Annotated in this window: 55 protein-coding genes (2 of these 55 running past the window's edge); 25 read left to right on the forward strand and 30 right to left on the reverse strand. The window is 71.7% G+C overall.

The annotated features are described in order from the left end of the window. A protein-coding gene (locus tag AQJ27_RS27800) for a TIGR03564 family F420-dependent LLM class oxidoreductase (RefSeq protein WP_268814624.1) crosses the window boundary here: on the forward strand, positions 1–742 show its 3' portion. It extends 200 nt beyond the left edge of the window; 742 of the gene's 942 nt are visible here — the last part of the coding sequence; the start codon falls outside the window, past its left edge; its stop codon occupies positions 740–742. Then, positions 739–1,806, forward strand: coding sequence for a CaiB/BaiF CoA transferase family protein (locus AQJ27_RS27805; RefSeq protein ID WP_067374600.1), 1,068 nt, complete (start codon positions 739–741; stop codon positions 1,804–1,806). The genes AQJ27_RS27800 and AQJ27_RS27805 overlap by 4 nt, the downstream gene beginning before the upstream one ends. A 68-nt stretch (positions 1,807–1,874) precedes the next feature. Here the strand turns inward: AQJ27_RS27805 and AQJ27_RS27810 are convergent, their stop codons facing one another. Next, positions 1,875–2,597 carry an SDR family NAD(P)-dependent oxidoreductase gene (locus AQJ27_RS27810; protein WP_244313875.1) on the reverse strand — a complete coding sequence of 241 codons (723 nt, stop codon included), beginning with the start codon at positions 2,595–2,597 and terminating at the stop codon, positions 1,875–1,877. A gap of 38 nt (positions 2,598–2,635) precedes the next feature. Further along, positions 2,636–3,397: an SDR family NAD(P)-dependent oxidoreductase gene (locus AQJ27_RS27815; protein WP_067374603.1), complete on the reverse strand. Its 762-nt coding sequence runs from the start codon at positions 3,395–3,397 to the stop codon at positions 2,636–2,638. Between the two features lie 54 nt (positions 3,398–3,451). Here AQJ27_RS27815 and AQJ27_RS27820 point away from each other — a divergent pair, with 54 nt between their 5' ends. Both AQJ27_RS27820 and AQJ27_RS27825 read left to right on the forward strand, forming a co-directional pair. Beyond that, on the forward strand, positions 3,452–4,879 hold the full coding sequence (locus AQJ27_RS27820; protein ID WP_067374609.1) for a class I adenylate-forming enzyme family protein: 1,428 nt from the start codon (positions 3,452–3,454) through the stop codon (positions 4,877–4,879). After that, a complete protein-coding gene (locus tag AQJ27_RS27825) occupies positions 4,872–6,023 on the forward strand; it encodes a thiolase family protein (RefSeq protein ID WP_067374611.1) in 1,152 nt (383 codons plus the stop codon). Before AQJ27_RS27820 ends, AQJ27_RS27825 begins: the two co-directional genes overlap by 8 nt. A gap of 28 nt (positions 6,024–6,051) precedes the next feature. Here AQJ27_RS27825 and AQJ27_RS27830 read toward each other — a convergent pair whose 3' ends face one another. Further along, positions 6,052–6,864, reverse strand: a complete 813-nt coding sequence (locus AQJ27_RS27830) for an acyl-CoA thioesterase (RefSeq protein ID WP_067374614.1) — start codon at positions 6,862–6,864, stop codon at positions 6,052–6,054. Positions 6,865–6,949: 85 nt separating this feature from the next. Next, positions 6,950–7,954: a TIGR03617 family F420-dependent LLM class oxidoreductase gene (locus AQJ27_RS27835; RefSeq protein ID WP_067374616.1), complete on the reverse strand. Its 1,005-nt coding sequence runs from the start codon at positions 7,952–7,954 to the stop codon at positions 6,950–6,952. Between the two features lie 101 nt (positions 7,955–8,055). On the opposite strand from AQJ27_RS27835, the gene AQJ27_RS27840 reads away from it, so the two are divergent. Next, positions 8,056–8,862, forward strand: coding sequence for an enoyl-CoA hydratase (locus AQJ27_RS27840; protein ID WP_067374619.1), 807 nt, complete (start codon positions 8,056–8,058; stop codon positions 8,860–8,862). A gap of 104 nt (positions 8,863–8,966) precedes the next feature. Here AQJ27_RS27840 and AQJ27_RS27845 read toward each other — a convergent pair whose 3' ends face one another. The 4 genes from AQJ27_RS27845 to AQJ27_RS27860 form a co-directional block, all read right to left on the reverse strand. Next, positions 8,967–9,749, reverse strand: a complete 783-nt coding sequence (locus AQJ27_RS27845) for an acyl-CoA dehydrogenase family protein (RefSeq protein ID WP_067374622.1) — start codon at positions 9,747–9,749, stop codon at positions 8,967–8,969. A gap of 6 nt (positions 9,750–9,755) precedes the next feature. Next, complete coding sequence (locus AQJ27_RS27850) at positions 9,756–10,856, reverse strand: acyl-CoA dehydrogenase family protein (RefSeq protein WP_067374623.1); 1,101 nt, start codon at positions 10,854–10,856, stop codon at positions 9,756–9,758. Next, a complete protein-coding gene (locus AQJ27_RS27855; RefSeq protein ID WP_235613873.1) occupies positions 10,853–11,284 on the reverse strand; it encodes a nuclear transport factor 2 family protein in 432 nt (143 codons plus the stop codon). The genes AQJ27_RS27850 and AQJ27_RS27855 overlap by 4 nt, the downstream gene beginning before the upstream one ends. Positions 11,285–11,372: 88 nt before the next feature. Next, positions 11,373–11,843, reverse strand: a complete 471-nt coding sequence (locus AQJ27_RS27860) for a pyridoxamine 5'-phosphate oxidase family protein (RefSeq protein ID WP_067374625.1) — start codon at positions 11,841–11,843, stop codon at positions 11,373–11,375. Between the two features lie 296 nt (positions 11,844–12,139). Here AQJ27_RS27860 and AQJ27_RS27865 point away from each other — a divergent pair, with 296 nt between their 5' ends. The 7 genes from AQJ27_RS27865 to AQJ27_RS27895 all read left to right on the forward strand — a co-directional run bounded on the left by AQJ27_RS27865 (position 12,140) and on the right by AQJ27_RS27895 (position 18,397). Beyond that, a complete protein-coding gene (locus tag AQJ27_RS27865) occupies positions 12,140–14,257 on the forward strand; it encodes a branched-chain amino acid ABC transporter permease (protein WP_067374627.1) in 2,118 nt (705 codons plus the stop codon). After that, positions 14,238–14,948 (forward strand): ABC transporter ATP-binding protein, encoded by a 711-nt coding sequence (locus AQJ27_RS27870; protein WP_067374629.1) that lies wholly within the window; start codon positions 14,238–14,240, stop codon positions 14,946–14,948. The genes AQJ27_RS27865 and AQJ27_RS27870 overlap by 20 nt, the downstream gene beginning before the upstream one ends. Then, the gene (locus AQJ27_RS27875) at positions 14,945–15,652 is read left to right on the forward strand and encodes an ABC transporter ATP-binding protein (RefSeq protein WP_067374631.1); all 708 of its coding nucleotides are present in this window, start codon (positions 14,945–14,947) and stop codon (positions 15,650–15,652) included. The genes AQJ27_RS27870 and AQJ27_RS27875 overlap by 4 nt, the downstream gene beginning before the upstream one ends. Next, a complete protein-coding gene (locus AQJ27_RS27880; protein WP_067374632.1) occupies positions 15,649–16,032 on the forward strand; it encodes a hypothetical protein in 384 nt (127 codons plus the stop codon). Before AQJ27_RS27875 ends, AQJ27_RS27880 begins: the two co-directional genes overlap by 4 nt. Next, positions 15,998–16,315, forward strand: a complete 318-nt coding sequence (locus AQJ27_RS27885) for a hypothetical protein (protein WP_067374634.1) — start codon at positions 15,998–16,000, stop codon at positions 16,313–16,315. Before AQJ27_RS27880 ends, AQJ27_RS27885 begins: the two co-directional genes overlap by 35 nt. Before the next feature lie 61 nt (positions 16,316–16,376). Beyond that, the gene (locus tag AQJ27_RS27890) at positions 16,377–17,672 is read left to right on the forward strand and encodes an amidohydrolase family protein (RefSeq protein ID WP_067374636.1); all 1,296 of its coding nucleotides are present in this window, start codon (positions 16,377–16,379) and stop codon (positions 17,670–17,672) included. After that, the gene (locus AQJ27_RS27895) at positions 17,669–18,397 is read left to right on the forward strand and encodes an enoyl-CoA hydratase-related protein (protein ID WP_067374641.1); all 729 of its coding nucleotides are present in this window, start codon (positions 17,669–17,671) and stop codon (positions 18,395–18,397) included. The genes AQJ27_RS27890 and AQJ27_RS27895 overlap by 4 nt, the downstream gene beginning before the upstream one ends. Positions 18,398–18,499: 102 nt before the next feature. On the opposite strand, the gene AQJ27_RS27900 is transcribed toward AQJ27_RS27895, so the two are convergent. After that, positions 18,500–19,537 carry an enoyl-CoA hydratase/isomerase family protein gene (locus AQJ27_RS27900; protein WP_079065302.1) on the reverse strand — a complete coding sequence of 346 codons (1,038 nt, stop codon included), beginning with the start codon at positions 19,535–19,537 and terminating at the stop codon, positions 18,500–18,502. Positions 19,538–19,638: 101 nt separating this feature from the next. On the opposite strand from AQJ27_RS27900, the gene AQJ27_RS27905 reads away from it, so the two are divergent. Both AQJ27_RS27905 and AQJ27_RS27910 read left to right on the forward strand, forming a co-directional pair. Then, complete coding sequence (locus AQJ27_RS27905; protein ID WP_067374643.1) at positions 19,639–20,619, forward strand: CoA transferase; 981 nt, start codon at positions 19,639–19,641, stop codon at positions 20,617–20,619. 1 nt (position 20,620) lies between these two features. Further along, complete coding sequence (locus AQJ27_RS27910; protein WP_067374645.1) at positions 20,621–21,889, forward strand: amidohydrolase family protein; 1,269 nt, start codon at positions 20,621–20,623, stop codon at positions 21,887–21,889. A gap of 12 nt (positions 21,890–21,901) precedes the next feature. Here AQJ27_RS27910 and AQJ27_RS27915 read toward each other — a convergent pair whose 3' ends face one another. The 13 genes from AQJ27_RS27915 to AQJ27_RS27975 form a co-directional block, all read right to left on the reverse strand. Continuing rightward, entirely contained in the window at positions 21,902–22,672 is a 771-nt protein-coding gene (locus AQJ27_RS27915; RefSeq protein ID WP_067375074.1) for an SDR family NAD(P)-dependent oxidoreductase, read from the reverse strand. Positions 22,673–22,677: 5 nt separating this feature from the next. Continuing rightward, positions 22,678–23,826 carry an acyl-CoA dehydrogenase family protein gene (locus AQJ27_RS27920; RefSeq protein ID WP_067374647.1) on the reverse strand — a complete coding sequence of 383 codons (1,149 nt, stop codon included), beginning with the start codon at positions 23,824–23,826 and terminating at the stop codon, positions 22,678–22,680. Positions 23,827–23,846: 20 nt separating this feature from the next. Continuing rightward, entirely contained in the window at positions 23,847–25,004 is a 1,158-nt protein-coding gene (locus tag AQJ27_RS27925; RefSeq protein WP_067374649.1) for a thiolase family protein, read from the reverse strand. Continuing rightward, a complete protein-coding gene (locus AQJ27_RS27930) occupies positions 24,989–25,825 on the reverse strand; it encodes an enoyl-CoA hydratase/isomerase family protein (RefSeq protein WP_067374651.1) in 837 nt (278 codons plus the stop codon). The genes AQJ27_RS27925 and AQJ27_RS27930 overlap by 16 nt, the downstream gene beginning before the upstream one ends. After that, a complete protein-coding gene (locus AQJ27_RS27935) occupies positions 25,822–27,024 on the reverse strand; it encodes a CaiB/BaiF CoA transferase family protein (RefSeq protein ID WP_235613872.1) in 1,203 nt (400 codons plus the stop codon). The genes AQJ27_RS27930 and AQJ27_RS27935 overlap by 4 nt, the downstream gene beginning before the upstream one ends. Next, positions 27,014–28,567, reverse strand: coding sequence for a FadD3 family acyl-CoA ligase (locus tag AQJ27_RS27940; protein ID WP_341866102.1), 1,554 nt, complete (start codon positions 28,565–28,567; stop codon positions 27,014–27,016). The genes AQJ27_RS27935 and AQJ27_RS27940 overlap by 11 nt, the downstream gene beginning before the upstream one ends. A 78-nt stretch (positions 28,568–28,645) precedes the next feature. Next, complete coding sequence (locus tag AQJ27_RS27945) at positions 28,646–29,815, reverse strand: acyl-CoA dehydrogenase family protein (RefSeq protein WP_079065305.1); 1,170 nt, start codon at positions 29,813–29,815, stop codon at positions 28,646–28,648. After that, complete coding sequence (locus AQJ27_RS27950) at positions 29,812–30,804, reverse strand: acyl-CoA dehydrogenase family protein (protein ID WP_067374657.1); 993 nt, start codon at positions 30,802–30,804, stop codon at positions 29,812–29,814. The genes AQJ27_RS27945 and AQJ27_RS27950 overlap by 4 nt, the downstream gene beginning before the upstream one ends. Before the next feature lie 2 nt (positions 30,805–30,806). Beyond that, positions 30,807–31,613, reverse strand: a complete 807-nt coding sequence (locus AQJ27_RS27955; protein WP_067374659.1) for an enoyl-CoA hydratase/isomerase family protein — start codon at positions 31,611–31,613, stop codon at positions 30,807–30,809. 135 nt (positions 31,614–31,748) lie between these two features. Further along, positions 31,749–32,507: a FadR/GntR family transcriptional regulator gene (locus tag AQJ27_RS27960; RefSeq protein ID WP_067374661.1), complete on the reverse strand. Its 759-nt coding sequence runs from the start codon at positions 32,505–32,507 to the stop codon at positions 31,749–31,751. A gap of 90 nt (positions 32,508–32,597) precedes the next feature. After that, a complete protein-coding gene (locus AQJ27_RS27965) occupies positions 32,598–33,365 on the reverse strand; it encodes an SDR family NAD(P)-dependent oxidoreductase (protein ID WP_067374662.1) in 768 nt (255 codons plus the stop codon). Beyond that, complete coding sequence (locus AQJ27_RS27970; RefSeq protein ID WP_067374664.1) at positions 33,365–34,531, reverse strand: acyl-CoA dehydrogenase family protein; 1,167 nt, start codon at positions 34,529–34,531, stop codon at positions 33,365–33,367. Before AQJ27_RS27970 ends, AQJ27_RS27965 begins: the two co-directional genes overlap by 1 nt. A 106-nt stretch (positions 34,532–34,637) precedes the next feature. Continuing rightward, positions 34,638–35,180, reverse strand: a complete 543-nt coding sequence (locus AQJ27_RS27975) for a hypothetical protein (protein ID WP_067374667.1) — start codon at positions 35,178–35,180, stop codon at positions 34,638–34,640. A gap of 140 nt (positions 35,181–35,320) precedes the next feature. Here AQJ27_RS27975 and AQJ27_RS27980 point away from each other — a divergent pair, with 140 nt between their 5' ends. Continuing rightward, the gene (locus AQJ27_RS27980) at positions 35,321–35,893 is read left to right on the forward strand and encodes a YbhB/YbcL family Raf kinase inhibitor-like protein (protein WP_079065306.1); all 573 of its coding nucleotides are present in this window, start codon (positions 35,321–35,323) and stop codon (positions 35,891–35,893) included. 253 nt (positions 35,894–36,146) lie between these two features. Further along, entirely contained in the window at positions 36,147–36,797 is a 651-nt protein-coding gene (locus AQJ27_RS27985) for a DUF4360 domain-containing protein (RefSeq protein WP_067374669.1), read from the forward strand. A 94-nt stretch (positions 36,798–36,891) separates the two neighbouring features. Here the strand turns inward: AQJ27_RS27985 and AQJ27_RS27990 are convergent, their stop codons facing one another. Next, complete coding sequence (locus tag AQJ27_RS27990; RefSeq protein WP_067374671.1) at positions 36,892–37,098, reverse strand: hypothetical protein; 207 nt, start codon at positions 37,096–37,098, stop codon at positions 36,892–36,894. A 196-nt stretch (positions 37,099–37,294) separates the two neighbouring features. On the opposite strand from AQJ27_RS27990, the gene AQJ27_RS27995 reads away from it, so the two are divergent. Then, positions 37,295–37,531, forward strand: coding sequence for a chaplin (locus AQJ27_RS27995; protein ID WP_067374673.1), 237 nt, complete (start codon positions 37,295–37,297; stop codon positions 37,529–37,531). Positions 37,532–38,442: 911 nt separating this feature from the next. Here AQJ27_RS27995 and AQJ27_RS28000 read toward each other — a convergent pair. Together AQJ27_RS28000 and AQJ27_RS28005 are read right to left on the reverse strand one after the other, a co-directional pair. Further along, positions 38,443–39,972 (reverse strand): M81 family metallopeptidase, encoded by a 1,530-nt coding sequence (locus AQJ27_RS28000; protein ID WP_067374675.1) that lies wholly within the window; start codon positions 39,970–39,972, stop codon positions 38,443–38,445. Beyond that, positions 39,969–41,207, reverse strand: a complete 1,239-nt coding sequence (locus AQJ27_RS28005) for an ROK family transcriptional regulator (protein WP_201264463.1) — start codon at positions 41,205–41,207, stop codon at positions 39,969–39,971. Before AQJ27_RS28005 ends, AQJ27_RS28000 begins: the two co-directional genes overlap by 4 nt. Before the next feature lie 192 nt (positions 41,208–41,399). On the opposite strand from AQJ27_RS28005, the gene AQJ27_RS28010 reads away from it, so the two are divergent. The 8 genes from AQJ27_RS28010 to AQJ27_RS28045 all read left to right on the forward strand — a co-directional run bounded on the left by AQJ27_RS28010 (position 41,400) and on the right by AQJ27_RS28045 (position 50,248). Beyond that, positions 41,400–43,193, forward strand: coding sequence for a peptide ABC transporter substrate-binding protein (locus AQJ27_RS28010; protein WP_067374679.1), 1,794 nt, complete (start codon positions 41,400–41,402; stop codon positions 43,191–43,193). A gap of 4 nt (positions 43,194–43,197) precedes the next feature. Further along, positions 43,198–44,157 carry an ABC transporter permease gene (locus tag AQJ27_RS28015; protein WP_067374682.1) on the forward strand — a complete coding sequence of 320 codons (960 nt, stop codon included), beginning with the start codon at positions 43,198–43,200 and terminating at the stop codon, positions 44,155–44,157. Next, the gene (locus AQJ27_RS28020) at positions 44,154–45,035 is read left to right on the forward strand and encodes an ABC transporter permease (RefSeq protein WP_067374684.1); all 882 of its coding nucleotides are present in this window, start codon (positions 44,154–44,156) and stop codon (positions 45,033–45,035) included. Before AQJ27_RS28015 ends, AQJ27_RS28020 begins: the two co-directional genes overlap by 4 nt. Beyond that, positions 45,032–46,696: a nickel ABC transporter ATP-binding protein NikE gene (gene nikE / locus AQJ27_RS28025; RefSeq protein ID WP_067374686.1), complete on the forward strand. Its 1,665-nt coding sequence runs from the start codon at positions 45,032–45,034 to the stop codon at positions 46,694–46,696. Before AQJ27_RS28020 ends, nikE begins: the two co-directional genes overlap by 4 nt. A 32-nt stretch (positions 46,697–46,728) precedes the next feature. Beyond that, a complete protein-coding gene (locus tag AQJ27_RS28030; RefSeq protein WP_067375080.1) occupies positions 46,729–47,670 on the forward strand; it encodes an ROK family protein in 942 nt (313 codons plus the stop codon). Positions 47,671–47,776: 106 nt separating this feature from the next. After that, a complete protein-coding gene (locus tag AQJ27_RS28035) occupies positions 47,777–48,658 on the forward strand; it encodes a hypothetical protein (RefSeq protein WP_067374688.1) in 882 nt (293 codons plus the stop codon). A 108-nt stretch (positions 48,659–48,766) separates the two neighbouring features. Then, positions 48,767–49,018 (forward strand): hypothetical protein, encoded by a 252-nt coding sequence (locus AQJ27_RS28040; protein ID WP_067374690.1) that lies wholly within the window; start codon positions 48,767–48,769, stop codon positions 49,016–49,018. A gap of 12 nt (positions 49,019–49,030) precedes the next feature. Further along, positions 49,031–50,248 (forward strand): SPFH domain-containing protein, encoded by a 1,218-nt coding sequence (locus tag AQJ27_RS28045; protein ID WP_235613871.1) that lies wholly within the window; start codon positions 49,031–49,033, stop codon positions 50,246–50,248. 507 nt (positions 50,249–50,755) lie between these two features. Here the strand turns inward: AQJ27_RS28045 and AQJ27_RS28050 are convergent. The 5 genes in view from AQJ27_RS28050 to AQJ27_RS28070 are tightly spaced (at most 40 nt apart) and all read right to left on the reverse strand, a layout consistent with a single transcriptional unit that may run on beyond the window. After that, entirely contained in the window at positions 50,756–52,297 is a 1,542-nt protein-coding gene (locus AQJ27_RS28050; RefSeq protein ID WP_067374691.1) for an NADase-type glycan-binding domain-containing protein, read from the reverse strand. After that, positions 52,294–52,851 carry a phage tail protein gene (locus AQJ27_RS28055; protein WP_060901264.1) on the reverse strand — a complete coding sequence of 186 codons (558 nt, stop codon included), beginning with the start codon at positions 52,849–52,851 and terminating at the stop codon, positions 52,294–52,296. Before AQJ27_RS28055 ends, AQJ27_RS28050 begins: the two co-directional genes overlap by 4 nt. Beyond that, the gene (locus AQJ27_RS28060; RefSeq protein ID WP_067374693.1) at positions 52,848–54,806 is read right to left on the reverse strand and encodes a putative baseplate assembly protein; all 1,959 of its coding nucleotides are present in this window, start codon (positions 54,804–54,806) and stop codon (positions 52,848–52,850) included. Before AQJ27_RS28060 ends, AQJ27_RS28055 begins: the two co-directional genes overlap by 4 nt. Further along, positions 54,806–55,246 (reverse strand): GPW/gp25 family protein, encoded by a 441-nt coding sequence (locus tag AQJ27_RS28065; RefSeq protein WP_060901262.1) that lies wholly within the window; start codon positions 55,244–55,246, stop codon positions 54,806–54,808. Before AQJ27_RS28065 ends, AQJ27_RS28060 begins: the two co-directional genes overlap by 1 nt. 40 nt (positions 55,247–55,286) lie before the next feature. Further along, a protein-coding gene (locus AQJ27_RS28070) for a VgrG-related protein (RefSeq protein WP_067374695.1) crosses the window boundary here: on the reverse strand, positions 55,287–55,313 show its 3' end. 1,890 nt of this gene lie beyond the right edge of the window; the window shows 27 of its 1,917 coding nt (coding positions 1,891–1,917); the start codon falls outside the window, past its right edge — the gene reads right to left on this strand; it ends in the stop codon at positions 55,287–55,289.

Below are 55,313 nucleotides of genomic sequence, written 5' to 3' on the forward strand. Positions count from 1 at the left end.
ACAGCACCCGATCGCCCTCGCGCGCCAGGCGCTGTCCGCGCAGGGCGCCGCGGGCGGGCGGCTCGCCCTGGGCCTCGGGCCCTCCCACCACTGGATCATCCAGGACATGCTGGGACTGCCCTACGAGCGGCCCGCCGCCTTCACCCGTGACTATCTGGAGGTCCTGGACGCGGCGCTGCGCGGACCCGGCCCGGTCGACGTCGAGAACGGCACGTTCACCGTGCACAACCCGCTCGACCTCGCCCCCGTGGCACCTCTTCCGGTACTGCTCGCCGCGCTCGGCCCGGTCATGCTGGCACTCGCGGGCGAGCGGGCGGACGGGACCGTCCTGTGGATGGCCGACGAACGCGCGGTCGCCGACCACGTCGTACCCCGTATCACCAAGGCGGCGGACGGCGCGGGGCGGACGGCGCCGCGGATCGTCGCGGGCATCCCGGTGTGTCTGTGCCGGCCCGCCGAGGCCGACGCGGCGCGCGAGCGGGCCAACCGGATCCTCGGGGAGGCGGAAGTGTCGCCCAATTACCAGCGGCTCCTTGACCACGGCGACGCCCGGGACATCGGCGACCTGTGCGCGGCCGGTGACGAGACGGCCATCGCGGCCCGCTTCCGGCGCTTCGCCGACGCCGGGGTCACCGATCTGTCGGTACGGCTGCTGCCGATCGGCGAGGGCCGCGAGGAACTGATCGCCTCCAAGCGCCGGACCCGTGAGGTGCTCGCCGGGATCGCGGCGGACTTCCGATGACCACCGGCCCCGCGACCACCGGCCCCGCGACCGCCGGGCCGCTGGCCGGCATCCGTGTCCTGGAGGTCGGCCACATGCTGGCGGGCCCGTACGCCACGATGATGCTCGCCGACCTCGGTGCCGAGGTCGTCAAGATCGAGCCGCCGGGCGGGGACATCTCCCGGCAGGTGAGCGACGCGTACTTCGCCAGCCTCAACCGGGGCAAGCGCAGTGTCCGCTTCGACCTGACCACGCCGAGCGGTCAGGAACGACTCGGTGAACTCGTCGCGGACGCCCACGCGTTGCTGGTCAACCTCAAACCGTCGGCGATCCACCGGCTCGGGCTCACCTATGAGGCGCTGAAGAAGTGGAACGAACGGATCGTCTGCGTCGCGCTCACGGGCTTCGGCCTGGACGCGGGCGACGACCCGGCCTTCGACTACGTCGTCCAGGCGGCCACCGGCGTCGCCGCGCTGACCGGCGACCCGGCAGGCCCGCCGACCCTGCCCGGCTACTCCTCGGCCGACAACTCCTCCGGCCTCACCGCGGCGCTCGGTCTGCTCGCGCAGATCGTCTCGGGCCGTGGCGGGCAGGTCGAGGTGTCGCTGCGGGACGTGATGCTCTCCCAGCTCAACTACCGGGCGTCCGCCTACCTCAACGAGGGGGTCGAGCCGCGCCGTCTGCCGCTGGGCGCGCACTCCTACTACGTACCGGCGCAGCTCTTCCCCACGTCGGACGGCCACTTGGCCCTGTTCATCACCCACGACGGCTTCTGGAAGTCCTTCGCCGCGGAGGCGGGCATCGAGGGCTTCCCTGCGATGGCCGAACGCGCGGCGCGTCGCGAGGAGGTGCTCGACGTGGTGACGAAGGCCCTGGCGACCGACACCGCGACCGCCTGGGAGACGCGGCTGCGTCCCCTGGGCGTGCCCGCGGCGGCCGTACGGACGTTGCCGCAGGCGCTGGCGGCGACACCGGAGGCGATCGTGACGGCCGGGGAGTTCCGGCTGGTACGCGGGCCCGTGCGGGTGGCCGGGTACGAGCCCGAGTACGGACCGCCGCCCCGCCTGGGGGAGCACGGCCCGTAGAGCGTTGGGCCGTTCGCAGCGGACACGCGAAGGGGTCCCGGGAGTTCGACTCCCGGGACCCCTTCCGTTCACCCCGGCATCGACTCCGACTTCTGCACCGTGCCGGTGATGCCGCTCGCGTCCTGGCCGGCCAGGAGTACGGCCGCGTTCGCCATCGCCTCCGGGGGTTCGATCATCTCCGGTGGGATCTGGCGTCCGCCGCCCCCGGCCTGCCAGCCCTCGGTGACGACGACACGCGACGGCGCCAGGCAGTTGACCGCGATGTTGTCGGTCTTGAGGGTGGCGGCGAGCCCGAGATAGAGGCGCTCGACGCCCGCCTTGGAGACCCAGTACGCGTTGGCGCCCCTGTCGGTCATGCCGACCCCGTTGGTCGTCACCGCCACCAACGAGCCCCCGCCGCGCGCCCTGATGTGCGGGATGACGGCCTTGGTGACGAGGAAGACCCCGGTGAGATTGACGTCCAGGCACAGCTGCCAGCGCTTGAGCGGGGTGGACTCGACCGGGCCGAGCCACATGACCCCGGCGTTGGCGATCAGGATGTCGATCCCGCCGAACTCCGCGGCGGTCGCGGCCACGGCGGCCTCGACCGACGCCTCGGAGGTCACGTCGCACGCGACCGCGAGGGCGCGGCCGCCCGCCGATTTGATCCGATCGGCCACGGCGTGGATCGTGCCGGGTATCCGGCCCTCCTCCTCGGAGCGCGCGGCGACCGCGACCGCGGCTCCGGCCTCCGCGAGCCCCCGGGCGATGTTGCGGCCGATGCCCCGGCTCGCCCCGGCGACGAACGCCACCTTTCCCTTCAACTCGCCGCTCACGTGCGGTCGGCCGTTCACTTCGGCGGGAACCGGAGGGCGCCGTCGAGGCGGATGACCTCGCCGTTGAGATAGTCGTTCTCGCAGATGTGCTCCACGAGAGCCGCGTACTCGGGGGAGCGGCCCATGCGCTTGGGATGCGGGACCTTGGGCCCCCAGTAGGCCTCCAGTTGGTCGCCCGCCGCGCCGTAGGCCGGGGTGAGGAAGGTGCCCGGGGCGATCGTGACGACCCGGATGCCCAGCGGCGAGAGGTCGCGCGCGGCGACGAGGGTCATGCCGACCACCCCGCCCTTGGCGGCGGCGTACGGGATCTGCCCGATCTGCCCCTCGTACGCCGCGATCGACGCGGTGTTGACGATGACGCCCCGGTCGCCGTCGACCGCCTCCTGTCGTGCGATGGCCGCAGCCGCCAGGCGCATGACGTTGAAGACGGCCGTGAGGTAGAAGTCGATGGTCTTCCGGAAGCCCGCGAGATCCAGGGGTTCGCCGTCCTTGCCGACGAGCCGGCCGCCACTGGCCGGGCCGCCGTGCGCGTCCACCGAGATCCTGAGCGGTCCCGCCGCCTCGGCCTCGGCCATCGCGGCCTTGACGTCGTTCTCGTCGGTGGCGTCCGTGCGTACGTAACGGACGCCCAACTCCGCCTCGAGCGCCTTGCCCTTCTCATCGGCGAGGTCGGCCACGACCACCTTCGCTCCTGCCGCGTGGAGGCGACGGACGGTGGCCTCGCCCAGGCCCCCCGCCCCACCGACGACGACCGCGGAACTCCCACTGATCTGCATCAAGGTTATCCTCTCTTGCAAGCAGGGCTCTGTGTATATGAGAATAGCATTCTCATGAATATCACCATGATCCTTGAGATGGCGGCCTCGGCCGGCGATCGGGCGGTGATAACGGCGGGCGGCCGTTCGCTGACCGCCGCCGAACTGCTGCGCCGCGCCCATGCCGCCGCCCACCGCTTCCGGGGCCGTCAGGCCGTCGTCCATCTCGGCGCCAACCAACTCGCCTATCCCGTCGCCCTGTTCGGAGCCGCTCTGGCGGGCGTTCCCTTCGTCCCGGTCAACTACCGGCTGGGCGAGCAGCAGTTGAACGCCCTGCTGGCCCGCCATCCCGGCGCCGTGGTCCTGCGCCCGGCCGACCTCGACGCCCTCCTCGACGAGCGCCCGGACGTGGAGTTCCTGGACCCGCCGCAGGACCAGGACTCCGTCGCCGTGCTGCTCTACACCAGCGGCACGACCGCCGAGCCCAAGGCGGCCGTGCTCCGGCACCGCCATCTGCTCGCCTACGTGCTGAACACCCAGGAGTTCGCGTCGGCCGAGGAGGGCGACGCGTCGCTGGTGGCGGTACCGCCGTACCACGTCGCGGGGCTGATGAACCTGCTGACGAACCTCTACTCCGGCCGCCGGATCGTGTACCTGGAGGCCTTCGACCCGAGGCAGTGGCTGGAGACGGTACGGGGGGAGCGGATCAGCCATGCCCTCGTCGTGCCGACCATGCTCGCCCGGATCGTCGCCGAGGTGCCCGGCGACGACGCCGGGACGCCCCTGTTGCGCAGCCTCGCCTACGGCGGTGCGCGCACCCCGGGGCCCATCGTGGAACGGGCCTTGCGCATCTTCCCGCAGACCGGCTTCGTCAACGCCTACGGCCTGACCGAGACCGCCTCCTCCATCGCCGTCCTCGGCCCCGACGACCACTGGCAGGCGTCCGTGTCGGACGACCCCGCGGTACGCGACCGCCTCGGCTCGGTGGGCCGGGCGCTGCCCGGAATCGAGATCCAGATCCGCACGGACGACGACAAGCCGGCCCCGGCGGGGGAGAGCGGGCTGGTCTTCGTACGGGGCGAGCAGATCTCCGGCGAGTACGGCGGCCGCAGCGCCCTGGACGCGGCGGGCTGGTTCGCCACCCGGGACCGCGGGCGGCTCGACGCCGAGGGCTACCTCTTCATCGAGGGGCGCGCCGACGACACCATCATCCGCGGCGGCGAGAACATCGCCCCGGCCGAGATCGAGGACGTACTCCTCGCCCACCCCGGCATCGTCGAGGCGGCCGTCGTCGGGCTGCCCGACCCCGAGTGGGGGCAGCGGATCGTCGCCATCGTCGTCGGCGCGGGCGACCCGGCCGAGATCCGGCAGTGGGTCAGGGACCGGCTCCGCTCGTCCAAGACGCCGGACGCCATCGTGTTCCGCGCCGAACTCCCCAAGACCGAGACCGGAAAACTGCTGCGCCGCACCCTCCTGGCCGAGTTGGAGACCACCCATGCCTGAAGCCGTCATCGCGTCCGCCCTGCGCACCCCCATCGGCACCGCCGGCAGGGGCACCCTGCGCGACACGACCGCGTTCGACCTGGCCCACCACATCGTCACCGCGGCGGCCGAAGGCCTCGACCCGGCCCTCATCGACGACGTGATCCTCGGCGAGGGCCTCTACGGCGGTGGCGTCCTGGCCCGGCACGCCGCGGTCACCGCGGGGCTCACCTCGGTCGCGGGGCTGGCCAACAACCGGCACTGCGCCGCGGGCATGGCCGCCGTCCAGAGCGCCGCCGCGAGCGTGATGGCGGGGATGGACGAACTCGTCATCGCAGGCGGCGTCAACTCGGCCTCCACCTCCCCGAAGGCGCTCTTCCGGGTCAACGGCGAGTGGGAACCCTGGATGTCGCCCACCCACCCCGACCGCCCCGACGCCCCCAACAAGGACATGTCGATCACGGTGGGCTGGAACACCGCCGTCGCGGCGGGTCTCACCCGCGTCGAACTGGACGCCTGGGCGCTGCGCTCGCACCGCAACGCCGTGGCGGCCATCGACGAGGGCCGCTTCAAGGAGGAGATCGTCCCGATCGAGACCCCGCACGGGCTGTTCTCCGTCGACGAGCACCCGCGCCGGGACACCAGCGCCGAGAAACTGGCCAGGCTGAAGCCCCTGCACCCGGAGATCGACGGGTTCAGCATCACGGCGGGCAACGCGGGCGGCGCGAACGACGCCGCGGTCGCTCTGGTCGTCGCGAGCGGGGCGACGGCGGCCCGCGAGGGGCTGACGGCCCTCGCCTCCGTACGGTCCTGGGCGTCCGTCGGCGTCGACCCCGCCGAGATGGGCCTGGCCCCGGTGAAGGCGATCCCCAAGGCCCTGGCCCGCGCCGGCCTGTCGATCGCCGACGTCGACCTGTTCGAGATCAACGAGGCGTTCGCCTCGGTGCCCGTCGCCGCGGTCCGGCTGCTCGAACTCGACCCGGACACGGTGAACTTCAGCGGCAGCGGCTGCTCCCTCGGCCACCCGGTCGCCGCCACCGGGGCCCGCATGCTGGTCACGCTCGTCCACGAACTGCGCAGGCGCGGTGGTGGCATCGGGGTGGCCGCACTGTGCGCGGGCGGCGGTATGGGGTCGGCGACGGTCATCGAGGTCCCGGCTCCCTGACCCGACGGCGCGCCCCGGCGCCGGTGGATCAGCTCCGGAAGCGGAGCAGCGCCTCCTGGGCGTACGAGGCGACGAGAGAGCCGTCCTCGGTCAGGACGTCCCCCCGGCCGAAGCAGCGGCCGTGGGCGAGGATCGGGCTGTGCTGGTGCAGCAGCAGCCAGTCGTCGGTGCGCAGCGGCCGGTGGAACCAGAGGCTGTGCGAGGTGACGGCGGAGGTGAACGCCGTGCGCGAGTCCCGCTGGGAGATTCCGTCGAGGCGGCGCACGGCGGTGCCGATGAGCGTCAGGTCGGTGGCGTACGCGGTGAGCGCCGGGGCGAGTTCGGGTGCGACCTCCGGCGTGCGCATCCACAGGTCGTACTCGGGCGGCTCCGCCTTCGGGGACTCCAGGTCGGTGATCGACCGGGTCGTCCAGGGGATGAGGCCGAGGTCGACGTCGTGCTCGGCGCCGGGCACGGAGGGGACCTTGAAGTCGCTCTGCTGGTCGAGTCCCGCCTCCTCGGCGTGCAGGGACACCGAGGCGGTGGCGATGACGCCCGGCGTCTGCCGGGCGACGATCGTCAGCGTCGCGAAGGTGCCGCCCTCGCGATGGCGCGTCACTTCGTAGCGCACGGGTTCGTCGGTCAGGCCCTCGCGCGGGAACTGCGCGTGCAGGGACTTGACGGTCTTGTCCGGGCAGGTGAGAGCGGCGGCCCGGACGAACTGGGCCAGCAGCTGCCCGCCGAACAGCCGGTGGTAGCTGAGGTGTTGGTTGGATCCCTCGAAGCCCGTGACGGACTCGGGTGCAGAGGGGTCGGGGCGCAGCTCCAGGCAGGTGAGCAGGTCGTTCCAGAGGTCGGTCACAGGCACTCCCGGTGCGGTTCGGTGAGATGCGAGGGGATACGAGGGGATACGAGGGGTTGTGGTGCGGCGTGGTTCGGCGCGTGGTTCAACAGGCGCGCAGACGCGCGACGAGGTCCATGGCGGCTTCACGGTCCAGGCTCGGCGGAGGGGTGAACGAGAGACGGGTCAGCAGCCCGCCGAAGCGTTCCGCGACCCGGCCGGGCAGCTCGTCCGCGGGGGCGACGATCGCGAACGCGTCGACCATCTCGTCCGTGATCAGCCCCGCCATGTCCTGCCAGCGCCCCGCCTTCGACAGCGCGGTCAGCTCCTCGCTCGCGCCCTCCCATCCATGCAGCGCGAAGACGCCCCGGTACGCCGGTGTGGAGGCGTAGAAGGCGATACGGCCGCGGAGTACCGGGAGGGTCGTTTCGATCTCCTTGTCGGTGCCCGTGACGAGGAACGGGGTGCCAAGCACCTCGAAGTCGTCGAGGGACGCGCCGGCGCGTGCGCGCCCCTCGCGCAGGGCGGGCAGCGTCCGTTCGCGGATCCATCGGGCGGTGGTGTAGCCGTGGCAGAGGAATCCGTCCGCGACCTCACCCGCGACCCGGGTCATCAGGTCGCCGACGCCGGCGAGCAGCACGCGCGGCGGCCCGAAGTCGTGCGGGGGCGGGACGAAGTCCGGGGGCATCAGGGTGTGGCGGTAGTACTCGCCCTGGAAGTCCAGGGGGGTTCCGTCGTGCCACGCCGACCAGATCGACCGCAGGGCGAGGACGTACTCGCGCATCTGCGCGGCCGGTCTGCCCCACGGCATGGAGAAGCGGCGTACGACATGGGCCTTCACCTGGGAGCCGAGACCGAGCACGAACCGGCCGCGGCTGTGCCGTTGGAGGTCGTCGGCGGTGTGGGCGAGGGTCATCGGGGAGCGGGCGAGCGCCACCGCGATGGACGTGCCCAGGGTGATGCGTCCGGTCGCTCCGGCGGCGACGGCCAGGGGGAGGAAGGGGTCCTGATTGACCTCTCCGGCCCACGCGGCGTCGTAGCCGTGCTCCTCGAGGGTGCGGGCCCGTTCCGCGGCGTCCGACAACCCGCGGACCGTACCGTCGATTTTCATGTGACGATAGTAAGGTATGCACATTCTGAGAACGAGGTTCTTGCGGCTGTGAGCTTGCGTCGGCTGTGAGGTTCTCTCTGGTGGAGGGTGGAGGTGGCGCTTTGGCCGGGCGAGAGCCTGTTGTCCTTGTCGACGTCGAGGAGCGGATCGCGACGGTGACGCTCAACCGGCCCGAGGCGCGCAACGCGCTGAGCCGCGAGGTCACCTTCGCGCTGTGGGACGCGGTCACGGCCGCGGGCAACGCCCTCGACGTCGATGCCGTGATCCTGACCGGTGCGGATCCCGCGTTCTGCGCCGGGGTCGACCTCAAGGAGGTGGCGGGGGAGACGCCGCCGACCGCGGTTCCCCGGGCGCCCGGTCAAGGGCCGGAGCGCGACGCCAACGGTCTCTTCCGTTTCCTGCCGGTGATCGGCAAGCCCGTCATCGGGGCGGTCAACGGCGTCGCGGTGACGGGCGGGCTCGAAGTGGCCCTGCAGTGCACGTTCCTGGTGGCGTCGCGGCGCGCCCGGTTCGCCGACACCCACGCCCGGCTCGGCATCATGCCGGGCGGCGGCGCGACCGTACTCCTCGCCCAGGCCGTCGGGCACCGGCGGGCCGTGGAGATGTCGCTCACCGGCAACTTCCTGACCGCCGAGGAGGCGCTCGGCCTCGGACTGGTCAACCACGTCGTCCCGCACGAGGAGTTGCTGCCCTTCACCCGGAGGCTGGCCGCCGACATCGTGAACAACGACCAGCGCGGTGTCCGCCGGTTGCTGCGGCACTACCGCCAGATCGCGGGCGCGGCCACCCTCGACGAGGCGCACCTCATCGAGGGGTACATGGCCGAGACCTGGCGGCCGGGGACGAGCGAGGTCGCCGCCCGGCGCGCCGCCGTCACCGCGCGGGGGCGGACGCAGGCCCGGTCCTGACGTCCAGGTGCGTGGCGTCGAGATCGACGAGGGCTTCCTCGCCCGGCGCGGCATCCCCTGCGCGGCCCCGCGTCACAGCCGATCGGCGACTTCGCGGGTCCGCGTCACAGCTGTACGAGTCGCGGAGCCGAGCGGCCCTCCCGTATCAGGGCCCCGGCCTCCCGCGTCAACTCCCGTGCGCTGCCCAGCAGTCCGTCCAGCACGAGGGCGCGCCGGACGTGCCGGTGCAGGTCGTGCTCGGCGGTGAAGCCGATCCCGCCGAGGACCTGCTGACAGTGCCGCGCGGCCGTCAGGGCCGCCTGTCCGGCCGCCGCCTTGGCGAGCAGGCAGCCGAGGTCGTCCGCGGCGGCCACGAGGGTCGCCTCGGCGCCGTCGAGCGCGACGAGGGTCTCGGCGAGCCGGTGCCGTACGGCCTGGAAGGAGGCCAGGGGACGGCCGAACTGGGTCCGGTCGAGCACGTGCGAGCGGGCGAGCGCGAGCATCGCCCGGCCGGTGCCCAGGAGCCACCAGCCGAGCGCCCGGCGTCCCGCGGCGAGCGGGACGGGATCCCCGGCCGCGACGGTCCGCAGCGGCAGCGCGCCGTCCAGCGCGCCGCCCGTCTCGTCCGTGCGCTCCCACACGACCCAGGCGCCGCCCGTGTACGGCAGGGGCGGCGTGCCCCCGACGGCACGTCCCGCCGCGTGCAGCAGGACGTCGTTGAGCAGCGGCGCGTGCGCGCCGGTCTCGCCGAGCAGTCCGAAGGTGAGCGGGACCGCCACGTCCGGCACTTCCGTCAGCAGGTCGGACCAGCCGAGGTCGGCCAGGGCCGTGTCGAGGGCGCGGCCCGACGCCGCCGTCATCGTCTTGCGGAGCGTCTGCGCGAACAGGTCCCGCTCGGCGGCATCCATCGTGTGTCAGTCCCTTCCCAGGTCCAGCAGCCGACGGGCGATGATGTTGCGCTGGATCTCGGCGGTGCCGCCGTAGATGGTCGCCGCCCGCGAGTACAGGTACTCCTCCCGCCACGGCGCGTCCGTCAGCTCCAGCACGCCGGGGAGCAGGTCCCGGGCGGTGTCGAAGAGTTGCTGCTCGGCGCCGGCCAGCAGCACCTTGTCGACGGAGGTCTCCGGGCCCAGCCGGGCGCCCGCCGCGAGTCGCCGCTGCGTGCCGTGGGAGCGGCAGCGCACGGTGTGCAGCGCCAGATAGGCGGCGCCCAGGGCCAGGTCCTCCCCGGCGTCCTGCGGTTCGGCCAGCTCCGTGAGCAGCCGGTCCAGCCGGGTGTAGAGGTGGGCGACGCGGTGCCAGAAGCAGGTGGAGCGCTCGTGCGGGAGCAGGTCCATCGCGAGTCGCCAGCCGTCGACGGGGCGGCCGAGCATCCGGTCGGCGGGGACGACCACGTCGTCGAAGAACACCTCGGCGAACTCGTCCACGCCGTGCATCGTGCGCAGCGGCCGCACGGTGATACCGGGGGTGTCCATGTCGACGAAGAACGCGGTGATCCCGTCGTGGCCCGGCGCGGTGCGGGTGAGCAGGACACAGCGCGCCGCGTACTGCGCGAGGCTCGTCCACACCTTCTGGCCCGTCACCACCCAGTCCCCGCCACGGGGGACGGCCCGCGTGGTGAGTGAGGCGAGGTCGCTGCCCGAGCCGGGTTCGGAGAAGCCCTGGCACCACTGCTCCCGGCCGCCGAGCAGCAGCGGGACCATCTCTGCCGCCAGCTCCGGACGGGCGTACGAGATCATCGTCGGGGCGAGCACCTCGATCATCGAGTAGATGCCGGGCTCGGCCAGGCCCCGGGAGGCGACCTCCTCGCCGAGCACGGCCCGCAGCACGGCCGGCCCGCCGAGACCGCCCACCTCGGCGGGCCAGCCGTACCGCATCCAGTCCGCCTCGTGGAGAGCGCGCCGGACCCGGGCCAGCTGCGCGACCTGGCCGTCGAGGGAGCGATCGGGCCCCGGGGAGAGGTCGTTCCGGTCGAGCCAGAGGCGCAGACCCGACCGGAACTCCGTGACGTTCACGCGCCCGGGCGTTCGAAGGCGTGCGGGCGGCCCGAGTCGTGCGCCCCGCTGCGGCGGATGAACGTCATCGCCCGCGTCCGCAGCCGCCAGCCGTCGGCGGTCCGCACATAGGTGTCGTTGTAGTAGCCGATCCGCATGGCGTGGGTGGCGTGGTCGATGAAGCACAGCGGCTGGGTGCCGGTCGCGGTGTTCCCGTCCGTCTCCCCGTTCTCGGGCAGCTCGATCACGGCCGTACCCACCAGGAACAGCCCCTTGGGGGCGGCGGCGACCAGGGTGGGGAACTCGTCGAGGCCATAGGTGTCCCCGAAGGCGCTGTAGGTGCCGTCGGGGGTGAAGACCGCGAGCACCCCGTCGATGTCACCCCGGGTCATGTGGAGCGCGTAGCGGCCCAGCAGCTGCTGAATCTCCATCAGGTCGTCAGTGGACAAGGACCTTTCCGCCCTTCGGTGAGAATGGCATTCTCATTCACGAGTGGAAGGTTTCCATGTGTGGGTCATGGCGTCAACGGGCATGGCGTCAACGGTCGCGGCGGAGCTTCGCGAAGTCCCAGCTCACGACCTTCTCCGCGGTGAGCCGGAGCCAGCCGTGCTTCCCGTCGTACCGGAACGCACCGCCGCCCATGTACTTGTCCGCGAAGAGCTGTTCGGGGCTCACGAGCTCGTCGAGGGGGTCTCCCTTGCGGGGTGCCTCGCCGACGACCTCGACGCTGCCCCGCAGTTCGACGCCGCGCAGGGCCATGAAGTCCGTGCCCCCGTCGTCGACGATCACGCCGAGCCGGGGATCCCGGTCCAGATCGGTCCAGCGCTGGCTGCGTACCAGCGAGTTGAGCCACAGCGTGGACCCGTCCCACACGAACCACAGGGCGCTGACATGGGGATCTCCGTCCCGTCCGACGGTCGCGACCCGGCACAGCGGCTGGGTTCGCAGGAAGGTGTCCCGCTCGGGGTCGGTCATGGCGATCGCGGTTCCCCTGCGCTGTCCGCTCATCGTCTCTCCTGCCTTTGTGTGAATGGTTGATTCTCTCTTAGTGAGAAGCTAGTTTCCACCAATAGAGAGGAGGAGAACCACCTCGCGCTCAAGGTGGCCGGGGCGATCACCTGTTCCCGTCGGCCGCTCGGGGACAGCACCGAGGAGGAGACCCCTTGAACCAGCCCACACCCTTCGCCGCCCTGGGGGCGGTCGCCAAGTACGCCTTGCAGCAGATGGCACCGCCTCCCGGCCGACCGGCCGCCGAGACCGTTCGTCCTCGCCGGCCCCGGCGAGAGTGTGAGTGACGGCCCGTCATGGAGCAGTTCCTCACCTTCGGGATCGTCGGCCTGAGCACCGCCGCGATCTACGCGGTCATCGGCAGCGGACTGGTGCTCACCTACACGACGACCGGCGTCTTCAACTTCGCGCACGGCGCGGCGGGCATGCTGTCGGCCTTCACCTACTGGCAGCTCACCGGAGGCTGGGGCTGGCCGGTACCGGTGGCGCTGGCCGTGGTCCTGCTCGTCCTCGCCCCGGCCTTCGGCCTGTTCGTCGAGAAGGTCGTCCTCAGGCCCGTCCAGGCGCTGGGCGAGGCCGAACGGCTGGTCATGACGGTGGCGCTGCTGAGCGGCCTCATCGCCGTCGCCCGCTGGATCTGGGACCCCAACGTGCCGCGCACGCTGCCCACGTTCCTCGCCGACCGGAAGCCCTTCCACATCGGCTCGGCCGTGGTCACCTGGCACCAGGCCCTCACCATGACCGTCGCGGTACTGGTCGCGGTCGGCCTGCGGATCCTGCTCTACCGCACCCGCCCGGGCGCCGAGATGCGGGCGACCGTCGACGACCGCGCCCTGGTCGGGCTGACGGGAGCCCATCCCGTACGGGCCAACAGGACCGCCTGGATCCTCGGCACCCAACTCGCCGCGATCGGCGGCATCCTGATCGCGCCGACCGTCACCCTCGACGCCGCCCAGCTCTCGCTGCTGATCGTCAGCGCCTACACCGCGGCCATCTTCGGCCGGCTCCGCAGCGTGCCCCTGACCTTCGCCGGCGCGATCGTGGTCGGCTGCATGGAGAGCTATCTGACCGGCTATCTCCCGCAGAACGCCTACCTGCCCGGCCTGAGGCTGGCCGCCCCCGCGCTGCTGCTGTTCGTGGCCCTGCTGGCGTTCCCGCACCGGCGACTGCGCGGCCGGGACCGCAAGCTGCGCCCGGTGCCGGTTCCGACGGCCCGCGGCACGGCCGTGTTCGCCGTCTGTGTCGTCGCGTTCGGCGCGGTACTGGCCTCGGCCCTCGGCGAGGCCGACCTCATCACCTACGGCGCCATCTTCTCGCTCGGCGTGGTGGCCCTGTCGTACGTACCCCTGGCCGGGTACGCCGGGCAGATCTCGCTCTGCCAGCTGAGCATGGCCGGGATCGGGGCCGTCGTATGGGCCCACCTGGGCGCGCACGGGGAGTTCTGGGCCCTCGGGGTCGCGATCCTGGTCTCCGCGGTGGCCGGCGCCGTCGTCGCGCTGCCGGCACTGCGGCTGTCCGGGGTGTACCTGGCGCTCGGAACCGCCGCCTTCGCGGTCGTCCTGGACCGGTGGATCTTCACCCTGCCGTCCTTCCACCTGTTCGGGATGCGGATCGCCCTGTTCGACCAGGGCTCGGTGGACGTGGCCGGACCCCGGCTCTTCGGCCTCGCACTGGACACCGCGGCGAAGCAACTGGTGTTCGCGGCCGTCTGCCTCGCGCTCGCCTCACTGGTCGTGGCGGCGGTGCGCCGGGGCCGGTTCGGACGGCGGCTGATCGCGCTGCGCGACAGCGAGGCCGCCTACGCGACCCTCGGCGGCAGCCTCCTGCGGGCGAAGGTCCTGGTCTTCGCACTCTCCTCGGGCATCGCCGGGCTCGGCGGCGCGCTGTACGGAATGCAGCAACGGTCGATCACCGCCGACCAGTTCAACCTGGTGGCGGGACTGCCGATCTTCCTCGTCGCGGTGGTCGGCGGCCTCGGCGCGGTGGGCAACGGACTGTTCGCCGGGACCGCCTACATCGGCCCGACGAACGCGCTGGTCGCCGTGGCGCCCTGGGCGCAGAACCTCGTCGCACTGCTGCCCGGCCTCGCCGGCATCGGGCTCGGCCACAACCCCGACGGCATCGTGGTCCGCTTCCGGCGCGAGTGGGAGCCGCTCGGCCGGGACCGGATCGCCCTGCCCGGCCTGCTCTGCGTACTCGCCCTGCTGTGGGTCCTGCGGCTCGGCGACCTGATCAACGGCTGGACGTTCCTGGGCTGTTCGGTGGCCGCGGGGGTGGCGCTGCGGATCTGGGCGACGGCCCGGCAGACCGCCGCGCCGACCGAACCGGAGGTCCCCGTCGAGTGGTGGGGACTGCGGCGCGCCTGGCGCCCCGAGGACAGGGAGGTGCTCGCCCGTGGCCTCGCTGCGGATTAGCGGAGTGAGCGTCGCCTTCGGCGGCAACCGGGCTCTGGACGGCGTCGGCCTGAGCGCCGAACCGGGCCGCGTGACCGGACTCATCGGCCCCAACGGAGCAGGCAAGAGCACCCTGTTCGACGTCGCCTCCGGACTGCGCAGGCCCTCCTCCGGACAGGTCTTCCTCGACGGCCGGGACGTCACCCGGACCAGCCCCGCGGGCCGCGCCCGGCGCGGACTCGCCCGCACCTTCCAGCGGCTGGAGCTCTTCGGCCGACTCACCGTCCGCGACAACCTCCTCGTCGCGGCCGAACTCGGTCCCGACCGGCGCCGGGCACACCACGCCGTCACCGAGACCCTCACCAGGCTCGGCCTGACCCACCTCGCCGACAGCCCGCCCGACGCACTGCCCACCGGAGTCGGCCGCCTGGTCGAGGTCGGCCGCGCGATGGTCATCCGGCCCAAGGTGCTCCTCCTCGACGAACCCGCCGCAGGACAGGACAGCGAGGAGACCGAACGGTTCGCCGCGCTGCTGCGCTCGCTGACCGACGACGGCACGGCCGTGGTCCTCGTCGAACACGACATGAGCCTCGTCATGGGCGTGTGCGACGAGGTGTACGTACTCGATCTCGGCAAGGTCATCGCGTCCGGGCCGCCCGAGGTGATCCGGAACGACGAGACCGTCCTGGCGGCCTACCTGGGGGACGCGTGAGCGCCATTCTCGAACTGAGCGGCGTCCGTGCCGCCTACGACCGGATCACGGTCCTGCACGGCGTCGATCTCCAGGTCGCCGCCGGGCAGGTGGTGGCCCTGCTGGGCCCGAACGGGGCGGGCAAGACCACCACCCTGCGCGTCGCCTCCGGAGTGCACCCCCTCGAATCCGGCCGTCTCCGGCTGGGCGGCCGGGACATGACCGGAGCCGACCCCCGCGACCTGGCACGCGCCGGGGTCTGTCTGATCCCCGAGGGACGCGGCGTGTTCCCCAACCTGTCCGTCCGCGACAACCTCCTGATGATGACCTTCACCGGCCGCAGCCGCGCGGAGATCGAGGAGATCGCCTTCCAGCGCTTCCCGATCCTCCACCGACGCGCCTCGCAGGCGGCCGGCACCCTCTCCGGCGGCGAGCAGCAGATGCTCGCCCTCGCCCGCGGCCTCGCCACCGACCCCGCCGTCCTGCTGCTCGACGAACTCTCCATGGGACTCGCCCCGTTGATCGTCGGCCGGCTCTACGAACAGGTCGCCGAGATCGCCCGGCAGGGCGTGGCCGTCCTGGTGGTCGAGCAGTTCGCGGCCGCCGTCCTCGACATCGCCGACCACGCGGCCGTCCTCGTACGTGGCCGGGTCCAACGGCAGGGCCACCCCGACGGTGGGCTGCGCGCCGAACTGTCCGCCCTCTACCTGGGGAGTTCCGCATGACCACCACCGAGCCGCGTGCGGACCGCTTCGTCCGGGAACTGGCGGTACTGAAGATCCCCGACCCGGCCGCCGCCCGGGCCACCCTCTGGCTGCGCCTCGGCGTCCTGCTGATGGTGGGCGGCCTGGTGCTCGGCGTGTCGGGCTACCTGGTGTCCCACAACACCGTCGACCCGCTCGTCCAGGGCGACGGACTCGCACTCGGACTGGGCGGCATCTCCGCGACCGTGGTGGGCTCCGCGCTCTTCCTGCGGTACTCGCTGACCGGCTTCCTGCGGTTCTGGATGGCCCGCCAGTCCTACGACATCAACCTGCTCGCCGATCGCCTGCTCGAAAGGGACATCCACCATGACCCCACCGGTAACGACGCCGCGCCCCGGTGACCAGCTCGCCAGCGCCGTGTGCAGCACGCGGGTGGTCGTCGTCCGCGCCCCCGCCGGCGGCTCGGTCCAGCTCACCTGCGGAGGCGCTCCGATGGTCCCCGCGACCGCCGCGAAACCGGCGCCCGGCGGCGCGGCCGAGGCCGTCACCCTCATCGGCAAGCGGTACGTCGACGCCGCCGGGGCCCTCGAAGTGCTCTGCACCTCCTCCGGCACCGGCGAACTGAGCTGCGACGGCGTCCCGATGACCATCAAGGCGGCCAAGCCGCTGCCCGCCTCCGACTAGCCGTACGCACTCAAGCCCCCACCTGAGCCGCCTGCCTCCCCCTTCCGGAAGGGAACCCGTCATGGATCGAGACGATCTCGTCCTCATCAGCGTCGACGACCACATCATCGAACCCCCCGACATGTTCGTGAACCACCTCCCCGAGCGGTACAAGGACGACGCGCCCCAACTGGTCCACCAGGACGACGGCACCGACACCTGGACGTTCCGGGAGACGGTGATCCGCACCGCGGCGCTGAACGCGGTGGCCGGCCGGCCCAAGGAGGAGTACGGCCTCGAACCGCAGGCCCTGGACGAGATCCGCCCCGGTTGCTACGACGTGAACGAGCGCGTCGCCGACATGAACGCGGGCGGCATCCTCGCCCAGATGAACTTCCCGTCCTTCCCGGGGTTCGCCGCCAGGCTGTTCGCCACGGAGGACGCCGACTTCTCGCTCGCCCTGGTACGGGCGTACAACGACTGGCACATCGACGAATGGTGCGGGGCGCATCCCGGGCGGTTCATCCCGATGGCGATCCCGGTCATCTGGGACGCCGAACTGTGTGCGGCGGAGGTCCGCCGGGTGGCCGCCAAGGGCTGCCACTCGCTGACCTTCACCGAGAACCCCGCGGTGCTCGGGTACCCGAGCTTCCACGACCCGTACTGGAACCCGCTCTGGCGGGCGCTGTCCGACACCCACACCGTCCTGTCGGTGCACATCGGCTCCTCGGGCAAGCTGGCGATCCCGGCGGTCGACTCGCCACCCGACGTCATGATCACCCTGCAGCCGATGAACATCGTCTCGGCCGCCGCCGACCTGCTGTGGTCCCAGCCGGTCAAGGACTTCCCCGATCTGAAGATCGCCCTGTCGGAGGGCGGCACTGGCTGGATCCCGTACTTCCTGGAGCGGGTGGACCGCACCTTCGAGATGCACGCGGCCTGGACCCTCCAGGACTTCGGCGGGAAGCTGCCGTCGGAGGTCTTCCGGGAGCACTTCCTCACCTGCTTCATCAGTGACCCGATGGGGGTGAAACTCCGTCACGAGATCGGCATCGACAACATCGCCTGGGAGTGCGACTACCCGCACAGCGACTCGATGTGGCCGGAGGCGCCCGAGGAACTCATGGGCGTGATGGAGCGCTTCGACGTGTCCGACTCGGACATCGACAAGATGACCCACGAGAACGCCATGCGCTGGTACTCCTTCGATCCCTTCACCCATGTCCCGCGCGAGCAGGCCACGGTGGGAGCGCTGCGTAAGCGGGCCGAGGGCCACGACGTGTCCATCCAGTCGCGCAGCCACCGTCTGATCGAACCCGCCGAGAAGCTGGAGGCCTACCGCTCCCGGGCGCGCGCGGCGACGGGTGCCGCCCGATGAGCGACCTGGTCCTGACCGAACGGGTCGACAACGTCCTCGTCGCGACCCTGAACCGGCCCGAGGCCCGCAACGCCCTGAGTCCGGAGCTGATCGACGACCTGTCGGACGCACTACGGGAGGCGGACGCCGATCCGGGGGTCCGGGCGGTCGTCCTGACGGGCGCCGGAACCGTGTTCTGCGCCGGCATGGACCTCAAGGCGTTCGCGAAGGGCGGCGGCAGGTTCGACGGCCTGGTGTGGTTCTTCCGCGACGGCATCGGCACCCCAGTGATCGCGGCGCTGAACGGCTCCGCGCTCGGCGGCGGCTTCGAAATGGTGCTGGCCTGCGACCTGGTCGTCGCGGCCGAGGACGCCAGGCTCGGGATCGCCGAGGTCAAGCGGGGCCTGTTCGCAGCAGGGGGCGGTACGACGCTCGCCGACCGGGTGCCGCTGGCGGTCGCCCTGGAGATGGGCCTGACCGGCGATCCGGTCACGGCCGCGCAGGCCGAGCGGGCCGGCCTGGTGAACCGTGCCGTCCCCGCCGACCGGGTGAGGGAGGAGGCGCTCGCCCTGGCCGGGCGGATCGCCGCCAACGGTCCACTGGGCGTCGCCATGACCAAGAAGCTGATGAGGGAACGCCGCTGGGCCGAACCGGACGAGGTCCTTTCGGTGTTCCGCAGCAAGGACGCGGCAGAGGGCGCCCGCGCCTTCGCGGAGCGCAGGACGCCGGTGTGGAACGCCAGTTGACGCGCGGCGTCCCCCGACGGCCGTCGTGCGGTGCCCACGGCGCCCGGAGCGTCACCACGGGGTGACGTCGGGCCCGGTCGGCACCGCGTGACGGCAGTGGGTTCAGCGCCCGGCCGCCGTCGCGTCGGACGAGGAGGGGGCGTCCGACGCCGCGGCGGTCGGGTCGCCGGTGGCCGTGGCGGGTGGCGAGGGGACGCCCGTCGCGGTGATCTCGCCGATCGCGTCGACCAGGCCCCAGCCGAGCGCCTCCGCCGCGCTCAACGTGTCGCCCGACAGGGCGAGATACGCGGTGCGCTCCCGGCCGATGCGGGCCGGGAGACTCGCCGTGCCGCCCGCGCCCGGGATCAGCCCCATCCCGACCTCCGGCAACCGGATCGCCGTGTCCGGCGCGGCCAGCACCCGCCCCGCGAACGCCGCCAGTTCGATCCCGGCGCCGACACAGGCGCCGTGCAGATGCGCGGTCACCCGGGGACCGCACTCCCGCAGCAGCGCGGCCGGACTGCGCCGCACCCTCAGGAGGTGAGCCTGCGCCGGATCGCGGGAGGTCCCGAACTCCGCCAGGTCGCCTCCGCTGCAGAACGCGGCACCGTTCCCGTACAGGTCGACGTGCGCGATCGAGGGATCCGCCGCGGCGACGTGCAGCGCCTCGCACAGGGCGTCCCGGGTCCCCGCGTCGAACGCGTTGCGTACCCACGGCCGGTCGAAGGTGATGGCCAGCCGGTCGCCGTCACGACACAGTCGTACGGGCTCGGCGGCCGGACGTGGAGTGCGCGGGCGAGCCGAGGCCAGCCAGGCACGGAAGCCCGCGCCGCTCTGCAGCACCGAGTAGGCGAGGGATTCGAGCACCAGCCGCTCGGGCGCAGTGATGTGCCTGCCCATGCGCAGCACCTGCGTCAGCGCGACGGAGGCGGCCGGCTGCGCCGCGACGACCGCCGCGAGGCGCTGGGCGACGGCATGCGGGTCCGCGCCCCCCACCCACGGTCGCGGGGGATCGGCGACACCGGTGAGCAGGATGTCGAACTCCGGGCCCGCGTCGACCGGTTCCGCCGCCACACCGACGAGAACCCGGTCCTTCGCGTCGGCCCGCACCGGCGCCTCCCGGTCGAGGTCGACCAGGTGGAAGGGCGAGTCCAAGGTCATGTGGTTCCCCTCCCCAACCGGCGGCGACTGGAGTGTAATGGGAGATCGCCACGGACGAGAAGGGGGTTCATGAATTGGAGAACAATACTCTCAGTGGCTGGATGGAACCCGTCGAGCCGTTCCTCGGCCCCCTCCACGACGTGGCGAAGGCCTTCACCGGTCTCACCGGCGTGCCCGTGGACCTGCCGACCGCCCTCTTCCTCCGTGCCCGCCTCACCGGCCTCCCCCTCCCCGGCAGGGTCTCGGCCGGCGGCTCCTGCCGGCTCCTCGAGACCGCCGACGGCTGGGCCGCCGTGAACCTGGCCCGCCCCGACGACCTGGCCGCCGTGCCCGCTCTCGTCGCACTGCTCGGGGGAGCCGGGGCGGAGGAACCGCACGAGGCGGCGCGCCGCGCCGCGGCGGCCGAGTTCGCGGCGCACGCGCAACTGCTCGGGATCGCGGCCGCCGCCCACGGTTCGGCCCGCGGCACCCGCGCTCCCGTACGCGCCGAGCGAGGCGGGGCGGCGAGCCCACGGGGCCCGGCCGGGCTGCGGGTCGTCGACTTCTCCGCCCTGTGGGCGGGGCCCCTGTGCGCCCGGCTGCTGGGGGCGGCGGGCGCGAGGGTCGTGAAGGTGGAGAGCGGCACCAGACCGGACGGTGCGCGCGGGGGATCGCCCGCCTTCTACCGCTGGCTGCACGACGGACACGAGAGCCTGGTGCTCGACTTCGCCTCCGGCGCGCCCGCCGAGGTCGTCGCCGAGGCGGACGTCGTCATCGAGGCGTCACGCCCGAGGGCACTGCGCCGACTCGGCATCCACGCCGAGGAGTTCCTCGCGGCCCGCCCCGGCCGTGTCTGGCTGAGCATCACCGGTTACGGGCGCGACGAGGACCGTATCGCCTTCGGCGACGACGCGGCGGTCGCGGGCGGCCTCACCGGCCTCGACCGCGCCGGCGACCCCGTCTTTCTGGGCGACGCGCTCGCCGACCCCGTCACCGGCGTCTTCGCCGCCCACGCCGTCGCCCGCTCGCTGGCCGACGGCGGAGGCGAACTGCTCAGCCTCTCCATGGCCGCCTGCGCCGCCGCCCTCGCCGACAGCCGTTGACGTGCTGATCACGGACGTGGAGGTCGAGGGGTACGGCAGGGTGGACGTGCGCCTCGGGGGAGGACGGATCGTCGGGATCGGCCGACGGCGGGCGGGGCGCGGTGATGTCGACGGCCGGGGCGGCGCGTTGCTGGTCGGGCTGCACGACCACCACGTACACCTGGCGGCACTGGCGGCCGAGGCCGCGTCGGTACGGGTCGGTCCGGCGCAGGCGGGCGACAGGGACGGACTGGTGCGGGCCCTGCGGAGCGGGCCGCCGGGGGAGTGGGTGCGGGCCGTCGGCTACCACGAGAGTGTCGCGGGGGAGCTCGACCGGAGGATGCTGGACGACTTCGCGCCCGATCGGCCGGTGCGGGTCCAGCATCGCAGCGGGGCGCTGTGGATGTGGAACAGCGCCGCGCTGCGGGCCGCCGGGCTGGACGGCGGGGGCGACGGGCGGTTCTGGCGGGAGGACGAGCGGCTGCGCGGGTTCACTCCGCCCGTACGGCTGGATCTGCGCGGCGTGGGGGCCCGCGCCGCGGCGTACGGGATCACCGGGTTCACCAACGCGGATCCGCGTCCGGGCCAGGATCTGCCGGAGTTGCTGTCGGTACTGCCGCAGCGGCTCGTCGTGATGGGGATCGGCGACGCGCCGGTGAAGTTCCTGCTCGACGACGCGACCCTGCCGACGCCGGATGAACTCGCGGCATCCGTGGCGGCCGTGCGGCCCCGTCCGGTGGCCGTGCACTGCGTGACCCGGGTGCAGTTGCTCGTGACCCTGCTCGCCCTGGACGAGGTGGGGCCGGTCGCGGGCGACCGGATCGAGCACGGGTCGGTGATCCCGGCCGAGACGATGCCCTGGCTCGCGCGTCTCGGCGTGACGGTCGTGACACAGCCGCACTTTCCCGTGGAGCGGGGACGGGAGTACGCGACCGATGTGGACCCGGACGACCAGGCACACCTGTACCGCTGCCGATCGCTGGCCGAGGCGGGGATTTTGCTCGCCGCCGGGACCGACGCGCCGTACGGGAGTGCCGACCCCTGGGCGGTGATGCGGGCGGCCGTCGAGCGGTCCCGCGGGGAGGCGGTGGACCGGCGCGCGGCGCTGGGCCTGTTCGCGGGGGAGCCCCAACACCCCTCCCGTGTACGGCGGTTGACGGTCGGCGCGGTCGCCGACCTGTGCCTCCTCCACGTACCGCTGAAGGAAGCCCTCGACCTCATGTCCGCCGACGTCGTACGCGCGACGTTCGTCGGCGGACGGCGGATCACGCCACCGGAGCCGCAGGAGTGAGAAACCGGGGCGCTATACGCTGTACCCGCCGTCCACCCCCAGCGCCTGCCCGGTGATGAAGCCGGCGCGGTCCGAGGCCAGGAACGCCACCGCCTCCGCGATGTCCTTCGCCTCGCCGAAACGGCGCAGCGGGATGTTGCGCCGGGTGATGTCCAGGGCCGCGGTGTCGAGTTCGCCGGAGCTGATCAGACGGGCGGCGATGCCGTCGGTCAGCATGCCGGGGCCGACGCAGTTCACGCGGACCCCGTAGCGGCCCTCCTCGGCGGCCAGCGCCCGCGCCACCGCCTCGACCGCCCCCTTCGTGCCCGAGGACAGCCCGTCGCGCACGGGGAACCGGCGGGTGGCCACGGTGGTGACGGCGACGACGGAGCCCCGCGTCTCCCGCAGCCGGGGCAGCGCGGGATGGACGAGGTTGAAGAACGCCACCGCGTCCGCGTCGAGCTGGGCACGGTACTGACTCGGCGTCACCTTGCTGAGGTGCACCATCGGTACATGCGGACCCGCCGCGTACACCAGCGTGTGCAGGCCCCCGAAGGCGTCGGACGCCTCGGCGACCGCCTCCGCCGTGGCCCGCTCGTCGCCCAGGTTCAGGCGCAGCGCGAGGACTTGGCGCCCGTACGCCTTCACCTCGGCGGCCAGGGCGTCGGCCCCGGCCTGGCTGGTGCGGTACGTGAACGCCACGTCGCTGCCGCGCTCGGCCAGCATGCGCACGACGGCCGCGCCGATACCGCCGGTGCCGCCCGCGACGAACGCGACACCGGTCCTGCTGGAGAAGTCCGCCATGATGCTCACAGTCCCAGGGATTTGGCGATGATGACCTTCATGACCTCGCTCGTGCCGGCGTAGATGCGGGTGATGCGCGCATCCGCGTACAGCCGGGCGATGGGGTACTCCAGGATGTACCCGTACCCCCCGAAGAGTTGCAGACAGCGGTCGACCGCGCGTGCCTGCATCTCCGTGCAGAACAGTTTGACCTTGGCCGCGTCCGCGCCGGAGAGCTCGCCGTCGACGAGCTCGCGCACCGCGCGGTCGAGCATCGTCTGCGCGGCCTCGATCTCGGCGGCCACCGCGGCGAGTTCGAACTTCGTGTTCTGGAAGGAGGCGACCGGAGTCCCGAACACCTGCCGCTCCTTGACGTAGGCGAGCGTCGTCTCGAGTGCCGCCCTCGCCTGCGCGACCGAGCCGACCGCCACCGTCATCCGCTCCTGGGGAAGGTTGTGGCCGAGATGGCCGAAGGCCGCGCCCTCCTCGCCGAGCCGGTTGGCGACCGGGACCCGCACCTCGTCGAAGGACAACTCCACGGTGTCCTGCACCTTGATGCCCATCTTGTCGAGCACCCGGCCGCGCGCGAACCCGGGCATGCCGTCCTCCACGACCAGCAGGGTCAGGCCCGCCCGCCGGTCGTCGGGATCGGACGACGTACGCGCCACCACGATCACCAGGTCGGCGAGGAGACCGCCCGTGATGAACGTCTTGGCCCCGTTGAGGACGTACGCGTCCCCGTCGCGTACGGCGGTGGTGCGGATGCCCGCGAGATCGGAGCCCGTGCCGGGTTCGGTCATGGCGACGGCGGTCAGGAGCCGGCCCGTCGCGAGGCCGGGGAACCAGCGCTCGCGCTGGTCCTGGTCGGCGTACGCGAGGAAGTACGGCAGGACGACGTCGAGTTGGGTGCGTACCGTGCCGAGCGTGACCAGGGCGCGCGCCGCCTCCTCCTGGAGCACGACGTTGTAGCGGTAGTCGTGCAGGCCCGCTCCGCCGTACGCCTCGGGTATGGACATGCCCAGCACCCCGAGCGAGCCGAGCTTCTCGAAGAGCTCGCGCGGCAGCCGTCCCGCGTGCTCCCACTCCGTGTAGTGGGGGACCACCTCCTTGGCCACGAACTCCCGGACGAGCTGCCGGAACGCTTCGTGGTCGGCGGTGAAGAGTTCTCGGCGCACGACGTCCTCCGTGAGGGTCCTCAGGATGCGGGGGATACGAGCTCGACGAGGGTCGCGTTGGCGGTGCCGCCGCCCTCGCACATGGTCTGCAGGCCGTAGCGGATCCCGTGGTCCCGCATGTGGTGGACCATGCGGGTCATCAGCACCGCCCCCGACGCGCCGAGCGGATGGCCGAGCGCGATCGCGCCGCCCAGCGGATTGAGCAGCGCGGGGTCGGCGCCGGTCTCGGCGAGCCAGGCCAGGGGTACGGGCGCGAAGGCCTCGTTCACCTCGAAGACGCCGACCTCCGGCAGGCCCACGCCCGTCTTCCGCAGCACCTTCTCGGTCGCGAGGATCGGGCCGGTGAGCATGAGCACCGGGTCGGAGCCGGTGACCACGCCCGCGCGGTAGCGCACGAGCGGCGTCAGCCCCAGCTCGCGCGCCTTCCGCGGTGTCGTCACCAGCAGCGCCGCCGCCCCGTCGGAGATCTGGGAGGCGTTGCCCGCGTGGATCACCCCGTCCTCGGTGAACGCCGGCCTGAGCTTGGCGAGGGTTTCCACGCTCGTACCGCGCCGGATGCCCTCGTCGAGGGTCACGGTCGTCGCCCCCTCGGTCGACACGGCGGTGATCTGGGCCTCGAAGGCACCGGCGTCCCGCGCCGCCGCGGCCCGCTCGTGCGACAGCGCCGAGAACGCGTCGAGCCGCTCCCGTGCGAAGCCCCACTTCCGCGCGATCTTCTCGGCGGAGATGCCCTGGTTGAAGGAGAAGTCCTGGTAGCGCGTGAGGACCTGCGGACCGTACGGCATGCCGGTGGAGCGCGCGGCGCCGAGCGGGACCCGGCTCATCACCTCGACCCCGCCCGCCACGACGACGTCCTGCTGGCCGGACATGACCGCCTGCGCGGCGAAGTCCAGCGCCTGCTGGCTCGATCCGCAGGCCCGGTTGACCGTGGTGCCGGGGATGCTCTCGGGCCAGCCCGCGGCCAGCACCGCATAGCGTCCGACATTGCTCGACTGGTCCCCGACCTGGGAGACACAGCCCCAGATCACGTCGTCGACGACCTCCGGATCGATCCCCGTCCGCTCGACGAGCGCGCCCAGGACGACCGCGGACAGGTCGGCGGCGTGCATGCCCGACAGCCCGCCGTTCCGCTTGCCGACGGCGGTACGGACCGCCTCCACGATCACTGCTTCCCGCATGTCGACCCTTCCGGTCGATGGGACGGCCTCGAGTTCGGTACCGCCCAGCGGCCCGTGAAGAGAGGCGCACGCTTCTCCTTGAACGCGGAGTACGCCTCCGGGACGTCCGCCGTCGCGAAGTTGACCGCCTGGGCCCGGGCCTCGTTCGCGAGCGCGTCCCGCAGTGTGCGGTCGGCCCCCTCGTTCAGCAGCGCCTTGTTCTGGGCGAGGGCCACGGGGGCGCCCGCCACCAGACGTGCGGCGAGGCGCGCCACGAAGTCGTCGATCTCCTCCGCGCTCACCACCCACGTCACCAGGTTCAGCGACCGCGCCTCCTCGGCGTCGATCGTCTCGGCGAGCAGCGCGAGCCGTTTGGCCTGCTGCAGACCCACGAGCCTCGGCAACAGCCAGGATCCCCCGCAGTCGAGGGACAGCCCGCGCCGCGCGAAGATCTGCGAGAACCGCGCCTGGGGAGTGGCGACCACCAGATCGCACCCGAGCGCCAGATTCCAGCCCGCGCCGACCGCCACCCCGCTCACCCTGGCGAGGGTCGGGACGGGCAACTCGTGCAGCAGCACGGTCACTTCGCTCAGGGTGCGCATCCGGTACATGGGGTGCGCGGCGCTGAGTCCCCCCGAGATGTCCGCGCCGGAGCAGAACGCGCCCCCGGCCCCGGTCAGCACGAGTGCCCGTACGGACCGATCGTTCCCCGCGTCCGTGAGCGCGTCCCGCAGCGCGCGCCACAACTCCTCGTCGATCGCGTTCCTGCGGTGCGGACGATTCAGCGTCAGCGTCCGTACGCCGCCCGAGTCGTCGCAGAGCAGCACCGGCTCCTCGCTCACAGCAACTCCCCCTCGGCGCCGATCCCCAGCTCGGCGAGGACGGCCGCGGTGTGTTCGCCGAGGGCCGGGATCGGCCCCATCGGCTGCTCGTAGCCGGAGATGACCGGGGGCGGCAGCAGCGCGGGCACCGGACCGCCCGGCGTGTCGATCTCGCGCCAGCGGTCGCGGGCCGTCAGATGCGGGTGCGCGACGACGTCGCTCGGGGTGTTGTAGCGGGAGTTCCCTATCCCCGCGGCATCCGCACGGTCCTGGACGTACGCCAGGTCATGCCGCGCGCACCAGGCGCCGATCTCCGCGTCGAGGACCTCACTGTGCGCGACCCGGCCGGAGTTGCTCCCGAAGCGCTCGTCGTCCGCCAGGTCCGGGCGGCCGAGCAGCTCACGCGCGAACCGCTGCCACTCGCCGTCGTTGGTGGTGCCGAGGACGACGGTGTGACCGTCGGCCGTGGGATAGGCCCCGTACGGCGCCACCGCGGGCGAGCCCATACCCTTCGGCTCCTGGTCCACGCCCGTGTGCCGGGTGTAGGTCAGCGAATAGCCCATCAACTCCGTCATGGTGTCGAACAGGCTGACCGCGGCGGAGGTGGGCCCCTGCACCCGGCCGCGCTCCTTCCCGCAGAGCAGCGCCATGATCGACAGGGCGGCGTACAGACCGGTGCTCACATCGGCCATCGGCGGCCCCGCCTTGGCCGGCGCGCCCGGCCGGCCCGTGGTCGCGCACGCCCCCGACTCGGCCTGGACCAGCAGGTCGTAGGCGCGTTTGTGGGAGAGCGGCCCGCCGGGCCCGTACCCGTCGATCTCCACCGCGATGAGCCCGGGATGGCTCACGGCCAGGTCGGCGGGGGCGATGCCGAGTTTCGCGGTCGCCCCGGGCGCGAGGTTGGAGACCAGGACGTCGGCGCGGTCGAGCAGTCGGCGCAGGACGGCCATCCCGGCCGGGGACTTGAGGTCCAGGGCCACCGACTCCTTGCCCCGGTTGAGCCACACGAAGTGGGCCGCGAGGCCGCCCACCACGTCGTCGTAGTGCCGGGCGAAGTCGCCGCCCCGGGGGTTCTCCACCTTGATCACCCGCGCCCCGAAGTCACCCAGCGTGCGGGTGCACAAGGGAGCCGACACCGCCTGCTCCAGGGTCACCACGGTGATGCCCGCGAGGGGACCGGCCGAGCCGTGCCCTGGTGCGTCCACGCGATCAGTGGTCACTCGGCTTGCTCCAATCGCGCCGCAGCCCGTCCTTGAGTACCTTCTGACTGGCGTTGCGGGGCAGCGCGTCGACGAACCGGACATGCCGGGGGACCTTGAAGTTGGCCATGTTCTCGCGTGCCCACGCGACGACGTCGGCCTCGGCCAGCCGGTGGCCCGGTCTCACGACGAGGAAGGCGCAGCCGACCTCACCGAGACGCTCGTCCGGCACCCCGATGACAGCGGCCTGCTCGATGGCCTCGTTCCCGAGCAGCAGCTTCTCGATCTCGGCCGGATAGGCGTTGAAACCGCCGACGATGTACAGGTCCTTCTTGCGGTCGACGATGGAGAGGTTTCCCCTCTCGTCGAGGCGCCCGACATCACCGGTGTGCAGCCAGCCCTCGGCGTCGACGGCCGCGGCGGTGGCCTCGGGGTCGTCCCAGTACCCGCGGGTGACGTTGTAGCCGCGTACCAGGACTTCGCCGTCCTGCCCGGTGGGAACGGCCAGGCCCGCGTCGTCGACGATGCTCACCTCGACGTCCGGGATGGGCCGCCCCGTGGTCCGCGCGACCGTCTCCTCCGAGTCCCCGATCCGGGTGGTCGTCACCAACGCGGTCGACTCCGTCAGCCCGTAGGCGCTCATCACGATGTCGAAGGACAGTTCCGACTTCATGGCGCGGATCAGCGATTCCGGAATGGTGGTGCCGCCCGTCATGGACACCCGCAGCGAGGAAAGGTCGAAAGCGGAACGACCCGGATGGCTGACCAGATCCTGGAAAATGGTGGGAGGCCCCAGGAGAATGCTGACCCGTTCCCGGCCGATGATCTCGAGCGCCCGCCCCGCGTCGAAGGTGCGCATGGGGATGACCTTCACACCGTGGATCAGGGAAGCGAGCCACCCCGCCTTGTAACCGAAGCAGTGGAAGAACGGCGGGATGATCAGAAAGCTGTCGGAATGCGTGAACGTGTATTCCTCGGACATCCAGCCATAGGCGCGCAGGGACTGTCCATGGGTCAGCACGACGCCCTTGGGATGACCGGTGGTGCCGGAGGTGAACATCACGTCGGACACGTCGTCCGGAGTGAGCCGGTCGATCAAGTCGTGGGCCATGGAGGACGAGTCGGCCTCTCCCGCGCGCAGGAAGTCCTCCCACGCGAGGTCCGCCGCCCCCTGCGGACCGAGAATCGACACCGTCCTGCGCAACGCGGGCAGATCCGGATCGGCGTTCCTCAACCCGGCTATGTAGTCATGGCCGAGGAAGGACGAGGCGAAGACGGCCTTCGCCCCGGACTTGCGCAGAATGTAGGAGATCTCCTGTGCCTTGAACCTCGTGTTGAGCGGCACCACGATGCCCCCGGCGCCCTGGATGCCGAGCGCGGCCAGGATCCACTCGGCGGAGTTCGGAGCGCACAGACCGACACGGTCCCCCGGCTCGACCCCCAGCGCGACGGCGGCCTTCACGGCCCGGAGCATGTGTTGCTCCAGCTCACGGAAACTCCACCGGCGACTCTCGTCGACGAGGGCCGGCGCGTCCGCGAATTGCTTGGCGGCAACTCTGATCACATGGGGAATGCTCCGGTATTCGAGGTCGTATCGCACGGGTGAACTCCCATCGGACATGAAATCCCGTTCATCCAGGACCTAGTTGCCGGACGGCAGACCCAGGACCCGTTTCGCGATGATGTTGCGCTGGATCTGCGATGTTCCGCCGTACACGGACGCGGCTCTGGAATAGAGGTAGTCCCCGAAGAGTTCGCCCGCCCCTGCGCGCTCCTCGTCTTCTGCTTCCTCGCCCCGGAGTTGTTCTTCGGGGAAGACCTTGAGCGCCGTCTCGTAGAGCCGCTGCTCGGTCCTGGTCATCAGCAGCTTGTCGATGGACGACTCCGGTCCTGCGAGCTGTCCGCCCAGCCGCTCGGCGGTGCGGCGCCGGGCGTGCGCCGCCAGGACCTCGTAGTCCACGAAGCACCGGCCGATCTCGGACAGCAGTCCGTCAGGGAGGTCTGCCCGGCGTTCCCGGGCGGTGCGCCGCAGCCGTTCGACGAGCAGCCCGTACTTCGAGAGGTGACCGGTGTCCAGGGCGTTGCGCTCGTACGACACCGTCGTCATGGCCAGCGGCCAGCCGTCGCCCTCGGCGCCGATACGCTCGGAGCGGGCGATGCGCACGTCGTCGAGGAACAGCTCGCAGAACTCGTCGTCGCCGTTCGCCGCCCTCAGCGGCCGGACCGTCACGCCCGGCCGGTCCAGCGGCAGGGCGAACGCCGAGATCGACCGGTGCGCGGGCGCCGACCGGTCGGTCCTCGCGAGCAGCAGGCACAGACCGGAGTACTGCGCGTAGCTGGTCCAGAGCTTCTGCCCCCGTACGGTGTAGTGGTCCTCGTGCGGGGTCGCGACCGTGCTCATCCCCGCGAGGTCCGATCCGGCTCCCGGCTCGCTGAAGCCCTGACACCACACGTCGTCACCGGCGAGCATGCGCGGCAGCCAGCGCCGGCGCTGCTCCTCGGAGCCGAACTCCAGGAGCGCGTGGGCGAGATAGCCGATCCGGGGGACCCCAGGGGCGCGGCAGGCGCCGAGTTCATCGCTGATGGCGACCTGGTGCAGCGCGCTCAGGCCCTGGCCGCCGTACTGGACGGGGACGTCGAGGCCCACCCAGCCGCCCGAGTGCAGCAGGCGGTGCCACCGGTGCAGGAAGACCGGTACCGGCTCGTCCGGGAGGCGTTCGGGCAGCGGGTGGTCGGCCAGCCAGGCACGGAACCGACGGCGCAGCCGGTCGAGGTCCGCGGGGTCGCCGAAGTCCAGGGGCGTGTCGGTCATCGGGTCAGCTCCGGCTGGGCCAGCGTCGTCAGGAGATCGGCCGTCGTCGCCAGCGTCATGGCGCCCAGGCGGACCTTGCGGAGGTACAGGTGCGCGATGTGCTCCCAGGTCTGGGCGATACCGCCGAAGACCTGCATGCCCGTGTACACCGCGTCGAGGGCCGACGCGTTCACCTCGGCCTTGGCGACGCGCGCGGCGGTCAGGGCCCTGGCGGGCGACTCGTTGTCCAGGCACCACGCGGCGTACCGGGTGGCGCTGGTACAGGCCTCGACGAGGACCGTCGCGTCGGCGAGCAGATGCTGGACCGCCTGGAACGAGCCGATCGCCCGCCCGTACTGACGGCGCTCCCGGGCGTACTCGACGCTCAGCCGGACGAACGACCCAGCGGCGCCGACGAGTTCGCTGCTCATCATGACGAGCGCGTAGGCCTGCCAGTGCCGGTACTCCTGTGCGTCGAGTCGGCCGAGGACCCGTGCGGGCGACTCGGACGACGTCGAGCGGATGTCGCGCAGGAGGTCGATGCCCGGTGCGGTCGCGCCGAGTTCGAGGGCGGTCACCGTTCCGTCGGGTGTGACGCACAGCGCGCTGTCCGCTCCCTCGCAGTCCCAGGCGAGCAGCCGGGACGGGGAGGAGTCCGGAGCGGAGCCCGGGAAGCGCAGGTCGTGGGCGAGGGCGATCGTCGGTGTCCCGCCGTGGGCCGAGGGCTCGGCCCGCTCCAGGAGTCGCAGCAGCTCCGGGGCGAGGAGCACGGTGCCGACCAGGGAGGTGGTCAGGGGCTGCCGGCCGTGTTCCTCGGCGAGCAGGGCGCACTCCTGGACGGTGGCGGCGGGGGGTGAGGAGCGGCGCAGTCCGGCGAGGCCGAGTTCGCCGAGCGCCTCCTGCGCGGTGGTGCGCGCGGTCGGTTTCACCTCGTCGGCCGAGCCGATCCGGAACCGTACGGCGAACGCGCGGAACATGTCCCGCACGAGCAGGAACTCCTCGGCCTCCACCGTCAGTCCTCCTCGGCCTCGGTGCCGGTCGGCCGTCGCCGGGCGCGGGACGCCAACTCCTCCACGATCCGGATGTGGTCGGGGCTGGTCATGGTCGCCCGCTCGGCCATCAGCGCCGCCTCCATGCCGCCGCGGGACACCTGCTCGACCACCACCGCGAGGGCCATCTTGGTGGCGCGCAGCGCCTCGGCGGGCTGGGCCGCCAGCCGCCGGGCCAGCGCGAGGGCCTCCTTCTGCAGGTCCTCGGGGGGAACGGTGCGGTTCGCCAGGCCCAGTTCGACCGCCGTGGCGGCCGGGATGCGGTCGCCGGTGAAGAGGTACTCCTTCGCGCGGAGCAGGCTGGTGAGCAGGGGCCAGAGGGTCACCCCGCCGTCGCCCGCCACCAGCCCGACCGAGACATGGGGGTCGGCGAGGTAGGCGTCCTCCGCCATCAGGACCAGGTCGCAGCCCAGCGCCAGGCTGCAACCCAGCCCGACCGCGGGGCCGTTGACCGCCGCGACGACGGGCAGCGGGAAGCGGATCATCGCCGTCTGGATGGTGCGGTCGAGCCGGATCGACCGCTCGCGCAGCTCCGGATCGCTGTGGTGGCGCCGCAGGTGGTCGAAGTCGCCGCCCGCGCTGAACGCCCGGCCCGCGCCGGTGAGGACGACGGCCCGTGCGCCGGGATCGTCCGCCAGCTCCCGCCAGACGTCGGCCAGTCGGCGATGGAGTTCCTCGGACACGCCGTTCAGCCGCTCGGGCCGGTTGAGCGTGACGATACGGATGTCGCCGTCCGCTTCGACGGTGATGACGGAGCTGACCTCGCCCATGGGGACCCCATCTCCAGTGCCTCAGTCGCCCCAACCTCAGATGATATTAAAGGTCAGACCGAATGGCCGTCAACGATCCGGAGGCGCCCGCCTTGAGTTCGCGCTTCCCCGCTGCGCCCGCCGCCCGTCGGGGAGTCAGTCCTCCGCGGGCCCGGACAGTTCCACCTGGCCCCGCCGGTCCACCCGCGCGGCGGCGTCGGCGAATCCGCACACATGGCGCGCCATGCGCCGCATCGCCGCCGGGCCGTCCTGGTCGCGGATCGCGTCGGTGATCTTCGCGTGCGCGCGGGCGGTGATCGAGCGGATCTCGGCGTCCATGAACTGTTCGAGGTTCGTGGCGGCGTAGATCGACTGCGAGAGCGCGCTCATGAACCCGATCAGGAGTTCGTTGTCGCTGGCCCGCGCCACCGCGCTGTGCCAGTCGATGTTCGCCCGCAGGAAGCGCGGGATGTCGTCCCCGGCCTCGACGAGATCCCGCTGGGCCGCGTCCAGTTCGGCGAGGTCGCGGTCGGTGCGGCGCGCCGCCGCGAGCGCGGCGCACGTGGGCTCGATGGCCTCCCGCGTCTCGTGCAGCGCCTCCAGCCGGATCCGCTGCCCCCGGATGACCAACTGCACGGTACTGGCGAGCGATTCACGGCCCGGCCGGTGCACGAAGGCGCCGCCGCCGCGGCCCGGCCTGATCTGGAGCAGCTTCTCCACCTCGAGAATCCGCAGTGCCTCCCGCACCGTGGCGCGGCTCAGCCCCGTCTGCTCGACGAGTTGACGCTCCGGCGGCAGCGCCATGCCCTCGGTGAACTCGCCGGAGAGAATGCGCTCACGTACCTCCGAAGCCAGGACGTCCGATGCCTTCGGAACCGTCAGGGCGTCGAAGCGCGGGTGAGACCTACCGGGCATGTACGTACTCCTGGGACCGATGCCACTGCTTTGGTTGAACCATTCAGCATAGTACGGATGCTCATAGCCACCACGAGTCGCGGCCGCGGGTCACATGACCATGCCGCCGTCGACGGGCAGCACCTGCCCGGTGACGAAGGAGGCGGCGTCCGAGGCGAGGAAGACGAAGCTTCCGGCGATCTCCTCGGGCTCGGCCCAGCGTCCCAGCGGGATCCGGGCGAGCATCGCGGTCGCGAACTTCTTGTCGGTGCGGATCGTCTCCGTCATCGGCGTCGCGGCCAGCGGTGCCAGCGCGTTGACCTTGATCTGCTTGCGCGCCAGTTCACGCGCCAGGGACTTCGTCAGGCCGATGATGCCCGCCTTGGCCGCCGAGTAGTTCACCTGGCCGAGGGTGCCGACGATGCCGGCCGACGAGGTGACGTTGATGATCCGCCCCGTGCCGTCGGTGGGCAGGTACGGCAGCGCGGCCTGCGCGCAGTGGAAGGCGCCCATCAGGTGGATGTCGACGATCCGGCGGAACGCCTCCTCCTGGAGGTTCTCGAACATGTCCGGCGCGATGATCCCGGCGTTGTTGACGAGGATGTGCAGCTTCCCGCCGGTCAGCGCCGCCGCCCGGGCCGCCGCCGCGTCGGCGGACGCGCGGTCCCGTACGTCCAGTACGGCACTGTCGGCCCGCTCGCCGGCCGCGGAGATCTTCTCGGCGACCGCCGCGGCCGCCGCCCCGTCGACGTCGGTGACGAGCACCGCCGCCCCGGCGTGCGCGAGTGCCTGGGTGACCGCGGAACCGATGCCCCCCGCGGCGCCGGTGACCAGGGCCGATCGTCCACTGAGATCGAACAGACCGGTGTTGTCGGCCATCAATAGCTCCTCGGCATGCCCAGAGTGTGCGATCCCAGATAGTTCAGGATCATTTCCTGACTGATCGGCGCGATCTTCATCAGACGGGCCTCGCGGAAGTAGCGGGCCACGTGGTACTCCTCGGAGTAGCCCATACCGCCGTGGGTCTGCAGGGCCCGGTCGGCGGCGGTGAATCCGGCGTCCGCGCAGAGGTACTTGGCGGTGTTCGCCTCACGCCCGCACGGCCGGCCGTTGTCGTAGAGCCAGGTCGCCTTGCGCAGGATCAGCTCGGCCGCGTCCAGCCGGGCGAGCGAGTCCGCGAGCGGGAACTGGATGGCCTGGTTCATGCCGATCGGCCTGCCGAACACCAATCGCTCGTTGCCGTAGCTCACGGCCTTCTCCAGCGCCACCCTGCCGATCCCGAGTGCCTCGGCGGCGATCAGCATGCGCTCCGGATTGAGTCCGTCGAGGAGGTAGCGGAAGCCCTGACCCTCCTCGCCCACCCGGTCCTCGACCGGGACGCGCAACTCGTCGATGAACAACTCGTTCGAGGTCACGGCGTTGCGGCCCATCTTCGGGATGGGACGGACGTCGATCCTGTCGCGGTCCAGGTCGGTGAGGAACAGCGTCATTCCGTCGGTCCGCCTGGCGACCTCGTCGACCTTCGTGGTGCGGGTCAGCAGCAGGATCTTCTCGGACTCCACGGCTTTGGAGATCCACACCTTGCGGCCGTTGACGACGTAGTGGTCGCCGTTCCGCCGGGCGAAGGTCGTGATGTTCGCCGTGTCCAGGCCGGCCTCCGGTTCGGTCACCCCGAAGCAGACGTGGAGATCGCCGGTGGCGACACGGGGAAGCGTGCGCCGCTTGAGTTCCTCGGAGCCGTGCACCACCACGGGCTGCATTCCGAAGATCGACATGTGGATCGAGCTCGCGGCGTTCATCCCGCCGCCGGATCGCGCCACTTCCTCGAGCAGCAGCGTGGCCTCGGTGATGCCGAGACCGTGACCGCCGTACTCCTCCGGAATGGTGAGCCCCAGCCATCCGCCGTTCGCGACGGCGGCGTAGAACTCCTCGGGAAACCGGTGGTCCCGGTCCTTCTCCATCCAGTACCGGTCGTCGAAGTCGCGCAGGAGCCCGACGACTGCCTTGCGGATGGTTTCCTGATCTTCGGTCAGCTCAAAGTCCACGATGTGGGACCCCTCCGCAGCTTTGATATCTGCGAAACATAACAAAGGTCAGACCGTAAGTACAGTGCGGATGCGGCGGCCCTCCGCGGGCGTGTGTGACCTGGTCCTAGCGGTCCGCGGCCGGGTTGCCCTCGACCCACTGGATGAGGAGCTGGCGTACGTACGGGTTGCCCTCCTGTGCGGAGTGCGCCAGGCGCTCCGCGCTCGCGCGTGCCGCCCGCCAGGCCACCGGGGTGTCCTCGGTGTGCGCGGTGTCGGCGGCGGCCAGCGCGTCGGCCGCAAGGCCCCGGAGATCCTCGGCGAGGTCGTCGTGCGCCGCGGCCCGGTACGCCTCAAGACGCAGTGCCGCCAGTTCCTCGGCGGTGGGGACGGGCCGCGCCGGGGGCTGGGCGTAGCCGCTGACCGCTATGACCACGCAGAAGGTCGCCACGTCACGGCGGCTCTCCCGCTGTCCCCGCGCGATGGCGGGCCCGAGCCAGGCGGCGGCCTTCCAGTGGGCCACGGTGGTGGCCGCGAGGAGGGAGACGGTGAGCGCGGTAAGAGGAATCCAGCCACCGAGGAAGTAGCCGATCGGGCCGAGCACAAGGAGGCAGGCCCCGCTGAGCATCCAGATGCGACGGCGGCCGATTCTGAGGTGTCGGGGCTCCATGCCCTTCAGTGTCGCAGGGGCGCGCAGGGAGCGGTGAGGCGGCGCGGGATTCGCGGAGCGCGCCGCTCGGAGCCGGGGGAGCCGAGTCGGGCGGCCGGGTTGCCCACCCGGGCCGCACGCCCGGCGCTAACGTGGCGGACATGCGCCGTGGGAACTGGCTCGGAACCGTCGCGACGGCAGCCGTGGTGGCCCTCACCGCGGGGTGCGGGGGCGCCTCGGGGGTACCCGCCGTGTCCGCGGCGCCGACGCCGGGCGCCTCGGGGGCGATCGCGGTGACGAGCCCGGCCTTCGGGAACGGTGGCACCGTCCCACGCCGTTTCACCTGCGACGGTGCGAACGTGTCCCCGCCGCTGCGTCTCTCCGGTGTGCCGGGTGGCGCGGCCGAGCTGGTCGTGCTGGCCGAGGACCCGGACGCCGCGTCCGGCACCTTCGTGCACTGGCTCATGTGGGGCGTCGACCCGCACGAGACGGCGCTGGGTGCGGGCGCCGTCCCGAAGGGGGCCGTACAGGGCCGCAACGGCTTCGGACAGCGCGGCTACGGCGGTCCCTGCCCGCCCGCCGGCACACCCCACCGCTACGTCTTCTCGGTCCTCGCCGCCGACGTGAAGCTGCACCTTCCCGCAGACGCCACCGTCGACGCCGTACGGCGTGCTCTGGCCGGTCACGCCGTGGGCTCCGGCACCCTCGTCGGGCGCTACGGACGTACGGGCTGAATGGCCGGAGATCGCCCTGCCCAAGCGTGACGGGCGTACATACGATGCGGTCGATCCCGGCCTTCACAGCTCCTTCACAGGGCGGGGTCGCATCGGCATGTACTTGACATGTCCATGCTTCAACGATCCGCGCTTGATCCAACGCACTGGTCTGCGACGGCGCCGCACGTCCGCGTGAGGCGCCGCACCCCCCAATTCACGGCGGCACCCGTTCCGTACCGCCGTAGACACCAACGCAACGGATTGGAGCACCATGGCTGGTGGGCTGCTTCTGGGTGGCGCGATAGCCGCCCTGTTCGCCACCGCACTACCGGGTCCGGACCCGTCCTCCGGGATCGTCGACCCGCCCCCGGACAAGATCGTCATCAAGGTCGCCACCGTGAACGGCTCCGGCTGTCCGCAGGGAACCGCCGCCGTCGCGGTCTCCCCGGACAACACGGCCTTCACGGTCACCTACAGCGACTACCTCGCCCAGGTCGGAGGCAACTCCGACCCCACCGCCTTCCGCAAGAACTGCCAGCTCAACCTGATCGTCCACGTGCCGCAGGGCTTCACGTACGCCATCGCCAGCGCGGACTACCGCGGCTTCGCCGCACTCCAGTCGGGCGCGAGCAGCACCGAGAAGGCCTCGTACTACTTCCAGGGCTCGTCGAGCACGGCGGCCATCACCCACCCCTTCCGCGGCCCCTACAACGACAACTGGCAGTCCACGGACGTCACCGACTGGGCCCAACTGGTGTGGGCGCCCTGCGGTGTCCAGCGGAACTTCAACATCAACACCGAGCTGCGCGTCAACGCGGGCACGTCCACGCCGGGCAGCTCCAGTTTCATGACCATGGACTCCACGGACGGTGACATCAGCACCATCTACCACCTCGCCTGGAAGGAGTGCCCCGCCGCCTGACCTCCCGCTCCCTCCGCATGACCTTGACCGGCTCCGCCGCATCGGAGCCGGTCAAGCGGAGTCGGCGAACTGGGTAGCCGGGTAGCTGGGCGAGCTAGGGAAGCAGTCGTTCGATGGCTGTGGGTCCGTCCTCCCGCAGCTTGCGCTCGGCCCAGGCGAGGTTCTTCGGACTGAGGTCGCGACCCGCGGCGAGCACCATGTCCTCGGCGGTCACGGGGCCTTCGGAGCCGGTGTGCAGCAGCGTGTCGGGGGTCGCCCTGTCGTCGGACGGTGAGGACGAATCGGGCTGGCTTGTTGGCATGATCTCTCCCTCTTCCACCTGACCTGTTCTCACGCTACGGGCATTCCGCACACCCCGCGCGACACGCCCCGTGCGGATGCGGTCCAGGACGGGTTCGGGGCGCCCGCGCCCCATCCGGACGTACAACGATGTCGGTCGTCGGCCGCGGAGGTGATGGTGGAAGCACTCGCACCCCTGCGACTGATCGGAGCATGTAATGCGTATTCGTCTGATGGCTGCCGCCGGGCTGGCGGGCGTGGCCCTGCTGGCCACCGCCGGGACCTCTGCCGCCGCCGACCCGACCCCGGTCGGTGCCGCCGCGGACAGTCCTGGTCTCCTGTCCGGCAACGTCATCCAGATCCCCGTCGACCTCGGCCTCAATCTGTGCGGCGACTCCATCGACCTGGTGGGTCTGCTGAACCCGGCCGCGGGGACCGCCTGCACGAACGACTGAACCGGCTGACCGCCGAGCCGCGCCGGGCAGGTCTTCCCCTGCCCGGCGGTCGGGCACCGGTCCTGGCGGACGGCCACCCCTTCCTGGCGGATGGCGATCGGCTGGGGCGGATGGTCTTGTGCATTGGCGGACGGCTACCGGTTTTGTCGAACAGGCACAGGCACAGGGCACAGGCACAGGCACCGGCTTCGGCGCACGGTCGCCGGTCATGGCGGAACCACTGCCGAACAGGGTCGGCCATCGATCCTGGCGGACGGCCACCGGCTTCGGCACACGGTTGTCGGTGCTCGCGAACCGCTGGCGGATTTGCTGGTTGGCGATCGGTGATGGCGGACGATCACCGCCTTCGGCGGACGATCACCGGCTTCGGCGCACGGCCGCCGGTCTTTGGCGGACGGCTACCCGTTCTGGCGGACGGTCGCCGGTCTTTGCCGGACGGCTACTCGCTCTGCGAACGGTCGCCGGTGTTGGCGAACCGCTGCCGGTCTTGGCGGACGGCCACCGGCTTCGGCGCGGGGGCGCCGGTTTTGGCGGACGGTCGCCGGTCCCGGCGGAGGGGGGATCTGTCCTGGCGGACTGCCACTGGTGTCGGCGGGCCGCTGCTCGTCCTGGCGGATGGCCATCGATCTGGACGGGCCACCACCAGACCCGGCGGGCCACCATCACACGCGGCGGGCCGCCACCCGTGCCGGCAGGTGGCCACCGGTCCCGGTGGACCGCCACCCGCAGACAGCCACTGGTTCCGGCGGAGCACCAAGTACGGCGATCTGCCACCCGACCCGGGGATCTGTCCCCCGCCCCGGCACTCCCCCCGCCCCCCGGCAGTCTGCCCCCGCCCCGGCAGTCTGTCCCCGCCCCGGCGGGCCGCCGCTCGGCCCGATGGGTGGTTCTGGATGTGGGCGCCCGGTGGGTTACTCGTCCGCCCCGCCCAGCGGCTTGTTCGACGGGGGGATGATGCGGGCCGTGAGGTCCGGGTCGGGCATGTGCGGGTCGAACGGGAACATGGGGCGGCGGATGCGGTGGTGCCCCAGCCGGACGAGATCCTGGTCGACGCCGCCCGGGGTCAGCGCCATCTTCCAGCCGGCGGACATGGCGAACAGTTCCGGTTCCAGATAGCCGATCTTGACCACGACGACGTCGGCACCGCGCGGGTCGAGCGCCAGGCCGGTGAAGTCGTGCTCGTAGTGGTACGGCTTGCGGAGCCGCGTGATGATCACGTACACGCTTCCGACCCGCAGCACGACCTCCGTCCCGGCGTCCCGGTCCCCGTGCCGGACCGCGTGGACCACCCCGGTCATGGTGAGCGGCCCGGCGTGCCGGTCGTCCACCTCGGCACCGGCCGTGACCGTGACGATCGCACCGACGCCCGCCTTCTCCGCGGCCGCGACGGCGGCCGGCCCCGGCACGGACGCGTAGATGACCGTCGGCCCCGACGGTTCCTTGAACTCCGGCCGGGAGAGGACGCGTTCGAGCCCCCACGTGACATCGCCCGCGCCGCCCGCCGTCGGATTGTCGCCGGTGTCGCTGATGAAGAACGGCCGGGCATCGGGGGAGGAGGCCAGCGCCTCGTCGAGGCACTCGTCCAGTGACCCGGTCGGCGCGACGAACGCGAACGCGCCCCGCGCCTCCCAGAATCCGCGCGCCAGCCGCTCGGCGCCCCGCGCGACGGCGGCCTCGGACGGCCCGGTGACCACGACCGCGGCGCGGTTGCGCGGCTCGTCCGCCCACGCGTACCCGACCCAGATCGCGGCGTCGGTCACGCCGTCCGTCGCCTCCACCCCGTCGATGGCCGCGTACACGCTCCTGGCGGGCTCGATGCGCGTCGAGGTCTGCTCACCGGCCAGCAGCACGGGCACCGGGATCCAGGCCTTGACCGGCCGGGGCGCACCCGTGGCGAGCAGATCCACGAGATGACGGGCGGCCCGCTCCTTCGTCTCCATGTGGTCCTCGTGCGGAGCCGTCCGGTAGCAGGTGATGAGGTCGCTCATGTGCGCGAGCTCGCGCGAGACGTTGCCGTGCAGGTCCATGGAGGTGGACACGATGACGTCGGCTCCGACGGTCTCGCGGATCCGGGCGAGCAGGACGGCCTCGGCGTCGTCGACGCCCTCCACCGTCATGGCGCCGTGGATGTCGTACCAGAGCCCGTCGAGGCGCGGCAGCTCCCCGAGCCGCCGCAGGAGCTCCGCGGAGAGCTCCGCGAACGCGGCCGCGGTCACCGTACCCCCGGGCAGCGCCTTGCCGACGAGCGCGCCGCGCCAGGAGGCCGCGTCACGCAGGGGCGTCCCGGGCGCGAGGAAGGGATAGCGCGTGAGGACGTCCTCGCCGCGCTGCGGGTGGAAGGCGGGTGCCTCGGTCCGCGCCGGCGAGAACGTCGACGACTCGATGCCGAGTCCGGCGATGGCGATGACGGGCCGGGCGACGGCGGTACGGGGGTGCGTCATGGCTCCTCGATTCGTATGCGCTGGTCGTTATGGGGTCCCGTTCCTGCTCCCGCTCCGGTCACGGCCTGGAGTGCGTGGACCAGCGCCCGTTGGAGCGCGAACTGGCCCGCGCCGACCAGCCCCGCGTCCGCGCCGAGACTCGCCCGCTCGATCACCAGGTGCTTGGTCACCAGCGGATGGCACCCCTCGTACAGCTGACTGCGGACGGCGGCGACGAACGGTTCGAGCGTGGAGAGGATGCCGCCGAGGTACACGGCGTCCGGGTTGAAGAAGTTGACGTTCGCGGCCAGCACCATGCCGAGGTAGCGGCCGGCCTGACGGACGGCGCGGGTCGCCTCCGGGTCGGCGTCGGACGCGAACCGGACGACGTCCTCGATCGAGTCGACGTCGAGCCCCCGCTCACGCAGGACGCGCACCAGCGCCGCGCCCGACGCGACGGTCTCCAGACACCCGGTGTTGCCGCAGGAGCAGGGGATGTCGTGGCCCGCCTCGACCCGTACATGGGTGATCTCGCCGGCGGCGCCGGTCCCGCCCCGGTAGAGCCGTCCGTCGGCGATGACGCCCGCGCCGATCGCGGAGCCCATCTTCACCATGATCGACTGGCGGCGCTCGGCCGGCTGGACACTGTGCTCGCCGACGGCCATGCAGTTGGCGTCGTTCTCGATCGCCGCCGGAACGCCGAAGCGGTGCTCCAGCCAGGCCCGGACGGGGAACCGGTTCCAGCCGGGCATGCGCGACGGCAGTGTCACCACTCCGGAGGCGACGTCGACCGGCCCCGGCAGCGAGAGGCCGACCCCCTTGAGCAGCTCCCGCCCATGCTGCTCGGCGAGGCCCTCCAGTGTCTCGGCGAGCCCGGGCAGCGCGGCTTCGGGCCCCTCCGCCGTCGGGAACGGCACCGTCGACACGTCCGTGAGCCCGCCGCCCGGCAGCACGACACCGACGTGCGCGTGTCTGCCCCCGAGCTCGGCCGCGACCGCGAACCCGTCGCTGCCGCCGAGCCGTAGGACCTTGCGCGGACGTCCTCCCGTGGAGGAGCGCGTACCCTGCTCCGCCACCAGCCCGTGGGCGACGAGCTGACCGACCGTCAAGGAGATCGTCGAGGGCGCGGCCCCCAGCAGATCGGCGAGTTCGGTGCGCGTGGTCGCCTGCCCGGAGGCAAGGAGTTCGAGGACGCGCTCGGCCAGGGACGAGACGCCCGTGGCACCCCTGCGGTGCATCACACTTTTTTCAGGCATGGACGAAGTAACTTCCGACGACGGGATCGGGATGCCGAGCGTACGTCCCTGAAGCCGCCTCTCCACTTTTTTCAGAACAGCAGAAACAGGCTTTTTACAGCAGGGCGTCTGTTTCTTCGAACAGTCGGGTCGTTGACTGGCTCCGCCACGCCCCTTGCCCCTTGTTCACCCCTGTTCACCCCGAGGAGAGTCATGTCCCCTGCTCGCGCGACACTCGTCGCCGGTGCCGTCGTCTCGGCGGGCACGCTGCTGCTCGCGGGCTGCTCCGGGACGAGCGGCACGTCGTCCACGTCCCCCGACTCCATCAACTACGCGCTCCCCGCGAACTTCACCCCGAACTGGATCCTGCCGATCGGCACGGCGGCGCATCTCAACACCAACAACATCTCCATCGCCAACAGCCTCTGGGAGCCGCTCGTCGCGTACGACGGCTCGACCGGCAAGATCGCCTGGAACAAGAACGGGTCCATCGCCACCGCCGCCGCCTTCGCCTCCGACGGCAAGAGCGTCACCCTCACGCTCGGCGACCGCACCTGGAGCGACGGCAAGCCGATCACCTCGCGCGACGTCGAGTTCTGGTTCAACCTCATCAAGGCGAACAAGGATCAGTGGGCGGGCTACAACCCCGGCAAGGCGCCGGACAACTGGACCTCGTTCAAGACCGTCGACGACCACCACTTCACGCTCACGTTCGACAAGGCCTACAACTCCGACTGGATGCTCGCCAACGAGCTGAGCGCGATCAACCCACTCCCACAGCACGCATGGGACAAGACGGCCGCATCCGCCGCGGTGTCGGACGCCGACCGCACGGCCGCCGGCGCCAAGCAGGTGTGGACGTACCTCAACACGGCCGCGAAGAACATCTCCGGCTACGAGAAGGACGCGCTGTGGAAGACCATCAGCGGTCCCTACGCGGTCAAGTCCTTCTCGACCGCGGGCAAGGTCGTGCTCGCCGCCAACAAGAAGTACGACGGCGGTGAGAAGCCGGACATCGCCACCGTGAACCTCCTCCCCTTCACGACGGCGGACGCCGAGAAGAACGCGCTGCGCTCGGGAAGCGTCGACTACGGCTACATCGAGGCGACCGACCTCGACCGGAAGGACCGGTTCACCGCCCAGGGGTACACGGTCAAGCCCTGGTCGGGCTGGGCCATCACCTACATGCCGTACAACTTCAACAACCCGTCCATGGGCGCCGTGTTCAAGCAGCTGTACGCCCGTCAGGCGGTCCAGCGGTCGATCGACCAGAGCAGCCTGGCGAAGGTCATCTTCAACGGCACCGCCGTCCCCGGCTACGGCCCGATCCCGCAGGCGCAGTCGAGCGACTTCCTCTCGCCCACGCAGAAGGGCAATCCGTACCCCTTCTCGACCTCGGCCGCCAAGTCCCTGCTGAGCGGCCACGGTTGGACCGAACAGGGCGGAGTCATGGTGTGCACCGATCCGGGCTCGGGTGCCTCGCAGTGCGGTGACGGGGTCGCCAAGGGCACCGAATTCCAGATGCAGGTGCTGTCGCAGTCCGGCTCGACCGTCACCGACAACATGATGAGCGCGATCCAGTCCTCGCTGGAGGAGACCGGGATCAAGTTCACGATCAAGACCGCGCCCGTGAACTCGGTGCTGTCCCAGACCCCGCCGTGCACCGCGAGCCAGTCGATCTGCGCGTGGCAGCTGTCGTTCTTCGGCACCGCCGGCAGCTGGTACTTCAACGCCTTCCCGACCGGCGACTCGCTCTTCCAGAGCAAGGGCGGCTCGAACTTCGGCAACTACTCCAACCCGGAGATCGACCAGCTGATCACCGCCTCCACCACGTCCAACTCCGCGCAGGCCGTGCAGGACTACAGCGCGGCCGTCGCCAAGGACCTCCCGGTCATCTGGCTGCCGGAGCCCGACTACCAGATCTCGGTCCTCAAGAACGGCCTCGGCGGCTTCTCACAGGACTCACTCGCCAACTTCCACCCGGCGCAGTGGAAGTGGAACCGCTGACCGCATGGACACCCTCCTCTATCTCACCCGGCGCGTCCTGCAGTCCCTCGCGGTGATCCTCATCGTGACGGTGGTGGTCTTCTGCTTGCTGCACGCGCTGCCCGGGGGACCCGCACGCGGGATCCTCGGCCCGCAGGCGACGGCCCAGCAGATCGCGCAGTTCGACCACGAGCAGGGCCTCGACCGCTCGCTCCCCGTCCAGTACCTCTACTACCTGCGCACCCTGCTGCACGGCGACCTCGGCACCTCGTACACCCTGAACGAGGCGGTCTCCCGGCTCATCGAACAGCGCCTCCCGAAGACCCTGGTTCTTACTGTGCTGTCCGCACTGGCCGGGCTCGCGCTCGCGATCCCGCTCGGCATGTGGCAGGCGGTCCGGCGCAACAAGCCGGTGGACTACGTCATCACGACGCTCAGCTTCGTCGCGTACTCGACCCCCGTGTACTTCCTCGGGCTCGTCCTGGTCCTGGTCTTCACGCAGCTGCTGCCCTGGTTCCCCTCGCAGGCGCCGCAGGGCGACACGCTCGGGCAGGTGCTCTCCCAGCCGAACGCGCTGGTCCTGCCGGTCGTCGCGGGAGCCGCGTCCATGGTCGCCGTCTTCAGCCGGTACATGCGCGCCGCGACCCTGGAGAACCTCTCCGAGGACTACGTACGCACCGCGCGGGCCGGCGGCTCCCGGCCCCGCGCGATCCTGTGGCGGCACGTGTTCCGCAACTCGCTGACCCCCGTCGTCGCGATGCTCGGCTACTACGTGCCCGTCCTCTTCGGCGGCGCCCTCGTCGTCGAGCAGCTCTTCAACTACCCGGGGATGGGGCTGCTGTTCTGGAGCGCCGCGCAGTCCTCCGACTATCCGGTGCTGCTCGGCTGCGTCCTCGTCATCTCCGTCGCGACGGTCGTCGGCACGCTGCTCGCCGACATCGTCCAGCGGATCGTCGATCCCCGAGTGAAGGCGGGCCGGTCATGAGCGCCGTATTGCCGGTGACATCCACCGTGGAGGCGGCCGCCGGCTCCCGCCTCGCCCTGCGCCGGTTCACACGCAACAGGCTCGCGGTCGCGGGTCTGACGGTCGTCGTCCTGTTCCTGCTCCTCTGCTTCGCCGGCCCACTGCTCCACTCGACCGACCAGACCCACACCCACCTGACCCAGGTGAACCTGGCACCGAGCGGCGCGCACCTGCTCGGCACCGACGCCGTCGGACACGACGAGCTGGGGCGCCTCATGTACGGCGGCAAGGTGTCGCTGCTCGTCGGCCTCGCCTCCGGCCTGCTCGCGACCGTCATCGGCACGCTCTGGGGCGCGGTCGCGGGCTACGCGGGCGGCTGGATCGACGCCGTGATGATGCGCGTCGTGGACGCCGGAATCGCCATCCCGGCGCTCTTCATCCTCCTCGTCGTCTCCGCCATCACCACCCCGGACACCTGGGGGCTGGTCGTCATCCTCGGCCTGGTCTCCTGGCTGGTCCCCTCCCGTCTCGTCCGGGCCGAGACGCTCACCCTGAAGGGCCGGGACTACGTGCTGACACTGCGCGCCATCGGCGGCACGCACGGCCGGGCGATCGGCCGGCACATCCTGCCGAACTCCGTCTCGACGGTCGTGGTCGCCGCCACCTTCCAGGTCGCCGACGCGATCCTCCTCGTCGCCTACGTGTCCTATCTCGGCCTGGGCGTCCAACCCCCGTCGACCGACTGGGGCGGCATGCTCTCGGCCGGTCTGACAGCCGCGTACTCGGGACGCTGGTGGCTCATCGTGCCGCCCGGCCTCGCCATCATCCTCGTCGTCTGCGCCTTCAACGCCATCGGTGACGGACTGCGCGACGCCTTCGACGTGAGGGGACGCGGATGACCGCCGACATCCTGCGGATCGAGAACCTGGGCGTCACCTTCTCCACGGAGACGGGAGAAGTCGCCGCGGTACGAGAGGTCTCGTTGCGGGTGGGACCCGGTGAGACGCTCGCCCTCGTCGGCGAGTCGGGCTCCGGCAAGTCGACCGTCGCGCTCGCCGCGATGGGGCTGCTGCCGGGCACCGCCCGCGCCACGGGCCACGCCGTCGTCGGTGGCACCGACGTCATCGGCGCCACCGAGGCCGACCTCGCGGGTCTACGGGGCCGCACCGCGTCGATGGTGTTCCAGGAACCCGCGACCGCGCTCGACCCGCTCACCCGGATCGGCGCCCAGATCGCCGAGGTCATCCGCAACCACCGTCCCGTCACGGCCAAGGAGGCCGCCGGGGAGGCGGTCGAACTCCTGCGCCGCGTCGGCATCCCGGATCCGGGGACACGGGCGTCCGCGTTCCCGTTCCAGCTCTCCGGGGGACAGCGGCAGCGCGTGGTCATCGCCATGGCGATCGCCAACGCCCCGAGCCTGCTCATCGCCGACGAACCGACCACCGCGCTCGACGTGACCGTGCAGGCCGAGATCCTCGACCTGCTGCGGTCGCTCGCCGCCGACTTCGACACGGGGGTGCTGCTGGTCACGCACAACATGGGAGTGGTCGCCGACTTCGCGGACCGCGTCGCCGTCATGCTCCAGGGGGAGATCGTGGAGACGGGGCCGGTGGAGCAGGTGCTCCTGCGACCCACGCACGAGTACACCAAGCGCCTCCTCGGGGCGGTGCCGCGGCTGGCCGTCGCCGAGCCGGGGGCCGACTCCCGGCGTACCGAAGGGGATCGGGCCGCCGCGGACCCGGTGGTCGAACTGCGGGACGTGAGCGTGCGGTTCGGCCGCGGTCGCCGCGCCGTCCGGGCACTGGACGGCGTCTCGCTGACGGTCGGGGCCGGTGAGACCGTGGGTCTGGTGGGGGAGTCGGGCTCGGGCAAGTCGACAGCGGCGCGCGTCGCTCTGGGCCTCGTACCACCGTCGTCCGGCTCGGTGTCGCTGTTCGGCGCCGACCTCGGCAGGACCCGGGGGCGGGCCCGGCGCGCCCTGCTGGCCGGTGTCGGCGTGGTCCTGCAGGACCCGGTGGCCTCGCTCGACGCCCGCATGAGCGTGGCGGAGTGCGTCGCGGAGCCGCTGCGCGTGCACCGCCGGGGCATGCCGGCGTCCGAGCGCCGGACCCGCGTCGGGGACGCACTCGAACTTGTCCGTCTGCCGAGGGCGTTGGCCCATCGGGGTCCGCGCGAGTTGTCCGGTGGCCAGCGCCAGCGGGTGAGCCTCGCCCGGGCGCTGGTCCTCGAGCCGCGGCTGCTGGTCGCGGACGAACCGACGAGCGCGCTCGACGTGAGTGTGCAGCAGTCGGTCCTCGAGGTGATCGCGGGGCTCCAGGGCGAGCTGGGGTTCGCCTGCCTTTTCGTGTCCCACGACCTCGCCGTCGTACAGCAATTCGCCCAGCACGTGGTCGTCCTGCGGGCCGGGCGCATCGAGGAGGAGGGCAGTACCGCGACCACGCTCCTGCACCCGCGCACGGACTACACCCGACGGCTCATCGCCGCCGTGCCCGTGCCGGACCCCGTGCTGCAACGCCGTCGGCGCGCGGAACGGCGGGCCGCCACGGGGGTCACGGCGTGACCGCATCCGGGAGCCGCATCCCGACGCCCGAGGTGTACGCGGGGCTCGACATCGGCGGTACGACCACCCAGGTCGTGCTCTGTGCGGCCGACCTCACCGTCGTCGACTCCGTGGAGGTGCCGACACCGGCGGCCGAGGGTGGACGGGCCATGGTCCGCGCCGCGCTTGCCGCCCTGGACCTGCTCCGCGAACGCGTGCCCTCGCGGCTGCTCGGCGTCGGCGTCGGCGCGGCAGGTGTCGTCGACAGCCGGGCCGGCCGCATCCTCGTGGCGAGCGACTCCTTCCGCTCCTGGGCCGGGTTCCCGGTGACGGCGACGGTCGAGGACGCGCTCGGCGTACCGGCCTTCCTCGACAACGACGTCAACGCCTTCCTGCGCGGCGAGGTCGCGAAGGGAGCCGTCGCGGGAGAGCCCGCCGCACTCGGGATGACGCTCGGCACCGGGGTCGGGGGCGCGTTGTGGCTGGACGGCGCGCTGTTCGAGGGGGCGCACGGGGCGGCGGGAGAGATCGGCCATCTCCCCGGTTTCGGCGACCTGCCGTGCACCTGCGGCGGCCGTGGCCACCTGGAGACGCTCGCCTCGGGCCGCTCCCTTGCGGCCCGCTACGGCGAGCGGACGGGGCGCTCCCTGACCGCCCGCGGCATCGCCGAGGTGGCGGTCGACGGCGACCTCGACGCACTCGCCGTCTACGAGGCCGCGGGGGCCGGCGTCGCCCGCGCGATCCTGATCACGGCGGGCCTGGTGGATCTCACCACGTGCGTGATCGGCGGCGGGGTCAGCCGGGCCTGGGACCTCCTCGAACCGTCGATCGCCGCCGCGCTCGCCGCCGAGCCACCGGTCAGCGGACAGCCGATCCGGGTCGTACGGGCCCGGTTGGGGAGCCGTGCGGTGGCGATCGGTGCGGCGTCCCGGGCGCGGACGGAACTCGGGGCGGTGACAAGGGTGTATGGGGGTGGGGTGGGTAACTGCCGTTGACGGGTGGGTGAGTTGACGGCCAACGCTCCTTCATTGGCCTGTACATGACCGCAGTTGACGGGTCAGACTGTGCGCCGAAACCGCACCCCCCACCGAGGAGCACCTCATGCGCAAGCCCGCCCGGCAACGTTGTCACACGGTCCTGGCCGGACTCGTCACCCTCGCCACGGCCGCCGTGCTGTCCGTCTCCGTCACCACGCCCGCCTCGGCCGCCGACACCTGGACCGAGGTGGGCTCCGACCGCGCCGACCCGCTGACCGAGAGCCAGGGCCTGACCTCGGTCGAGGTCCCGGCCGGCAGCCCCAACCACTACACCGGCATCGGCACCATCCCGGTCGGTGTCAGCGTTCGCGGCTGGAACCATGTCGGAGACCCGGACGCCTCCTACAACGGCTACTACGTGGAGCCGTACCAGGCCGACTCCGGCAGCGCCAAGATGTTCCGGGTGCAGGCGCCCGGCGGTGCCTGGTCGGAGTACGTCCACGCGCTGAGCCCCGGCGAGGCGCTGAACAACTCCTTCGACACCATCTCCCCGGACGGCCAGTGGATGGTGTCGGGGGAGTGGGGCACGATGACCCGGCTGCTGGTGTTCCCGACCCCCGGCGTGAACCCGAGCACCTCCCCCTCGGCCAACCTCCCGCAGGCCTCCACCATCAACCTCGACCACGCCGTCCGTGACGTACAGGGCTGCGACTTCGTCACCGCGACCCAGCTGCTGTGCTCCTCCGACGACCCGGCGGGCACCCTCTTCGGCATCACCAAGCCGCTGCTGCAGATCGACCTGTCCGCCGCCCCCAGTGGCAGCGGCGACGTGACGGGCCATGTCACCGCCCTGCGTCAGCTCCCGCTGCGCAGCTCCTGCTCGGGCACCTTCGAGGCCGAGGGCATCGACTACGACCGGCGCACCGGCACGCTGCGCGTGATCGTCGTGTCGCCCGGATTCTGCGTCCTGACCGACAGCAAGACCTACCGGTTCACCAAGAGCTGAGCGTCCGCACGCGGGGAGTGACACGGGCAGCGACGGGAGCATAGGCGTTCGAGGTGGGGGAGGTCTAAGGTCGGAAGCAGAACCAGAGAAACGGGGAGGCGGCCGACAGTGGTGCAGGACGAGGCCGTGATCGGCTGTACCGGGGAGCTGCTCATCGGCACACGGGGAACCGCCGGTCCCGGCGAGATCCTCGTGCGGGTCAGAGGCGGATCCGAGACCTTCCTCGCCTGGTCGCAGGAGCCCCTGCCCGTGGGGGCTACTGTGCTCGTGGTCGAATCCCGAGGATGCCGTGAAGTCGACGTCATCCGCTGGGTCGATCCGCTGGACGCGTTGGACGGCGACTCCGTCGACGCCGGTTAAGGAGAAAACAGGATGTTCGGTTACCGCGTTCCCGCTCCCGACGAGGCGATGTTGATCTCGGGAGGCAGGCGGGGACTGGGGGGCGCGCCGTTCCGAGTGGTGACGGGGCACGGAAAGTTCGTGCTCCCCGTCTTTCGCAAGACCCGCTTCCTCACCTTGTCGATGTGCGAGGCCGAGGTCACCGAGACCTGTGTGACCCGGCAGGGCATCGCGTTGCACGTCCGCGCCGTGATCGCGTTCAAGGTCGGCAACGACCACGAGAGCATCATCAACGCCGGTCAGCGCTTCCTCTCCGACCAGGACCAGATGTCGGTGCTGACCGGCCGGATCTTCGCCGGTCATCTGCGCGCCATCATCGGCTCGATGACCGTCGAGGAGATCGTCACCGAGCGGCAGAAGCTCGCCGCGGAGGTCCTGGACACCTCGAAGGTCGAGATGGCGAAGATCGGCCTGATCGTGGACTCGTTGCAGATCCAGTCGATCGACGACGGCGACGTCGGTTACATCGAGGCCATGTCCGCACCGCACAAGGCCGCCATCCAGCGGCAGGCCCAGATCGCGCAGGCCCAGGCGACCCAGGCCTCGGTCGAGGCGGAGCAGGTGGCCGCGCGCAACCAGGCCGAGTACGCCCGGCAGACCGCGGTCGTCAAGGCGGAGTACTCGGCCGAGGTGGACCGCGCCCAGGCGCAGGCCGCCCAGGCCGGACCGCTGGCGCAGGCGCACGCCCAGCAGGAGGTGCTCGCCGCGCAGACCGAACTGGCCCAGCGGGCGGCCCAGTTGCGTCAGCAGCAGCTCGTCGCCGAGATCGTCAAGCCCGCCGAGGCCGAGGCGGAGCGGATCAAGGTGCTCGCCATCGCTGATGCGGAACGCATGAAGATCCAGGCCGAAGCGGCCGCCTCGCACGACCGCGTGGCGCTCGACCGGATGCTGATCGACCAGCTTCCGCTGATCGTGAAGGAGGCCGCGGGCGGTCTCGCCGGCGCCAACGTCAACGTCCTGAACGGCGCGGACGGCCTGGGTGAGATCGCCGCCGGGCTGGTCGCCCAGGGGCTGACGATCCTGGACTCGGTCCGCCAGAACCTGAACGGCCAGAACGCGGGCGACCAGAAGTCCGGGGGACGTTCGGAGAAGACGGAAGGACTGCTGGAGCTCCAGAGCTACCGGCGGACCCCGGAACAGCAGGACAGGGACGGGAACGAGCCGGAGGGCGGTCCGTCCTCGACGACCTGACCCGAAGTTCCCCTACCGAAACGGCGCGAGCGCCCGGGTCGGTGCGGTGATGGACGAGTGACGGAGTGAAGCGGCCGCCGTTCCCTGGGGACGGCGGCACGCTCCCACCCGAGCGGTACACCGGTATTGACGTCCCGTCAGGAAAGCCATCCGGTGGAGCTGTTCCCGGGAGGAAGAGACGGGGGCAGCGCGCGAGGACCGGGGACCGGAGCGCCGGGTGGTCTCGGGAGGAGACCGCCCGACGAGGGATCCCTGTTGAGGATCCATTCGAGTTCGCGCTGGATCCTGCGGGCCTCGTTGCGGACCTGCAGAGGTATGTCCCCTCGCTCGGAGATCAGTTGGGCGTAGATCGGTGCGTCGTGCACAGGTGGCGCTTCTCCTCGGGTCTGGTGCCTTCCCTCTACGGTAAGGCCGCGGCGGTGCCGCGGGACTCATCCTCCCAGTTCGGCCAGAACCGGAACCACCCGACCAAGGAATGGCACCTTCCCCACGAACCGTTCGGTGTCCCTACGAGTCGTTGGCGCTCGACGGACCGAACAACTCGATCTCGGCTATGGAGACCTGCTTGTCCCCGGCGGCGCCGTAGGCCGAGCGGATGATGAAACGGACCGCCGTGACATCACCCACGCGGAACTTGCGCTGTTGAGCGCCCGCAACCTGGTCGAGGGTGAGGAAGCGGGTGCTCGTCTTGCCGTTGGCCGTGGTGATCCGGGCCTCGATACGGTGCGGAAGCGCCGACTTCGTGAGCTGGTCCGCGTGGGTGGAGGTGCCCGAGGTGATGATCACGTCCAGTAGCCGGGTGGGCTGTTCGAACCGGGCCTCCAGCCACTCGCCGTCCCCGGACTGCGCGACGCCCGGTCCCCACCAGGTGTTGTTGAGCTTGTCGAAGGCGAGCCCCGCGCCGTGGCCGGGGAAGGAACGCGACGCCTTCACGTGGTCCGGGCCGACCGGGACCCGCTTGGCGAAGTGGTCCTTCACCGCCTGCACGGCAGCACCGGTGTTCGTCACGGCGAACACCAGCAGGCCGAGCACCACCGCGCCGACCACCCAGTTCATGACGCGTCCGAAGCCCCGCCGCAGTCGGGGTCGTTCCCCGGCCCACGGCACCTCTCCGTTACGGGAGTTGAGCACCCGACGCCACCAGGGCAGCCGGCCCGGCGCCTGCCGTTCCCCGGCCATGGACAGCGCGCAACGCCCGCAGAAGTGCCGGTCCGGCCGGTTGGGAGTGGCGCACCAGGGACAGGGCACACCCCCGTCCGCACCGGGCTCCGCGACCGGGGTACGGACCTGTGGGCGGCTCGCCGCGGGGCGGCCGGGCAGTACGGGTGCCACCGACGGCGCGACCCGCGGTTCCGGGTCCGCCACCGGCACCAGCAGTGACCTGGCCCGCTCGGCCGCGGAGTCCCGGTCGGGGGCGGCCGAGGGCAGGGGCTCGGTGGCCGCGGTCTCGTCCGGCCGCGCGGGAGCGGCCGGTACGGAACCGTGGGCGGCGACGGGGGCCGGGTGGGGACGCGCGGTGTCGTCGCTCATCGGGCCCGGACCCGCCGCGTCACCGGATACCGGCGCACCGGATTCCGGCGTACTGGGGGTCGACGCGTCCGGTGCGCTGCCGACGCCGTCGTCCTCGTGCGGGTCGCGTGCGGCTCGCGCGGTGCCCGTCCTGTCGGCGCTCACGGTGTCCGCGTCCGCGTCCGCGATCGCGTCCGCCGTCGGCCGCCCGCCGGCTCCGGCCGCCGTGTCGTGCGCCGTACGAGCCGTTCCCGTACCGGCGCCCGGTCGTGCGAACGCGTCCCAGCCCGGCTCGCCCTCGGCCGACCCGGCGGATCCCGCCGTCAGGGAGCCTTGGTCGCCGGCCGTCGGCGCCGCCTCGTCGGCGGCAGCCGCGGGACGACGGGTCCGGGCCGCGACCCCCGCCGGAGCCGGGTCCCCGGCCCAGTCGAGCACCGCGCCGCAGGCGTCGCAGAAGGACTGGCCGGGCTCCGCACGGGTGCCGCACTCGGCGCAGGCCGGGGCGCGCCCGGGGCCGGTGCCTGGGGTCTGGGTGGTCATTTCTCGGGGATCCTTTCGGCGGCGGTCACCTGGACCGTGTAGGGCATGTGGGCGGGACGGGCGGCCGCCACGAGGTTCTCCAGCCGGTACTCGTCCGCCGGGGTCGGCTCGGGCAGCCGGAGCGTGACGTGCAGCCGGGGGCGGCGGTCGCCGGGGACCGGGCCGAGCGGACGCGGGTCCCAGGCGGCGGCGCCGCTCTCGGTGATCTCCGGCTCGACACCGAAGGCGAGGCGTACCGCTTCGGACAGGCCGCGGCGGGTGCCTCGTACGCGATGCAGGTACGCGGCGGCGGCGACGGCCGCGCGCAGCCGCGCGTCCGGTTCCGTGCCGTCGACCTCGGCGCCGACCCAGGTGCCCAGCCAGCGGGCGAAGTCGGCCGGTGCGAGCGCCGGGTCGAAGTAGGTGTGCAGACAGTCGAGGGCCAGCAGGATCGGCGCGACCACCTCGTCAAGGCCCGCGACGAAGCGCAGCGCCAGGTCGTCGTCGGCGAAGACCGCGGGGAGCATGCCGCCGATCGGCGCCGAGGACTCCAGGCCGTCGATGGAGCCCCTCATGAGCCGTCTCCGATGACGCGGACCCGGTGGTCGAAGGAGAACACCAGCGAAGGGGCCTCCAGGTCGATCCGGTCGGTCGGGTCGCCGCGCTTGCCGGTCAGCGGGTCGGCGGGGTGGAGCTGCACCGCGTCGACGAGTTCGACGCCGGGCACACGTTGCAGCACCGCGAAGACCTCGCCCGCCTGCACGGGCCGGCCGAACGGCCAGCCGGTGCCGTCCGCGCCGCCGGTGAGCGGGTCCAGATGGCGGTAGAGCGCGTCGTGGGTCTGGCGGCGCACCCGGTCGGTGTCGACCCCGCGGAAGGCGTGCACGGTGGCGACGACGGTGACGCCCTGGTAGAAGGGCGGCCCGACCGCGAGCCGGGTGCCGATCAGCCGGCGCTCGTCGAGGTGGCGGGTGATGCGCTGCAACAGGGCGTCGCCGGGGACGAGTTGCTCGAAACGCAGCCGTCCGCCGGGGTCGGGCACGGCCTGCGGGACGACCAGGACACGGACCGCGTAGGCGCCGTGCTCGCCCTCCTCGCCCTCCAGGCAGGTGATCCGGGCCGTCTCGGGGGCCGCGCGCCGGGCCAGTTCCTCGTAGTCGCGCAGGGTCACGGCCCGCTCCTGGGCGCGCAGCGTGATCGGGGCGCGGGTCTTCGCCTCCTCGACCGTCTCGCCCTCGACGCCGCCCCGGGCGGCCTCCCGGTTGACGACGTCGGCCACGTACGGCACCGAGCTGCGCAGCACCTGGACGGCACCCCGGGCGACGTTCCCGGCCCGGCCGCCACCGGTGCGGTAGCGGCGGGCGCGGATCACGGCTCCCTTGGGCGCCGCCGTCCCGTACTGGCGCATCGTGCCGTCGGGTTCGCGGACGGCGGGCCCGAAGGCGATCTCGCCGGTCGCCGCGTCCAGGGTGATGTGCCGGTCGGCGGGACCGGACGCGGCGAAGTGCGGGACGACGTCCCAGTCGACCCAGCCGTCGCGCTCGGCGGTCTGCAGCAGCACCGGCGGGGTGTCGCCCACGACGGGGAAGTGGACGAGCCGCAGCCGCTGCCCGGGCAGACCGGTGGACTCGCCGAGCGCCTCGTCCTGGACGGTCTCCGCGTGGATGGCCGAGGTGGTCCCGCCGAGGGTGAACGCGTCGACGGACCGGATGGTCGGAGACGTGGTGTAGAAGGGCTGGTCGGACAGCGGTTCGGTGACCCGGCAGCGCAGCCAGCCCGCCTCCTGCCCGCCGGTGCGCGACAGCGTGTGGCCGCCCGGGACGTGCAGGACCACCTCACCGGGCCGGTTCAGACCACCGGTGCCGTCCCGGTCCACCTCGCAGGCCGCCCAGCCGTCCTCGGTCCACGCCTCCCAGACCAGCGGCGGCTGCCGCGGATCGACACCGACACCGTCGACCCGGCTGTCGAGCTCCAGGCCCAGCGCGCAGTGCGGTACGGCGGCGGTGAGGCCGAGGAGCATGCAGTCACCGGGGCTCGGCGACTCCGCGAAACACAGCACGTCCTTGCCCTCGGCGAGATCGGCGCTCCGGTCGGTGACCGCACCACCGTTCTGTTGCACGACGAGACGACGCAACGAGCAGGGCACCACGGTCAGTTCGCGCTCGGTCGCGAAGACGACCGCCTCCTCGTTCTCGGTGCGCACGGTGGCGGCCTCGGTTCCCACGGGCAGCACGATCGGCTCCTCGTGCGGCGCCGACAGCCAGAACGTGAGGTCCGTACGGGCGGCCGAGGGCGGGAACAGCGTGATGCCGACGAGGTCGAGGAACGCCAGGTGGTTCTTCTCGGGGACGCGGTTGAGCCGGTAGACGATCTGGTCGGCCATGTGGGCGACCGTTTCCACGAGGGTGACGCCGGGGTCCGACACGTTGTGGTCGGTCCATTCGGGGGCGCGCTGCTGGATGTAGCGCTTGGCGTCGTCGACGAACTGCTGGAAGCGGCGGTCGTCGAGGTTCGGGGAGGGCAGTGCCATCAGCGGTCGCTTTCAAGGGAGTTGCCCGCGCCGGAGGCGTCAGGCTCCTCGTGGGAGGGGATGACGTAGAACGGAAAGACCAGGCTGCGCGGGTTGTTGGTGCCGCGGATCGAATAGCGCACGTCGATGAAGAGCACGCCCTGGTCGGGACCCGCCGTCACCTCGACGTCGTTGACCTCGATCCGTGGCTCCCAGCGGTCCAGGGTGGTGTACACCTCGTGCTGGATCCGGCCCGCCGTCGCCTCGTTGACCGGCGCGAACACCAGGTCGTGGATGGCGCAGCCGAACTCGGGCCGCATCGGCCGCTCGCCCGGCGCGGTGGCCAGCACCAGCCGGATGGCCTCCTCGATCTCCCGCTCCCCGCTGACCATGGCGATGCCACCGGTGGGACCGATGCGCATGGGGAACGCCCAGCCGGATCCAACGAACTGCTCGGCCATCAGAGGGCCACCCGCCTACTCCTGAAGAACGTCCCGGCCGTCACGGCAGCGGATACGGCTTGTTGTT

The sequence above is a fragment of the Streptomyces olivochromogenes genome (assembly GCF_001514115.1).
GTDB lineage: Bacteria > Actinomycetota > Actinomycetes > Streptomycetales > Streptomycetaceae > Streptomyces > Streptomyces olivochromogenes.

Excerpts from the sequence above, each read along its gene's own strand:
- AQJ27_RS27805 (WP_067374600.1), top strand. The coding sequence starts at position 739 with ATGACCACCGGCCCCGCGACCACCGGCCCCGCGACCGCCGGGCCGCTG.
- AQJ27_RS27815 (WP_067374603.1), bottom strand. The coding sequence starts at position 3,397 with ATGCAGATCAGTGGGAGTTCCGCGGTCGTCGTCGGTGGGGCGGGGGGC.
- AQJ27_RS27820 (WP_067374609.1), top strand. The coding sequence starts at position 3,452 with ATGAATATCACCATGATCCTTGAGATGGCGGCCTCGGCCGGCGATCGG.
- AQJ27_RS27825 (WP_067374611.1), top strand. The coding sequence starts at position 4,872 with ATGCCTGAAGCCGTCATCGCGTCCGCCCTGCGCACCCCCATCGGCACC.
- AQJ27_RS27835 (WP_067374616.1), bottom strand. The coding sequence starts at position 7,954 with ATGAAAATCGACGGTACGGTCCGCGGGTTGTCGGACGCCGCGGAACGG.
- AQJ27_RS27845 (WP_067374622.1), bottom strand. The coding sequence starts at position 9,749 with ATGGATGCCGCCGAGCGGGACCTGTTCGCGCAGACGCTCCGCAAGACG.
- AQJ27_RS27860 (WP_067374625.1), bottom strand. The coding sequence starts at position 11,843 with ATGAGCGGACAGCGCAGGGGAACCGCGATCGCCATGACCGACCCCGAG.
- AQJ27_RS27865 (WP_067374627.1), top strand. The coding sequence starts at position 12,140 with ATGGAGCAGTTCCTCACCTTCGGGATCGTCGGCCTGAGCACCGCCGCG.
- AQJ27_RS27880 (WP_067374632.1), top strand. The coding sequence starts at position 15,649 with ATGACCACCACCGAGCCGCGTGCGGACCGCTTCGTCCGGGAACTGGCG.
- AQJ27_RS27885 (WP_067374634.1), top strand. The coding sequence starts at position 15,998 with ATGACCCCACCGGTAACGACGCCGCGCCCCGGTGACCAGCTCGCCAGC.
- AQJ27_RS27890 (WP_067374636.1), top strand. The coding sequence starts at position 16,377 with ATGGATCGAGACGATCTCGTCCTCATCAGCGTCGACGACCACATCATC.
- AQJ27_RS27895 (WP_067374641.1), top strand. The coding sequence starts at position 17,669 with ATGAGCGACCTGGTCCTGACCGAACGGGTCGACAACGTCCTCGTCGCG.
- AQJ27_RS27900 (WP_079065302.1), bottom strand. The coding sequence starts at position 19,537 with ATGACCTTGGACTCGCCCTTCCACCTGGTCGACCTCGACCGGGAGGCG.
- AQJ27_RS27905 (WP_067374643.1), top strand. The coding sequence starts at position 19,639 with ATGGAACCCGTCGAGCCGTTCCTCGGCCCCCTCCACGACGTGGCGAAG.
- AQJ27_RS27915 (WP_067375074.1), bottom strand. The coding sequence starts at position 22,672 with ATGGCGGACTTCTCCAGCAGGACCGGTGTCGCGTTCGTCGCGGGCGGC.
- AQJ27_RS27925 (WP_067374649.1), bottom strand. The coding sequence starts at position 25,004 with ATGCGGGAAGCAGTGATCGTGGAGGCGGTCCGTACCGCCGTCGGCAAG.
- AQJ27_RS27945 (WP_079065305.1), bottom strand. The coding sequence starts at position 29,815 with ATGACCGACACGCCCCTGGACTTCGGCGACCCCGCGGACCTCGACCGG.
- AQJ27_RS27955 (WP_067374659.1), bottom strand. The coding sequence starts at position 31,613 with ATGGGCGAGGTCAGCTCCGTCATCACCGTCGAAGCGGACGGCGACATC.
- AQJ27_RS27960 (WP_067374661.1), bottom strand. The coding sequence starts at position 32,507 with ATGCCCGGTAGGTCTCACCCGCGCTTCGACGCCCTGACGGTTCCGAAG.
- AQJ27_RS27965 (WP_067374662.1), bottom strand. The coding sequence starts at position 33,365 with ATGGCCGACAACACCGGTCTGTTCGATCTCAGTGGACGATCGGCCCTG.
- AQJ27_RS27975 (WP_067374667.1), bottom strand. The coding sequence starts at position 35,180 with ATGGAGCCCCGACACCTCAGAATCGGCCGCCGTCGCATCTGGATGCTC.
- AQJ27_RS27980 (WP_079065306.1), top strand. The coding sequence starts at position 35,321 with ATGCGCCGTGGGAACTGGCTCGGAACCGTCGCGACGGCAGCCGTGGTG.
- AQJ27_RS27985 (WP_067374669.1), top strand. The coding sequence starts at position 36,147 with ATGGCTGGTGGGCTGCTTCTGGGTGGCGCGATAGCCGCCCTGTTCGCC.
- AQJ27_RS27990 (WP_067374671.1), bottom strand. The coding sequence starts at position 37,098 with ATGCCAACAAGCCAGCCCGATTCGTCCTCACCGTCCGACGACAGGGCG.
- AQJ27_RS27995 (WP_067374673.1), top strand. The coding sequence starts at position 37,295 with ATGCGTATTCGTCTGATGGCTGCCGCCGGGCTGGCGGGCGTGGCCCTG.
- AQJ27_RS28000 (WP_067374675.1), bottom strand. The coding sequence starts at position 39,972 with ATGACGCACCCCCGTACCGCCGTCGCCCGGCCCGTCATCGCCATCGCC.
- AQJ27_RS28005 (WP_201264463.1), bottom strand. The coding sequence starts at position 41,207 with ATGCCTGAAAAAAGTGTGATGCACCGCAGGGGTGCCACGGGCGTCTCG.
- AQJ27_RS28010 (WP_067374679.1), top strand. The coding sequence starts at position 41,400 with ATGTCCCCTGCTCGCGCGACACTCGTCGCCGGTGCCGTCGTCTCGGCG.
- AQJ27_RS28015 (WP_067374682.1), top strand. The coding sequence starts at position 43,198 with ATGGACACCCTCCTCTATCTCACCCGGCGCGTCCTGCAGTCCCTCGCG.
- AQJ27_RS28020 (WP_067374684.1), top strand. The coding sequence starts at position 44,154 with ATGAGCGCCGTATTGCCGGTGACATCCACCGTGGAGGCGGCCGCCGGC.
- nikE (WP_067374686.1), top strand. The coding sequence starts at position 45,032 with ATGACCGCCGACATCCTGCGGATCGAGAACCTGGGCGTCACCTTCTCC.
- AQJ27_RS28035 (WP_067374688.1), top strand. The coding sequence starts at position 47,777 with ATGCGCAAGCCCGCCCGGCAACGTTGTCACACGGTCCTGGCCGGACTC.
- AQJ27_RS28045 (WP_235613871.1), top strand. The coding sequence starts at position 49,031 with ATGTTCGGTTACCGCGTTCCCGCTCCCGACGAGGCGATGTTGATCTCG.
- AQJ27_RS28050 (WP_067374691.1), bottom strand. The coding sequence starts at position 52,297 with ATGACCACCCAGACCCCAGGCACCGGCCCCGGGCGCGCCCCGGCCTGC.
- AQJ27_RS28055 (WP_060901264.1), bottom strand. The coding sequence starts at position 52,851 with ATGAGGGGCTCCATCGACGGCCTGGAGTCCTCGGCGCCGATCGGCGGC.
- AQJ27_RS28060 (WP_067374693.1), bottom strand. The coding sequence starts at position 54,806 with ATGGCACTGCCCTCCCCGAACCTCGACGACCGCCGCTTCCAGCAGTTC.
- AQJ27_RS28065 (WP_060901262.1), bottom strand. The coding sequence starts at position 55,246 with ATGGCCGAGCAGTTCGTTGGATCCGGCTGGGCGTTCCCCATGCGCATC.